Below are 57671 nucleotides of genomic sequence, written 5' to 3'. Positions count from 1 at the left end.
TTTTAAATGCTCAGAAATGATTAATTCCTGTGCATTACATGGAAAAAGAAAAGCACTCAAAAGAAAAATAAATAGATATGTTTTCATAATTAATGCTCTCCTTATGAGCTTTTATATAAACCAGCCATTAGTTCTTTTATAAAATCGCTATTGCAATTTAAAGTTTTTCACCTGGCATTTGACCGACTAGTGCTAAACGCACATCAACACCTTCAACTTGGAAGTGTGGAACGACGTATGTATTGACTCGGTAATAACCTGGGTTGCCTGGAATTTCTGAAACCACAACCTCAGCATCCTTAAGTGGATGACTGGCAATCAGTGATTCATCAGGGTTATTCATCTTAGTGACTAAGTTTCCTAACCATTCATTAAGCTGTTGCTCTAACTCATGTCTAGGTTTGCTCGAACCAATATTTTCACGTTGAATCACTTTCAAATAATGTGCGATACGTGACACTAAGAAAATGTAAGGTAGACGAGAATTGATGCGAGCATTGGCTGTTGCTTCAGTATTCTCAAACTCTTGTGGCTTTTGAGCACTGTTTGCTGAGAAGAAACATGCAAAATCAGAGTTTTTATAATAGCTCAGCGGAATAAAGCCTTGGTTAGCAAATTCTAATTCTTTGGTTTCTGAAATAAGCACTTCAGTTGGGATCTTCGTTTCAACCCCTTTACCAGATTGATATGAATGCAGCGGTAAATTTTCAACTTTACCACCTGATTGAGGACCACGGACATGAACCGCCCAACCATTTTGCGCAAAACTATTTACAATGTTAGATGCAAAAGCAAAAGAAGCGTTACCCCATAAATATTTATCGTGCGTCTGTGCAGTCACATCTTCTTCATAGTTAAAATTGCGAACTGGGTTATTTTCACCATAAGGTAAACGCAATAAAAAGCGCGGGAATGTTAAACCGATATAGCGGGCATCTTCTGTTTCGCGGAAGTTTTTCCAACGTAAGAACTCGGCACGTTCCATGTAAGAGCCTAAATCTTGAATTTTTGCTACATCTTCAAGCGACTCTTTCATAAAGAACTTATTACCGGCGCTTGCGATAAATGGACAATGTGCTGCCGCAGATACACGTGAGATCTCTTGTAATAAATTGATATCAGGTGCGCTGCAATCAAATTCGAAATTTGAAACGATGTTTGAAATGGGCTCGCCACCTGGCGTGTCGTATTCTGCTGTATAAACATGTTTATACAGTGACGATTGAGTGGTATCAGGGGCTTCCTCGAAGTCTTCACGAAGCGTTTCTTTATCAACATCTAATAATTCAATTTTTATATTGGCATTATTTGGCGTGCGATTAACTAAGTATTGAAGTGAGCGCCACGCAGATTCAATTTTTTGAAATTCCTTGTGGTGTAAAATTAAATCTAGCTGTTGAGAAATAACTTTATCAATTTTAGAAATGTAGCTATCTAATAACGTTTTATCGATACGGTTAATGTCTGTATCCTGTGCCATATCTAAAAACACACTGATGGCTGCTGTTAAGCGCTGATCAGCATCCGTTTCAGCTAATTTATTCGCATCGCGAAATGCATCTAATGAAACTTGTTCTTCAATAGGCGCAATATCGACTAGATTACATAGCGTTTCATAAGTACTGACTTCAACTTTAAGCTCTTCTTTAGACGAGACATTCGTCAACTCTGGCATATTCATTATTGAGCGTCCTCTTCCTTAATTTCAGCCTGCTGTTCATTAAGTGGAACCAGCTCATTTAATTTTTGCTTAAGCTCGTCAAGTTCAGCACCACTTTGTAATACACGCTCTAACTCTTTTCTCAACGATGAGTTATCTAGTACGTTAGATTTTAAATCGCGAAGTAAATTACGCATGGCCATCATCTTGTTCAGCTCAGGTACTTGAGAAGCAACATCTTCAGGATCAAATGACTTATAAGAATCAAATGTTAAGTTAACACCAATTGTGCCATCACCTGAGATTTGATTCTCGACTTGGAACTGAGCTTTAGGTGCCATATCTTTTAAAACTTCATCAAGGTTATTTTTACTGATACTGATTCGTTCACGCTCTTCAAAATCGATATCATTTTGACCATTAGAATAATCGCCAACTAATAGCATTTTTAATGGTAATTCACTTGATCGCGATGCCCCGTTAGTATCTAGTTCTAGTGAAATATTGACCCGTGAACGGGGAATTTCATTTTGGAATGTATCAGACATAATTTTCCCTTTAATGTTGTTTTACTGCTTTAATGTTTCATTTTTCCCCTAAACGACGGTATCGTTTTAGGCATTGCTTTAAATCAGTTATAAACTCAAGACTGCTTCTGGTCGAGTTAAAATTAAGTTGTTTTTAATAACGGTTGCTTTAAGTGCAAAGTCATCTTCGGTGTTTTTTGATAAGCCCATTAAACATTGGTAAGTTTGTCGCCATACTTGGATAACAAAGTCCTGTCGCCAAATCCTTGCCTCTCGTTCTTCAATCTGTTTATTTAACTCTGTTAAAATGGGTAACGCTAATTCGAGTCTTTCAGCGCGCACTAATACTTGAGCCTGAATAAACGATTTCTGGAAATGTTTGAAGGGTTCGTCGCAAGTCATCTTTGAGACGTATTTTAACGCCTGCTCGCATTGTCCTTTTTCAACCAATGCAAATGCTTGCTGAGTCATTTCATCCAATTCATCAGTAGCAGCAGATGACGCTTCGCTCTGTGTTAACCTGCTTTCTATTTCACTCATTAAGTCTTTATTAGTTGCAGAACAAAAAGGCGTGCCATCTTCATAAGTCAACTGGCTTAGGTTGGGTACAAACGTAATTAAGTAAAGAAGCTGCAATTCAAGTGCAGTCACTAACTTTGGCTGGCTCATCCCTTTTATTGCTTTATAACAAAGCATTTGTAGATCGAGATTGAAGTGCATTGCACCTTCTAAAAATAAAGCCTCACATTTTAAAAACGCATCCTGATAGTTTTGCTCAGCAATTGCATTTTTTATTGGTGAAAATGCCGTTTGTCTTGGTGCAGGAAGGCGAGTTTTTCCCGCTTCATTTGGCGGTACTTTGATTAACCCCCACCTAGCCGTTCTGGCTAAATTAAGCATGCGCACAAATTGTTGCTTGTCTCTGTCAAACTTTATTAGCTCTCTGATAGAGTCGAGATAATCACTATCGGTTTCTAACGCTTTAGTCGCTAAGGACGGCTCATTAGATGTCACATTTTCAATTGCAGGTGTGACTTCACTGTTGTTGGTATTTTTTGGAGGTGTCTGCTCAACAGGTTCTGGCGTTTTTTGAATCGGATTAGCTTTAGCTAATTTGTCTAACCAAGCATTGATATCAGACAATGGGCCTGCATTTTCATCAAGTTTTGGTACAGAATTTTGCGAATAATCGTAAAGCGCACTTTGACAATCGACCAGCATTTGGGGTTCTGGTGAGTGATTAAGCGCCGTCACAGCTTGAAGCCTGGCTTGTTGACCTAAAAACCATTTGTGAACCGAGCGTCGCGCTTTTGGCGTTTCTGGGAATACGTCAGATTCAAAGTCGGTTAAAAAACGATTAAATAACACAAATCCCATGCACAAACCTTGAAAACCAAATTCGTGCGCCGCGGCAAACGTTAAATATCCCGCTAACCTCAAATCCTTTGTCTTAGTCGCTAGCAGCTCAGTTAAAGTGATAAAGATTGGCTTATAATCAACAACTTCAAGTGATGAAAAACTAGCTTTGATAGCTTTAAAATCTTCTTCATACTTTAAGTCTTCACCGCAAGGCCTGTCTTTGATTGGTTGTAGCAAACTTTCTAACCACTCTTGCCAATCATTATGTGTATAAGGTTTTGTCATCTTAAACTCCTTTACACCAACGTCTGAGAGCATCGTACAAACTCACATTCTCTGCGCCAGCTAACTCATAATCACTTTGAGAAGGCTTACTCGAAGCCGTAGTGTGTACCAAATCAATCACATTTTGAGATTGACGAGATAAATTCCACACACTATCAAAACAAGAAGCAGGAACCGGTCGAACAAAAATCGTCATACTCGGTTTGTGTTGAGCAGAGCCTAAACTATAAAAAAACCAAGGTTGCCAATTATGATCCGCTACCATCATGGTGACTAAATGCAACCAAAATGCGCCAACATAAGCATTTTCTGGTGAAAAAACCGGCATTGGGAATCGCAAGCCAAAGTGTGTTCTTAAGCACCCTCTATTCGCCATTGATTGCATACTAAGTGAGGATTCTCGAATAAACACGGCCCTGTTTTCAATATCGCTAAGACCCGTTGCATGCCAAAAATCAGCCATTGCAATATGACGAAATCTATCGAGTACTTGGGTTAAATCCACAGGGTTTTTCAACATGCCAGCAACATGTGAAAGCTCTTCAGAATAAAACTCCATCTCTTCAATTGAACGAGATGAATACACTTTATCAGTAGACATCAACAGCTGTTGAATAGCGTCAACATGCGCTAAAAACATACAACTCGGGTGTTTTTTATATAAATCAGCACCTGAGTGCACAAAACTGACAAAAGGATAATGTCGTCCACTGCTATCTACGCTTGGTTGCATTAACCCCATTACATTGGAGTCTTCATTTCCACCTGAAAGGAAGTAAAGACAGGGCGTCGAATCTTTATCAGCGTTGTGACTTAAACCTTGTCTATGGACATACGCAAATCCTTCTTGTAACCAATTATCTAAATTAATCAGTTCACGAGATGAGACATTCAATTTCACAAAGTCTGGGCGAAGAGCCGTTTTGCCTAGGTAGCCAAATTCATGCACTTTTTGAATGACAGGCTCTACCGCTTTTTTACGAGAAAAGAAATTCAGCATACTCATTTACCTCATTGCACTTTTATTCGCTAATGCGAGGTCAGAGGTATTGAAAATCGTTTCTGGTAAACCAAAACGTGTGATGACACTTCTATCAAAGAGGCTACTGTTTCTCGCCGACTTAAAATTAAAACGCACATTTAGCAAATCAGAATCGGCACTATCGGCATCTTGTAGTTGCCAAATAGCAGAATACTCCGTGCCCTGTACCCATTTAACTTTCGCTTTGTTTAAGATTCTAAAAAATGCCCAAGGCCCCGATTCTTTAATGGCAAGCTTTTTACCCTGACGATTAACACCGTACAAGTTAGCATCTTCTGTTGCCCCCATGCCTGGCCATAAAAAACGACGCCACTCTTCAGGCTCATTGCGATAGCGATACGATTGTTCACTGTAACCAATAAACGTCTCTCTTATCCCTCTTTGTGGGATCGGTAAGACATGGAATTTGACATATAAGTCAGTACCACCTTTTGGAAAGAGTGAGTAACTCACCTTTTGAGCCAGGTTTAAACCGTTGATAAACTTTTTATCAAAACCAATACCCAAACCATGCCATTGGCGCTCTGAATAACGTCGATGACTGCGCTTTAAAAATGGTTTAAGTCTTTGATCTACAAACGTCCATAACGTACCGGTTTCTTTATTTAAAAAGTCAGCAACATCTTGAGTAGTGGCATCAACACCTCGACTATTAAACGGAAATTTACCTTTAATGCCTTCTTTGTAAGCGCCGTAAACCTGATTATTCCACTCGTCGTTAATTTGTGCTTTTGAAAGTAAAAATACATTTTCGACGGTTTTCGTTAATGCTGATTTAAGTAATGGAGCAATGGCTTGATTCGTTTGATCATCCAGTGATGTCAATTGACTATCTAAAACAATCCAAGCAGTTTGAATGGCGTTTTGATTTTTTGAACCTTGAAGTAATTCTTCAGCAATACTAATAGCGGCAAGCGCAGGCTCATTACTGGTCGCCACTTTACTAATATCAGCTTGTACGAGCGCTAAAGCAGATAAATATTGTTTGATAAAATCTGAGGTTTTCCCTTGTTCTGGACTATTAGTAAAACGTCTTAAATCCAAAAACTTATCTTCTAATTCAGGTACTTTAAATTGTGCTATTGGTGATGCAACTTGCGTAGCCACTTTATTTGCAAGTTTATTTACCGGGCTCGATGTATCAGACAATTTAGCTTGTACCGTAGAGACTTTATCTACCACTGCTTGGGTCGCTTTAGGGTCATCAACTAATTGAATATTGTCATTAACTCTAGCCATAAGTTCAGCAATCGCCCCTTCAGGTGTCACTAACTTACTTAGTTTCAAATTATGTTGGCCAATGTTTTCTGAAGCAGATAACTGAGTATGTTGTAAGAAAGAAAACCAGTGCTGAGCATAGTCATCAAAATATAAACGACGAATTGATATTTCAAGAGCACGCCCTTTTTCAACATCTATGGTATTTTCGCCCGAGGTTGTGCCTTGACCCATTACCCAGTCGCCTGAACTTGCCAAGGCCACTTCCCTTTTTATTTCAGGGTAAACCACATTTTGCCAACCAAATTGGGTGTAAGCTAAAGGTATACTTTGAGTAGTTGATAGATGCTCACGATTAGCCGGGCTGAGTAAATCTTTTAAATCGATTGATTGTTCGGCAAGCTGTTTACTATTGACGATTTGTTGATATAAAGGCTTAGCTTCTGGATCGGTTCTTAAATCTTTTCGAGCGAGCTCAACTAACTGAGCATCAGCAGGCCAATAATCAACATCCGTTGCTTGCTCTATATCTCGACCGACTCTGTTTAAATAAAACCCAATCATGTCATCAGCACTGGCGATTAAAGCTTGGTGGTTTTCATTATCAGCATCTAAACCCAGCATTTTTAGCCAAATTTGACTTAATTCAACACGAGAAAAAGCATCCTTTTCACTGCTAATCTTTTGCGGATAAGTAGAGAACATCAAATACAATTTTAAATGGTTGTAATAGTCCTTTCTAAATTTGTTTTGAGCTTCAGGTGTAAGCGCTTGAACCCATTGTTGGTGTCCTTGAACCAAAGATTGATGTACCTGGTTATACACAGGCTGAATCATCACATTATTGAGTTCTTGCAGCATTAAGGTTTCAATGGCCGCGAGCGTATCATCCCCTTCATAGATACCAAATAAGAAATACCAAGGTAAACTTTGCTCGTATTTAACTAACTTTGTGTAATGCTCAAATAAATCAGCTGCGGCAGTAAAACGTTGGTCCGGACGGGTTTGAGTAGTAGACAATGCCATTAAGTTTTCTACACGCGTTTGGCCGTCGCTTAACAACAGTAAATTACTGGTGTACGAAGCCATAAGTAATGCGGCGGCACCACCAATAGAAGCCAGTGTCGAAGTGACGGCTAAACCTTTTGCCCAACGTTGTAATTTGCGTTGTCGCCTGTTGCCACGCGTCAAATCTTGAAGCTTAAACAGAACGTCATTAAATACCTTGTTAATGAAATAACTCTTGGTAATACTTTCTGACTTTTGTTCAAGGGCAACTGAGCAAAATTGTTCCCTAACACCCGACATAATCCGTTCAATTGGCGAGCCTTCTTGAGTACCAGAAGTAAAATAAACACCTGCAAACCAAGGTACTTCCTGATAAGGGTTTTGCTTAAAGAGCAAGTTAACAAATTCAGTTAATTTGCCAGAAGCAGCTTTAAACTGATTCGGAAAATCAAATATTAAGCTCTTACGCGATACATTCCTTTCTCTGGCAATTTTCCCTAATCGCTGGTCGCATAAACGCTGATAGAGCTCAGTCATCCGCACTTCAAATAACTCTGCAGAATCAATCGTCTGATCTTCACTGTCATCCAGTAAATAAGTACCCCAGACCTGATTTCTCTCTGCTTCTGATAAATCAGCAAAGAAGGGTTCAAAACCACTGATTAGATCCGTTTTGGTAAAGACTAAATAAACGGGGAAGATGACACCCAATTCGGTGATAAGCTCTTGAATGCGTTCACGGATAAGTTTGACGTGTTGGCGAATACCTTCACTATCAGCGGTTAAAATATCCGCCACGCTAATAGCAACCATAATGCCGTTTATCGGCAATTTGGGGCGATATTTTTTCAGTAATTTTAAGAAGCTTAACCATTCTTGGTTATCAGACGATTCGGTTGTATATCGGCCGGCAGTATCAATTAATACCGCTTGATCGGAGAACCACCAATCACAATTTCGCGTCCCACCAAAACCTTGAATGTGTAAATCGTTTGAATTGGCATACGGGAAATGCAAACCAGAATTAGCAAATAATGTACTTTTACCCGTTGCTGATGGACCAATGATCATATACCAAGGCAGTGCGTATAAAGCAGCATTACCTCTAGCACCCAAATGAGACGTTTTCAGCGATTTCAATGCTTCTTGCATTTTAGTTTGAATCGCTTCCATCTCAGCCTGGCTACTCGCATTATGGCTTGCTAGCTCGTTTACTAACAAATCACCCGAGCGTTTAGTCCAAATCCATTTGGCAATTAAATAAATGATAAAAGCAGCAAAAACGGCGGCCATCGCTAGTAATTTTTTATCACTGGTATCTAAACCAACAAAGTTACCAGCAAACCAAATAATACTTAATACCGCAATGAGTCCAACCATCTGCCCCGTTGCGCGCGATGACATTAAGCCAATTAAAAAGTGCCCTAGGCCAGTTGTATTGACCTTACTCATTTATCTGTCCCCTTTGTGAGTGAATAGCGGGTTTAAATTGTGTATCCATCACAATTGATTGTTCTTGAATGTACTGAACTTGATTGTCAGCGTGTTGGCTGATGACGTAATGAAATGCGAGGTACATAAACATGATCACACTAAAACCAATACTGAAAATGACCCAATATGGTAAGTTTCTGCCAACCTTAACGGCAAAGTTCTCAGCAGGTGCACCATTGACCGATAAGGCCGTGTTTACTTGGCCTTGCGCATCCTCAATTTGCGCGCGAATATCAACGATCAGAGCTTTTAATTGCTCAAGGCCTTTTATTTTATATGCCCCCTCAAAACCCAGTTGCAGGCATACATAATAAACTTCCAATTCAGCTAACTGGCTTTCACCAGCCATGCGTAATTTATCTAACCGCTCAAAAAATTCTTCACCCGCACGGTTATTGCCAAAAAACTCAAGTTGTAAAGGGCGTGCCATCCATTCCATTCTGAAACTCACATTCGAACCCATTACCAACTCATCACATGTCGCTGCAAGTGCAAATTTAGCTTGCTGCATTTGCGAAGTTTTAATTTGATTTTCGTAACACAAACGTTCGAACTGATCGATACAGGAAATGAGGTGCTCACGAAATGAGAGGTCCAACTCAGCTGCTTTATCTTTGTTCTTAAGCGGCATCAACGCATGTAAAACTGGCGCGATACAAGCTAATAAATCTTGTTTCGCCATCTCTTCTTGTACTTCCATGTGCTTATTCCGTGTATTTCCTTATTAATTAACTTTTATCAATGCTGATAAATTCCAGTTGGATATCTTGCAGACCATGAGGAATAAAAATACCTACATTTTGTTCTTCTACGATGTTTTGCCATAAATCGCCATACGGCTCCAAGCGGAAATATTCAAAGCCACTCTTTATAGCTAAATTATGAGGTGTGCGCTGGACATGCTGAATACTGATACCAGGTAAGGCAGAAGCAACAATAAACTCTAATTTGGCAGCAGAGCCGATTTTCACTTGGCTGCCAAAAATATCTATCCACTGGTTATCAGCAGACTCCATATAAACACCAAGGTAGAAGTCCTGTTTGTCAAACTGCTGAGCATCAATGTTATTTACGTTATAGATGGCACTTGAAAGCTTAACCAACTTCATATCACTGGTTACTTTTGCTTGGGTTGTACTTAACAACTGAGTAAAGGTTTCATCTATCTGCGAAAATACACTGCCCAAATCTTTATGGTTATATTCGGGTATTTGCTCATGTAAATTTTTTAATTTCAACGCTGATAAAGAGGCCGTAATTTGACTTAACGCTAAATAAATTCGCTCTGGGTGTACTACATCAATTTCTGTCAAATGCTTGAGCTCGACTACTTTAGGCAGTAATACATTGAGGATCATTAAATTTTGAATATCGCTGGCTTCAAGTGCTTGAGCCTGAGACATTAAATGTGATGCTTTAGCACTGACAACGTTAAATGCTTTTTGCAGAAAGTTTTTTAAGTAATTAGAAATATGTGCGTTAAGTAAAGGAGGAATAAATGAATCATCTATTGAGAAACCACCATCAGCACTTCTTTTTAATCGTGCGACAGCAAGACTATCAAAATGGTGGTGACTATCATCTTCAGTCAATAAAAACAGATTAGGCGTCGAGAACAATACTTCCCTTTTGCGCATGACATCATGCTGATCACTAATGCTTGAGTATTCTGTTCTGTATGCGCAAAGTTGGCCATCTTGTTGGTAACCTTTGATACCAGACACAGATTCATTAGCAGGCATTGCAATATACACCACAACGTCTTGGGTATCAGCTGGCAGCTCTAACTCAAGAGGTTGATCGACGTTTCGATCGAAACAGACCATTTTTCCATTTTCAAAAATGAAGTTTGCCCGGGTTACACTTAACACCCCACGCGCTAATGCTGAGTAATCAAAGCTTAAGTGACTAAAACCATAATGAAACCCAGAACACCATGATAAACGCTGAGCGACAGCGTTTTCATGGCTTAAGTCAAACTGTTGTAAATGTTGTTGAGCGAGTAAGACACCCTCTGCCCAAACAGGCTTTCGACCGTTGTAAATCATTATTTAGCTACGCTATTTAATACTTCTGTTACTTTTTTATTGGCTGCACTTTCAGCTTCAGCAGTCGCTTTTGCTTTTAATTTTTGCTGATGCTCGTACTTGCGTCTTTCAACGTCTGACATTTTAGATTTGTTCACTTTACGCGTTGTCTTGCGGCTAGCGGTTTTATCCTCAGCACTAGCTTCTGGCTGATCTTGAGTTTGAGCAGTGGCCTCTTGAGGTGTTTCAACTTTAGGCAGAGAAATTGAATTGCTCGTTAATGCAACGTCGAGCTCGGTAGATAATTGAACGGTACCGCCATCTAATTTATAAAACACGCGCCAGTTGTTCTCAGCTCTATCACGGAACAAAGCAAAAATAGCGACGTAATTGGCAAGCTCAGCCTGATCAAATACAATTTTTGTTTGATCAGAAGGGTAAACCGTGTGCTCTTCCATCGTCACCAGCGTATTGGCTAACACCGATTTATCTGATTTCCATAAATCGTTAAACGTCGCATTGTTGAATGCCTGTACATCTGTTAGTTGATAAACCCTTAACACAACAGGTAAAGGCTCATCGAAGCGATTTAAATTTAAATTATCGGTCGCACTGACATCTAAAGTAACTTTTGTCGATGAACACGCACCCAACAAACAAACAAGGCCAAAGAAAAAAGTGGCTTTAAGAAATTTCATATTCCAACCCTAGTGATATAAAAATTTAACGACATAATTTCTGCTCAAGTACGGAGCAGATAACTTGATCGAAACGAGCTGAAGCAGTTTCAGCCCAAAATGTTTTTTGATTCAGTAATTTTTTGACTAAAGAGACGCTGGTTTGATGTTTACGATCGGTTTCTAATGTAGTGACAACGAGCTCATCCATGGCCGCGAATAATTGCGACTGAACCCTGAGTAATTCATTGCTCAGCTGTGATAAAACAACATGAGTAAGGCAAGCTTTGTAAAGGCAGTAATCAAGCGACTCGTTATTGAGTATTTCGAATGTTTGATGTGCTTCTTTAGAAAATACACGATGAGCGGGTAAGCCGATTTGATCGAGTAAGATACCGATTGAACGACAATTACTCCAAGTAGACTGGATGAAAGCATTTTTTTGTAGAATAAATGCTTTTTTGTAAACGTCCAGTTTGTCATTTTCAAGCACGCTTTTTGGCGAGCGAGTTTGCTTATCCGTACTAAACATGTGTATCCCTTCGTCATCAACACAATTGAGAAATCAAGTATCCATAAAACTACACGAACTGTTTACTAATCAAGCAGCTCGTACATGATATCTATCTTTAAAATACACCAGCCCTGAAATAGGTGTCAACCAAATGTTAACATTTGCTAATGGTTTGACATATTTAGAATCAGCATGTTATAACAATTTAAATATGGAATTAGCTCAGATAAAGCTCAAACTAAGACCATATAGAGAACTCGCTTAGCTTTACTGTCATAAAGCCCCGATAATTGTTAACTAAATGGATATTTATTGTTAACAAAATAGACATGAGAATCGACAATGGATATGTCAATCATCAACCATGCCAGTGGTTCAAAAACCGACCAACAGGTACGTGCTATCTCTTCGCTTGTACTACTGGGAGTTGAATATAAAGTCAGCCATTTTTCTGGCCAATCACACCTCAACGCAGGCTTTAAATTTCTATTAAATGTTGAAATTTCATCGTCCGTATCCGATAGCGCCTTATTCAATGGCTTAGGCCACAATGCAACGCTCACCATCTTGGCTTCAGACGGTTTAGGTCATGATTATTGTGGTGTTGTAACGGCTATTGAAGAGCTCGGTAGCCGATTCGAAACGCGTCATTACCAAATTACACTACAAGATAGAATTAGCTTGTTACCCAAACAGTATAAATCGAGAGTTTGGTTAGATAGCGACATACAAAGCCTTTTAACCCAAGTCGCTATTGAGGCAGGCTACAGTCACAACCAAATAATATTCCGCTTAAGCCAAGACTTACCTCAAGCGCCATACTGCGTACAGGCATTGGAGTCTAACTACGACTTTTTCCATCGTCTTATTCAACAACACAAACTGCTGTTTTGGTTTGAGGCCATTAATCAAACGCACGTATTAATTATTACCGACAGCCAACTCGCGTCCCCGTACACCACACGTGGTGAATTGGTGTTAAAAACCAGCGATGGTTTTGCCTCACAAATGTCGAGTTTTGAATTAACCGATACCTTTGTCGGGTTCAACCAAGCCGCGCATTACTTCAAAACACAAGCAACAGCCGGACAACAAAAAAAGTACACAAAATTAGTTGGAAACGTACCCGATGTATTTGTCGGGGCATCTTTTTCGTTAACCGATGACAATGGTTTAAACGCAACGGCCGATTGGCTCTGTATTAGCGCGGTATATACCCTAAACCAAGGTAATGATGAGCGTGTTAGCAATCAGGCAACCTATTTTAATTGCCAACTAACCGTTATCGAGCGTGGCCAGTTTTTTATTCCAAGGCCGATAAAAAAATTGCCCAAACCTATGCTATTTGCAGCCAATGTCGAGTCGCTATCTTCTCAAGCTCAACTCAATGTTGATGGCCAATATCAAGTCAGAGCCGAATTTGATAAAACTGCCAAAGCAAAAACGCAAGCCTCTATTGCGCTGTCAAAATTAACCCATTACGCCTGCGCCGAACAACCGCAAGCAACAGGCTGGCACTTTCCCCTTCTCGATAATAATCAAGTGCTATTAGGTTGTTTAGATAACGATGCGGATAAAAGTTTCATTATCGGTTTTGATAACAATCAAACCCAGCCTTCGGTAGTCAACAGCCAAACCCCTACCCTAAATCAACTGAGCACAAGTAGTGGCCATCAGCTTACGTTAGATGACGATATCGACAATGCACATATCATGCTACAAACGCTCGATGGCGAGCATTGCTTTAAGTTGCAGGCTGGCACTAATGCCCAAAAACACTGCATCAACTGGCTCTCAAGGCTAGGCCATATTTCACTTGTCGCAGGGAAAACACTGAACCTGAATACCGATGAAAAAACCATCAGCTTTAAAATTAATGGGCAAATGCTACACGATGCTAACAACCATTACCGCATCCAAACCGAGCAAATTATTCAGTTTCAATCGGGTGCCAACATGCGTTGGTTTGCCAAAGAAATTGACATTTTATCGGAAAGTGCCTTAACGCTTTTAGCCAATCAAACGGCCACATTTGCGGCCAAACAAACGCTCAATTGGCAAAGTGAACGCGGCGGTATATCCATTTTAAACCCACAAGGTGCGAGCTTTTACCAAACTCAACAAAGCATCGAGCTGTGTTGCAACGGCAGAGGCGATTTAGTGCTTCACAATGCTGGCGCACAAATTAGCTTATCGAGCAGTGGCGATGTGGCCATAACTGCATCAGGCTTGCTGACGTTAAAAGGGTTATTTATTAATCATGATGCCCCAGTAAGCTATGACAACCAAAGCCCGAGTCGAGCCAGTAGCCCAGCTGCGCCAAGCCCAAGCAACATTAGCCGTATTAGCCCATTAACATTAGATGGGATAACAGAAGCAGATAATACACTTAACACCGTTTCGCTTGCTTATCAGTATCAAGACGGCGAGCCCGTTCAACAGGCCCCTTATCGCGTTGTGTTAAGTGATGGTACTGAATTAACAGGTCATTTAGATAGTAATGGCCAAGCCGATATTACCGAAGTACCCACTGGGCAGTATCAGGTGTATTTAGGTGAAGACACGCGAGAATATCAACCAATTGAAAACACGCAGCCCAACCCGCTATATGGCAAAATTTCGCCACAAGCCGCTGTACAAATGGTTGAAAATAACGATACCAGTTTGTTAAGTGAAGCCGGTGATTTAGCGGCAACCGCAGGCGATTGGTTTTGGGGCGCATTACAAGGCGACTTTAACGAAAACCCCAGTACCTCACAAATCGTTGTTGGTACGGTGATTTCGATGATCCCTGTGGTCGATCAAATCATGGATGTTAGAGATATTTGCGCCAATGTCATGGTCTTAACCGATGATGAAGACGCCAACGACACAGCAGGCTGGATTGCTATGGCCCTTACCGGTATCGGTTTGATCCCCGTTGCTGGCTCGGCCATTAAGGGTGTCGGCAAAGTCATTATAAAAAATGCGGATAACGCCCTACCCGCAGCCCTTGCCGTATTGAGAAAACTGGGCAAAGGTGACCCAGTAAAATACCTTAAAAACCTCGATTGGGCTGATTTAACCAAACAAGCCACCGACTTAGTGAAAGAAAAAATCGTTGCGTTAAGAGATGGCTTACAAGCTTGCTTAAACAGCTGGAGTGTTAAATGGGTATTATCAGATAGCGCCAAAGACAGCCTGAAACACAATATTGATAAACTCAATCAAATTATCCCCAAAGTTGAGCAAGGCATAAAACAAGGTATCGATTACCTTAAAAACAAAATAAATACCGCATTAAATAAATACGAAGGCGAACTGCCACAAACCGGTATCACAGGACAAACGAAAAAGGTTAAAGCGGATGAACTTGAAGCGCCTAAGGGGAATGAGTTAAAAGGGGCGAATACTAGCAAAGCGATAACCTCAACGAGAAAAACGCCTGATGACTTTAAAGCTGAATTCAAACACATAAATCATAGAAAAGCGGCGACAGGCGAGTACAATGCACATCAGTTAATGCAAGAAAAAGGGTTTACTGCGCTTGGTAAAACAGATGGTAAATACACACCTGGGCAAACGGGCATTGATGGTATTTATTTACACCCCAACCCGCCACCTGACTACGTTATTACCGAAGCAAAATATAACAAAGCGCGCTTAGGTAACACCAAACACGGCAAGCAGATGTCAAATAAATGGGTGACAGACAAGAGACTCAAAAAAGCGGGCATTACCAGCCCAGTAGAGCGTCGTAAAATACTAAGAAGCCTTCAAAAGGACGATGGAAAAATACAAAAATTACTTATTCGCAATAAGGAAGATGGCACACTCGTCGTTAAAGCGCTTGATAAGAACGCCAACATAATCGGTAAAGCATTAAAATTATAAGGACCAAACAGTGTTAAGAGATACGCTAAAAGATAAGAGTTATTATGATGACAGAGTCAATTTTAGACTTGAATGCATTGAAGAAGATATCGATGACATTAAGTCTGATGACGAACTTACCCATGAAGTAAAGATGAATTTTGCATTTGGGCTGATAAACGACTCAATGGAGTTATTACACTTAAAATACTCGCGAGGTGACAATTTAGCCGAGTTTAAACCACTATTACTTGACACCCTGACCTATCGGCAGTGGCAAAAACAGTTTGCCGATGCACTCCCCCCCAATGAACAAGTGGCGCGTATCCAGTGGGAAGAAGTAAACGAAGATGATATGGAGCGCATTCTGACTTGGTTTGCCTTTGCTTATTGCCTTAATATGGGTCAAGACTACTACCAACAAGTGCTGGCTTTAATTGCTAACCAAGGCCAAGACGGCCTTTTAGATAACCTTGCCATCGCCATGGGCGATACGGGCCGTGAAGTCGCAGAAAACACCCTCTTTAAAAAACGTTTTGGTAAATTGCATAAAGTGGTTATCGCAGAGCCCGCACAAAGACCCAAATTGGTCAAAACCTATTTAGATGCTTGGTACAAATTATATGGTAGCCCTGATTATCATTTAATGGAGGACGGTGCCTATGACGGCTACTGGTGCTGGGAAGCCGCCCTATTGGTCAAACTCTACAATATTGATGACAACAGCTTTATCGACCACGAGTACTACCCGAAAGATTTAGTGCATTGGCAACAAACTTTATAAGTTTTAGTGCAAGCAAGGAGCAATACCCATGCGAGATACTCGAAAAACACCAGATTATTTTGACGAGTTCTTACTCGACATAGAGCAAGGAATAACTGAAACCCAAGACGCATTAGATGCCGGTAACTTTACCTCGCCATCAGAGCGCGTTGATGTGGCCCAACGTATCTATCAACTAGCCATTATGCGCGCTGTGGCGCATTACTCAAGAGGCGCGCATTTAAGCACAGTAAAACAGCACACACTTGCCATACTGGATTACCGCAAACAATTATCGGCGTATTGTGACCAGCTGCCAGCAGCGCATCAAATTTACCGCAATGCCTTTGAAAAATTAGGTGGGCAAATAGATGCTGTTGGCTCGCCAAACATTAATCGTTACGTTTACACATTGTGGTGGTTGAGTTTGCTACAGGCAACAGGAGCAGAGCAAACGCATATTAATCAAGCGCTCGATATTATTGGTGAACAAGGCAAAGACGCCCTACTTGATGCCATTGCCAACGCCTTAGGTGATAACACTCGCGACATGGCAAATAGCCTGTATTATCCTGAGCTTTATCAACCACTCTATCAGGCAGTGACCGCGGCACCTGAGTTAAAACCCGAGTTGATTAACCAGTTTGTTACCACTTGGTATGACCAGCTTGAAGACCTTGCAGACTGGCATGACAGCCATGCGTGCGATTGTGAGTTTGAGTACACCGACTATTACACAGGCTATTGGTGTTTAGAGGCCGCACTGGTGGCCAATATTACCGGCGTTCACGCCGGAGCACTCACAAAACATGCCATGCTACCAATAGACTTGCTCCAACATACTTAAAATAGCGAGATAGTATTCACCCTTATCGACTTAAGGATAACCAAAGACCGCTCTTTAACAATGTGGAAAGGATTCCCAATAAGCCTGCTTAAACTCTTAAGCAGGCTTGTATTTCATTCCTCTCCCCCAAAAAAATTTAATATAGACATTTTTTATTCAGTTTTACGTGCATTAACGAAGCAAAAGGGCCAGGTGCTAAATTAGGCCAAACGCAAGACGGTACAAAACAGATGTCTGATAGATGGATTAAAAGAAATCTTAATCGCATGAAAAAATCTAAAAGATACTCTGACAAGAATAAGAAATTAGCGCAAGACCTGCTTGATGCTGAGGATAACAGAATAAAAGTAAATAAATTAGTTATTGAAGCAATTGAAGAAAATGGCAAAGTCATCGGTGGCAAATTACAACCATTACCTCTTAGCAAAGGATAAGTATGTTAAAGTTAAATAAATTAAATGAAGATGATTTATCGTACGATCTTTCTTCTAGACCTAAAGCGATTAAAAATTGGACGCCTGTTATTAACGATGACGACGAACCGATTGAGGAGAAAGTACGAGCAGCATTTAATTTGACAAGTTGGTATGTTAGGTTAGCCAACGCCAACTACGGCCTCGAAAATTACGACCAAGTAAAACCGTATTTAGAAAAAGCTGCGCCTTATGCTTTTTTAAGAGGTTTTGATGAGGAGTTAAAAACGCACAAGAATGATTGGACAATCCAGCAGGAACTTAATCTCTGTTTGTTATTTGGCAATACAGATATCATTGAAAAATTATCTAAATTAGTAAATAACTTTAAGCCCAGCAGTATTATGCACCAAGCATGTTATTTGTATGATTGTTTACTCATCAAAGTGGGCACAGGCCAATCAATTGAGCAAGTTCAAATAGAGGAAGCATTATCTGAGGCTGGTGCGACCAAAGACAAAGATGTGCTGCAATATATTCAACCATTAATTCAAGCAATAAATGCCTTGGTATTGAGTGACCAATCGCTATGGCAATCCTCTATTGAAAAAGCAATTGATTGGCATACAGACCAATGTAAATTTGGTGACTACAAAGAAGACATCGATGGCTTTATCAATTTAAATGCCCTAACCCTAGCCAAACTTGGTAAAACCATGCATGGTTGGCAATGTGAAACCCATTCTCTTTACCTCCCTCTGTTTTTAATCGATTAAGAGCCTTTTTCCTATGAGTAGCCTGATACATTTATACCTGATTGATGAAGACACCTACCCTGCTAACCTAACGGGTGATGATGAAAGTAAATACCAAACTGTGCTGGATATTACCCAGCAAGAAGGCATTCGCTGGCAATCCATCGAATTAAACATGCGTGGCTTTGAGCCCGCACTGCAATTATGGGATGCCGCTGCGGGTAACAGCAACCTATTGCTTGTTGCCACTTTTAATTTTTATCCTCACAAGCTATTACCGCCCGATGCGGATACCAGTGGCACGTTTGGTTTTTTCCCAGCAGAAATGGTGCAAGACTTTTACTCGGTGATGCAACAAGAATACGACTTTGATATTGATTCACTCGAAGGCAAACAAATCATTCAGGAAATTGAACAAGACGGCATAAATGAAGTAAACCCGGATGCCTACGAAATGGTTAGAGATAAATACTTCGTAACCTTTAGAGATGCAGCAAAACAAAACAAAAGCATTGCCGTCATTATTGAAATGTAACTGCACATATAAACAATAAGCACCGCAAAAAAACGCTCTTTAACAATGTAGAAAGGATGCCCAATAAGCCTGCTTAAACCCTTAAGCGGGCTTGTATTTCATTCCAGTTCATATTTCCAATAATTTTAAATAATTGTTTTTTGTATTTATTCTCACCCCAACCCGCCACCTGACTACGTCATTACCGAAGCAAAATACAACAAAGCACGCTTGGGTAGCACCAAACACGGCAAGCAGATGTCAAATGATTGGGTGACAGACGAGCGACTCAAAAACGCGGGGATCACTGATCGAGCACAAAGAAAAGAGATATTAGAAGCACTTGAAGATAATGACGGTACAGTCCAAAAATTACTTATTCGCAATAAAGAAGATGGCACACTCGTTGTTAAAGCGCTTGATAAGAATGCCAACATTATCGGAAAAGCATTAAAATTATAAGGACCAAACAGTGTTAAGAGATACCTTAAAAGATAAAAACTATTATGACGATAGGGTTAATTTTAGAGTTGAATGCGCTAAAGAAGACATTGCAAGTATAAGCTCTGAGGGAAAATATACCTATAAAGTAAAGATGAAAAAGGCTTATAGAATGGTAAGTGATTCCATGTATTTGCTACATCAAAAGTACTCGCGCGGAGATAACCTTGCTGAGTTTAAACCGCTATTGCTTGATACCTTGACCTATCGACAGTGGCAAAAAAAGTTTGCCGATGCACTTCCACCCAATGAACAAGTTGCGCGCATATCAAAAGAAGAATTAGGAGAGCATAAAACTGAAACTCTTTTACAGTGGTTAGCCTTTAGCTATTGCCTTAATATGGGTCAAGACTACTACCAACAAGTTCTTAGTTTAATTGCCAACCAAGGCCAAGACGGCCTGTTAGATAACATTGCTATTGCCATGGGGGATACGGGCCGTGACGTTGCGCAAGGCACTCTTTTTAAAAAACGTTTTGGTAAATTGCATAAAGTGGTTATCGCAGAGCCCGCACAAAGACCCAAATTGGTCAAAACCTATTTAGATGCTTGGTACACACTGTATGGTACGCCCGATTATCATTTAATGGATACTGATGCTTATATCGGCTACTGGTGCTGGGAAGCCGCCTTAGTGGTCAAACTCTACAATATTGATGACAGCAGCTTTATCGACCACGAGTACTACCCGAAAGATTTAGTGCATTGGCAACAATATTAATAAACCGCTTAAAAATGAATGGCCTTATTAGGTTATCCAGCACATGTCCAAATGGATACTAGATGCTAATAAGGACAAATTAGGACAATAAAGTACGGACGACTGTGCAGGTGCAAGATTAAGGAAAATGTATGAATAACTTACCAATAAACCTACGTGAAAAAATTGATAACTTGTATATTGCTGCGTTTAAAGCCTTAGAGAAAAAGGATTTTAAAATAGCTAAACAACAAGCAGAGCAAGCATGGGACTATTTACCTGAGCCCAAGTTTGATTGGGATGTTACCCTTAGTTTTGTGTCTGCAACCTGTGAAATGTATCGTGAGCTTAGCTTATTTGAGAGCTCACATAAAATAGTGGATGAGCTCATCGCTTCTGGTCACCTAGACGAATATGATGATGGCCCATTATTTTTAAAAGGAACCATTTACTTTGAGCAAGGAAAGAAAGATGAAGCCAAACAGTGGTTTGATAAAGCCAATAAAATTTCTAAAGGGCGGTGCTTTGCGGGTGAGCCAAAGAAATATAAAGCCTTTTTTGATGAGTACGCCAAATGAATATTGATGACCAAATAGAATTGTATTGCGAGCAAGGGAATGACCTATTTGATGAAGACGATTTTAAAGGGGCAATCAATATATGGCAAAAAGCCTTTGATTTACTCGCAGACCCTTTCGATGATTGGGAGCACGCTACTTGGTTAAAAGTATCTATAGGTGATAGTTATTATATGCTTGATGAGTATGAAACAGCACTTGACGCCATGCTTGATACGTTAAACTACCCTGAAGCAATCGATAACCCTTTCATTCACTTTCGAGCAGGCCAATGCCACTACCAACTTAATGACAAGGAGCGCAGTAAAAATGCACTGCTAAAAGCCTATATGCTTGCTGGTAAGGAAATTTTTGAAGACCATGAAGAAGACGGTCTTTTCTACTACGACTTTTTAAAATCCGAAGTGGCCATATAAAACCTCAGCCCTAACATTTACTGCGTTAAAACTTGGGAAGGTGGTCATTTAAAATACCGCCAGTGCACAACTTGCAGACTTTATTATTGCTATAAAACTGAACATATTTCATAAAAAAAATCACCTTTTAACCCATGGTTAACTCAAAATCGTTTGCTGAGTTTAGAACTGATACACGAGTGAATATAGATCTGACACCTTGTAAATAAGGATTTTAATAATGAGCTGCAAATTTGAATTAGACGAATGCTTTGAAGGCTTTTTAGAAGATTTTGGTGAGCCAATAAACCAAGCCCAATGTAGTATTGAAACACTCAAAAAATATCAGGGAAAACTCCCCTCTCGCTTACTTGAATATTGGCAAGAATACGGTTTTTGTGGTTTTTCAGATGGGCTTTTTTGGATAGTCAACCCACAAGACTACGAAGCTGTTTTAGATGAATGGTTAGAAAATACAGGTATTCCAGATAATGATATTTACCATGTCTTTGCTCGCAATGCCTTTGGTGATTTGTTTCTTTGGGGAGAAGAAACAGGCTTTCGATATGAAATAACAGCATCAAGAGGCTGGATTATCGAGCAAGATGGCTCCCAAAAAAGCAAGCACAATGTAAAGTTTGAAAGATTTTTTGGGTGTTCTGATATAGAAGATCACGACATTGATGATGAAGACGATAACCCTTTATTTGAACGATGTGTGGAAAAATTTGGCGCATTAAAAGCCGATGAAGTGTTTGGCTTTGTCCCCAGTTTAATTGCAGGCGGCGATGCCAGGTTAGAAAACGTAGACAAAGTCGATATTGTTGTTCACTTATCTTTATTGGCTCAATTTGGTCAAATTGAAGTTCTTAATAAAGATGCTTTATTCAGAAAAGCCTTTGGTTAATTTTTTATTATTACTCATAAACAAGGTGAGTAAACTTACTCTTTAACATTCGAAATAAAATTAAAAGGAGTCTGTAGTGACTACAGGCTCCTTTATCATCAATTCACATACTTTTTAAAATAAAAAAATCCGACTGATTTTGTATTGGTGCAACCTATAAAGTACAACAACAAAGCTATAAAGGCCGCCCACTTCAATTTACTTTGAAATTACAAGCCACGTTCAAGTAAGAAGTACACCAGCTATTTCTTTATAACTTTCAAAGGGTGGCTTTTTAATAATTTATAAATGGCAATTAATCGGCATGTTGGTCTTACAAGCAAAACAAAGATTTCGCTTTTTCTGCATAAAAGTAAAATTACTCCTCGATGAGTATCGTAATAAACTTGAGTAAATTTAACTCACGACTTTAATTAGGATGATATTAAATGAGTACAAAAATAGATTCGGCTATTCGGATGATGGAACAATCTGGCGAAGAAATTTTAGTTCATGGAGGCGCTTCAGAAGAATTAATACTGGCAGCTGAAAGTAGGTTAGGTATTAAATTTCCACAAGACTACAGGTATTTTCTACGAAAATATGGCGCTTTATGTTTTGAATCAGAAGAGTTTTATGGTTTAACTAAGTATGGCTTGCAATCAAAAAGTATTCCCTGCGCAATATTTGCAACTGAATCAGCAATAAAGCTGGGCGATATTTCCAATAAAATGATTAAAGTAAAATCTACGGGTTACGGTCCTATTTTTTGCATCGACTTAACTGGTGAATATGAAAACTCACCTGTAGTAGAAACGGAGTTATCGTTTAAGAGAGAAGATCGAAAACACCTTGTTGCACAGTGTTTCGCAGACTTTTTTTACAAAGAAATAGAACGCGCAATTAAAGAACTCTAGCTAAGGTAGCAATATAAATTGAATGTAGATGAAATTTATTTAGAAATTGTTCAAAAAATGGTGTCGAGCATAAATGATGTTTGGACTGAAGCATCAATTAATTTTGAATATTTAGGTGATTCAGCAGAATATAACGGTAGATATTTAAAAACAGATAACAAAATCCAGCAATATCAGTTCAAAGTCGGCTATCAGACATATAAACTTTTTAAACAATTACATCACATAACAACTGAGAACTCTGAGAATAAGTGGAACCGCGCTAAGTTCACACTCGAACCATCAGGGAAGTTCAATATTGATTTTGAATGGGATCAGGATTTAGCAGATGAAATAGAGCGACTAAATAATGAGTAAAATACAATTATTAAATGCCATAACCGACATTGGTTTACCCCCTTTTTCTAAACAGCGAATAAAGGCTATTTAACAATCACCTTAATTCCATTGTTAATTAAAAATCGTTTGCTGGATTTGGAACTGATACACGAATGAATATAGATCTGACACCTTGTAAATAAGGACATTAATAATGAGTAGCAGATTTGAATTAGACGAAGATTTTAAATATTTCTTAGAGAAGTTTGGTGAGCCAACAAGCCAAACACAATGTAGTATGGAAACACTCAAAAAATATCAAGGCAAACTCCCCTCTCGCTTGCTTGAATATTGGCAAGAATATGGTTTTTGTGGCTTTTCTGATGGACTTTTTTGGATAGTTAACCCTAAAGACTACGAAAATGTTTTAGATGAATGGCTTGTCGAAACAGATATACCCGACCATGACATTTACCATGTCTTTGCTCGCAATGCTTTTGGTGATCTATTTCTATGGGGGGAGCAAACCGGATATAAACATAAAATCACCATTTCACAAGGATGGATTATTGAAAAGAAAGGTAACAAACTTTCAGAACACAATAACGCTATTGAATGGTTCTTTGGTGGAGCTAGACCTAAGTCACATGATAATAATGACGAAGACGATAACCCTTTATTTGAACGATGTGTGGAAAAATTCGGCGCACTAAAAGCCGATGAAATGTTTGGCTTTGTCCCCAGTTTAATTGCAGGCGGCGATGCCAGGTTAGAAAACGTAGACAAAGTCGATATTTTTGTTCACTTATCTTTATTAGCTCAATTTGGTCAAATTGAAGTGTTAGACAAAAGTGCACTACGCCATTTGGTCTATAAATGAATGCGAATTGAATAGACAGCCCACCTTTATTTAGTTTGCTGGTGACAAAGCACTTTACTTTGAAAATTAGTAAAGGATATCCAATAAGCCTAAAGGTTTGTTGGATAACTAGCCTTGCAGACTCCTCTACCAATTAACAAATTTGATTAATTGAGCCAAACAAACCATCGACTTAGTAAAAGAAAAAACGTTTATTAAAGTGATGCCAGTGTTACAAGTCAATTGGTTCACAATGGAATACTAAGGGAGACGGCGACCTCAGTCGCGTCAGTATCAAGGATAAAGAAGATCAAACGATTTGGACCGAATATCCCAATAAATATCTCACTACACAGGTGTAAATAACAATGACAGCTACATTTAGATTAGATGAAGATTTTGAGTATTTTTTAGAGAAGTTTGGTGAGCCAACAAACCAAACACAATGTAGTATGGAAACACTCAAAAAATATCAGGGCAAACTCCCCTCTCGCTTACTTGAATATTGGCAAGAATACGGTTTTTGTGGCTTTTCAGATGGACTTTTTTGGATAGTTAACCCTAAAGACTACGAAGCTATTTTAGATGAGTGGTTAGCACCCACAGATATCCCAGTTAATGACACATACCATGTCTTTGCTCGCAATGCTTTTGGCGATTTATTTCTTTGGGGTGAGCAAACCGGATATAAATATAAAATCGCCACGTCAAAAGGATGGATTCTAGAACGCGAAGGGGACCCTCTCTCAGAGCATAACATTAGAATAGAATGGTTTTTTGGTGGGCAGGATATAGATTTACATGAAAAAAAAGATGAAGACGCTAACCCTTTGTTTGAACAGTGCGTTAAACAATTCGGCGCATTAAAAGCCGATGAAATGTTTAGCTTTGTCCCAAGCTTAATTACAGGCGGTGATGCCACTTTAGAAAACGTAAACAAAGTCGATATTTTTGTTCACTTATCTTTATTGGCTCAATTTGGCGAAATAGAAGTGTTAGACAAAAATGCACTACGCAAAAAAGCATTTGGTCTATAAATTATCTTTAATTGAGAAGTTATCAAAAACAACCGCAACAATTCACTTTGAAGTTACCAATCTCCCCCTATTTAATCATTTGGAAAAGATGCCCAATAAGCCTGCTTAAACCCTTAAGCAGGCTTGTATTTCATTCCAGTTCCAACCCCCAAATTTAAAATAGGCATTTTTTATTCAGTTTTACGTGCATTAACGAAGCAAAAGGGCCAGGTGCTAAATTAGGCCAAACGCAAGACGGTACAAAACAGATGTCTGATAGATGGATTGAAAGAAACCTTAATCGCATGAAAAAATCTAAAAGATACTCTGACAAGAATAAGGAATTAGCGCAGAATTTACTTAAAGCAATGAGGCGCAATAAACCTAAATTGAATAAACTGATAATCGAAGCCATAGAGGATAATGGCATAATTGTTGGCGGAAAATTACAACCACTTCCGAAACAAAAGGCAAATTAGGATGTTGAAATTAAATAAATATGAACCGGATGATTTAGAAGAGCTCTATGATGACCTCAATTATATGATTGAACATCGAATTCCTGAAATAAAGTGTGCATCAGCATCATACGAAGATAAACAAAATGCTACATTTTGGGTCACGCAGCAGTACATCGAAGTAGGCTTTACACATTATGCCCTCGAAAACTACGACCAAGTAAAACTGTATTTAGAAAAAGCAGCGCCTTATGCCTTTTTAAGAGGTTTTGACCCTGAGCTTCGCACCCACAATACAGACTTAAGCATTCATACCGAATTAAACTTAGTCTTACTCTTTGGCGATGACGCGCTGCATCAAAAGCTGGCCGCATCAAAATGGACACTAGAAGGTGATGACATCATGTACCTCGCCTGCCTCATGTACGACCATCTTTTAATTAAACTCGGTACCGGACAAACATTAAAGCAAATTGATATTGACGCCGCTTTAGAAGAAGCCAAAAACAGTAAAGAAAGAGATGTATTACAGTACATACTGCCATTAATTGAAGCGATTGATGCACTCGTGAATAAAAACCAACAACAATGGCAATCCAGTATTGATAAGGTAATCGATTGGCATACAGACCAAGCAAAATTTGGCTGGTTAAATGACATTATTGAAGGCTTTATCAATTTAAATGCCCTGACCCTAGCCAAACTTGGTAAAACCATGCACGGTTGGCAATGCGAAACCCATTCTCTTTACCTCCCTCTGTTTTTAATCGATTAAGAGCTTTTTCCTATGAGTAGCCTGATACATTTATATCTGGTTGATGAATGAACTTACCCTGCGAAGGAAATATTAAATCTCTATTGATTAATTCACATTTTATTCTTGATAGGGAGCCAACTTATAGAAAATTTATGATGCTTACAATTACTCAATCTAAAAGAATGCTCTGTGAAAAAGATATTTCTGACGCACAAAATGAACTTAACTTAATATTTCCAGAACAATACACGCGGTTTCTATTAGTCAGTAATGGTGGTGTTCCTAAACAATGTGCCATAGATTTTAATGGCGTTGACATTAAAGTTAATGGTGATGATGTTAAGCTTTTATTCAGTATCCAAGGAAAAAAAAGTAGAGATTTAGTCTTAAGGTATCTAAATAAAGATATACATATTCCAACGGGTTTAATAGTCATTGCTCAATCAGAGCTTGGTAACTATTTTTTATTATCTGCAAGACAAGATTGTTACGGTGTGATTTTTTATAAAGACCATGAAATAGAAGATACGTTAGCTTTTGAACCCGAACAAAACCTTTATCCAGAGAGTATTGTCAAAATCTCTGATGACTTTGAAGAATTCTTACAATCACTCTATCAACCTGACGAATAAAATTAAGTTACTTTAGGGCAAGTAGCCATTATTAGATAGCGCTATACAGAATCAAACTCAGATAAGATAAAAAGGAATGGTTCCAACAACAAGATAACTAGATAACTAGCTGAATTTTGAACAAATAAACGAATGAATATAGATCTGACACCTTGTAAATAAGGAAATTAATAATGAGTAGCAGATTTGAATTAGACGAATGCTTTGAAGGCTTTTTAGAAGATTTTGGTGAGCCAATAAACCAAACACAATGTAGTATGGAAACACTCAAAAAGTATCAGGGCAAACTCCCCTCTCGCTTGCTTGAATATTGGCAAGAATATGGTTTTTGTAGCTTTTCTGATGGGCTTTTTTGGATAGTTAACCCTAAAGACTACGAAGATGTTTTAGATGAATGGCTTGTCGAAACAGATATACCCGACCATGACATTTACCATGTCTTTGCTCGCAATGCCTTTGGTGATTTGTTTCTTTGGGGTGAAGACACAGGTTACAGCTATCAAATTAATTCGACACAAGCATGGATTATAGAAAAAAAGAAAACGCCTCGCGCAAAACATAATACCGTTATAGAGAGATTTTTTGGTGCCACTAGAACAAGCGCTCATAACATTGATGATGAAGACGATAACCCTTTGTTTGAACGATGTGTGGAAAAATTCGGCGCACTAAAAGCAGATGAAATGTTTGGCTTTGTCCCCAGTTTAATTGCAGGCGGAGATGCCAGGTTAGAAAACGTGGACAAAGTCGATATTTTTGTTCATTTATCTTTATTGGCTCAATTTGGTCAAATTGAAGTGTTAGACAAAAATGCACTGCGCAAAAAAGCATTTGCTCTATAAATTGACTGTAATTGAAAAAACACCCTCCTTAGCAAGGCAGATAATATTCCCAATAAGTAGGCTTTTCCCCTAAAAAGAATGCGCTAAAACATTATTTGTATAACCAAAATTTCAGGACCAAACAGTGTTAAGAGATACCTTAAAAGATAAAAACTATTATGACAATTCTATCGAATTTAGTATCGAGTGTTTAAAAGAGGACATAGATGATGTTAATTATGAGGATAAATTCAACTATGAAGTAAAAATGAACACAGCATTTGGACTAGTTCGTGATTCAATGGAGCTATTACATTTAAAATACTCACGTGGCGACAACTTAGCCGAGTTTAAACCGCTATTACTTGAAACCTTGACCTATCGACAGTGGCAAAAAAAGTTTGCCGATGCACTTCCACCCAATGAACAAGTTGCGCGCATATCAAAAGAAGAATTAGGAGAGCATAAAACTGAAACTCTTTTACAGTGGTTAGCCTTTAGCTATTGCCTTAATATGGGTCAAGACTACTACCAACAAGTCCTTAATTTAATTGCCAACCAAGGCCAAGACGGCCTTTTAGATAACCTTGCCATCGCCATGGGCGATACGGGCCGTGAAGTCGCAGAAAACCCCCTCTTTAAAAAACGTTTTGGTAAATTGCATAAGGTGGTTATCGCAGAGCCCGCACAAAGACCTCAATTGCTCAAAACCTATTTAGATGCTTGGTACAAATTATATGGTAGCCCAGATTTACATTTAATGGACACCGATACTTACAAGGGCTACTGGTGCTGGGAAGCCGCCTTGGTGGTTAAACTCTACAATATTGATGACAGCAGCTTTATCGACCACGAGTACTACCCGAAAGATTTAGTGCATTGGCCACAATATTAATAAATCGCTCCTCTGACCCCAAACATAATGATCGTTATTCCCTACTAAAATAGGATTAATATGAGATTTTTAGCGTCTGAACAACACGATGAAATAAATAACTTATTTATTCAAGCATTTAATAAGCTTGACGAAGGCAACACAGTTAAAGCTCAAAAAATAGCCGAACATGCATGGAGCTTGTTACCAGAACCCAAATACGATTGGGATGTAACGTTAAGTTTAGTAAGTGACATTTGTGAAATGTATCGTGAGCTTAGCTTATTTGAGAGCTCACATAAAATAGTGGATGAGCTCATCTCGTCTGGTCATTTAAAAGAATACCAAGATGGCCCATTATTTTTAAAAGGCACCATCTATTTCGAGCAAGGAAAGACAGATGAAGCCAAACAGTGGTTTGATAAAGCCAATACAATTTCTAAAGGGCGCTGCTTTGTAGGCGAACCCAAAAAATATAAAGCCTTTTTTGATGAGTACACCAAATGAATATTGATGACCAAATAGAATTGTATTGCGAGCAAGAGAATGGCTTGCAAGCCTGATTAAACAGTTGGAGTGTAAAATGGTATTGTCAGATAGCGCCTAAGACAGCCTGAAATACAATATTGATAAACTCAATCAAATTATCCCCAAAGTTGAGCAAGGCATAAAGCAAGGTATCGATTACCTAATAAACAAAACCAACAAGGCACTTCAACAATACCAAGGGGAAAGAATGCAAAGACTCCCTTAGCTTTAATACTTCTGGACTCTTAATAGTAAGAAATTTTATTCCTTTATCAGGAAAAACTAACTAGAGTCATTAGTTAAAAATCCTGAAAATTAAAAATTTTAAAAGAAGCAGGCTTTACTGAAAAGCAGCAAAATCCATCTTGATGATTGAGGGACTAACGATTACAAGCACTTAATTTTAATCAGAAACAAGCCCTAGCATTATACCATTACTAATGCACAAAGGAGCTTAACGAGTAAGGTACCATATGGAGCTTCAGTTGATATTTAATTCCCAGTTACTCTGAGCTTTATTTATCCGTCAAAAGAGCACTAACAATGAATTACATAGCATTGCTAAATGATATTGAAAAAACCATATCTAGTTGGGGTGATAAATTAGAGCCACCAATAACTCAAGAAGAGCTTGTGAGATTTAAAGAACGAGTGAAATATTCATATAAATTAAACCTACCAGATTGTTATATTAACTTTATAAAAAAAACAAATGGTTTTGAATTCAATGGTTTGATTATCTTTGGTTCAATGAACTCTGAGGCCAATGATGCATCATTGCTTGATTTAATTGAGTCAAACGTGTTTTTGAGGGACTCAACCATTCACTTACCAGATCAAACTCTTGTCATTGGGGAGAGTAGCACAGGTGTTTTAACCTTCGATGGCATTAATAATGTTTATCAATATCGAGATCGAATAGCGTTGGTCCGAGTAGAGTCATACTTATCATTCGATGACATGATGACTAAAGAGCTAAATAAAGTAATTTAATTCAGTCACGCGACCACAATCTAACTATAAACGACTTAGGATAGAAAAAATCGTTTATTAAAGTGATGCCATTGTTAACAAGTCCATTGGTCCGCAATGGAATACTAAGGACGACGGCGACCTGAGTTGCATCAGTATTAAGGATAAAGAAGATCAAACAATTTAGACCGAATATCCCAATAAATATCTCACTACACAGGTGTAAATAACAATGACATCTACATTTATATTAGACGAAGATTTTGAATATTTTTTAGAGAAGTTTGGTGAACCAATAAACCAAGTCAAATGTAGTGTTGAAACACTCAAAAAATATCAGGGAAAACTCCCCTCTCGCTTACTTGAATATTGGCAAGAATACGGTTTTTGTGGCTTTTCAGATGGACTTTTTTGGATAGTTAACCCACAAGACTATGAAAATGTTTTAGATGAGTGGTTGGCACCCACAGATATCCCAGATAATGACATATACCATGTCTTTGCTCGCAATGCCTTTGGTGATTTGTTTCTATGGGGCGAAGCAACTGGTTATCAATACGAAATAAACGTATCGCGAGGCTGGATTATCGAGAATGAAGAAGTCCCAAAAACAGATCATGAGATAGAGCTTGAGTGGTTTTTTGGCGGGCAAGCACTTGACTTGCATAACATTAATGATGAAGACAATAACCCGTTATTTGAACGATGTGTTGAAAAATTTGGCGCGCTAAAAGCCGATGAAATGTTTGGCTTTGTCCCCAGCTTAATTACAGGCGGTGATGCCAGGTTAGAAAACGTGGAAAAAGTCGATATTTTTGTTCACTTATCTTTATTGGCTCAATTTGGTCAAATTGAAGTCCTTGATAAAGATGCTTTATTCAAAAAAGCCTTTGGTTAATAGTTAATAGATGAATGCGAATTGAATAGACAGCCCACTTTTGTAAGGTCTGCTGGTGACAAAGCACTTTACTTTGAAAGTTAGTAAAGGATATCCAATAAGCCGACTTAGTACGCTACAAAATTAGATTTAAATTGTAGGTAAAGTAAGCAATATTAACGGGCTTAAAGTTATAAGCCCATTTTGGTTAAAGGACTAAAGTTGACAAGATGTTTGTTTAGTATCGGCTTTACAGGCGTCATTATTATTGGCTTTACACCAACGAACGGCATTTTCCCAACTACAGGCGCCAAACGACGACAAGTCGATTTTAGCGTTAATACAAATCAGCTCGGCTTGTGCAGAGTTAACATCTGGCGATAACCATTCTTTCTTACAAGCTTTAAGCACCTTATCTGCTGTATCTGCATCAGGTTTGGCCATTTCTTTGATGTAACAGGCACTAATTAAGTCCTGTTTTTCCATTGTGATAATAGGATGTTCATCATCTCCCTCTGCAGCGCAATGCTGGTAAACCGCAGCAATTGGGTGATTGGCGCCTAAAAATGGCGTTTGCTTACTCGCGCCGCCAATACTAACGCTACCGGCTTCTAAAATACCCAGCTTATCTTTAGGATCTGGTCGCCCTAAGTAACTTGCTGCAAAAAACTCTCTTGCTTCAGTGCCAAATACAACAAGCGGGATAGTATGATCCCCCACCAGTGATTGAGGTGACAAATTAAATGCCAACATTGGCGTTACATAATTACCACCTGTTTGCGCATTATCAAAATATGTCTCTGCCATTGAAGCGGGTAAGTTTTGGCTTTGACCAGAACCTGGCGCACCAATTGGAATAATATCGATAATATTTTCAAATAAAACGGTGTCATTATTAGCTACGCCATTGGAGCGTAATAGCCTTTCCCATCGTGCTAATGTATTGTTATCTAGGTAATCACCTTGTCCAATTGATACGTAAGGTGGGTAGTGAATAAGCATGGAAGCTTTTTGATTTAACATAGGAAGACCAAGTGGCAAGAAGAGCTCCCACTCACCTGTGTTATCTGGGTCCCAACAGGCTTTACCTGTTGCCTTGAGCGTCGATTCTTTGCACGCATTAACACCAACATAGGCTTGATTTGCTAAGGTATCACTCATCCATTTTCTGTGCACATCACCGTACTGAGCCGCTTGTGCCAATTGGTCGGTATATTGACTATTGACGGAAAACGCTACTTGATAATAATCCTTCCCATCTTTTTTAACTGTGCTAACCGTTGCACTACTGTTATACCCAATCACACCATCGCGCTTTAAACTAGATGTAGTGTAATGAGCAATCACATGAGCCATGTCTTGTTTAGGCAAATAGAAACGCGCTTCATCTACAGGTGGGTACAAGTTGTTTAAATAGCTGACTTCACCTAATAGATAACTAAAGTATTTGTAGCTAGCCTGGGCTTTAGTTTGTTCTGGCTTGGATGGTGAGTGCTTAGCCGTTGCACAAGATGTGGTGATAAGGAATGTTAAAGCTAATAAAACCGTGTTTTTTTTCATATTAAAATTCTCCCTTTTTATTAAACATAACAAAGAATTACCAAAGTTCAATTCAGTTTTAGTAGTAGGTAGTATTTTAGTTAGAAACAGGCTTAGCAAATTAAATAATTAGTTTTGAAATACAATTAGCTCAATACCTAACATTGCTTTGCAAACTAAATGTTCATTGCAGAGAATTAACAACAGATTAGCTTTTAAATGAATTTTTGATTTTAGCTCAGAAGTTGCATCTTGGATTGGGAATTTTAATGTGTGAATGGCTTTATTTCTGGGGCTTTATCAACTTTCGTTAAAGGAGATATTGGTACGACCGAGTGGATTCGAACCACCGACCCCCACCATGTCAAGGTGGTGCTCTAACCAACTGAGCTACGGTCGTACAAGTTGAATCGAGAACGATTCAGAAGATGGGCGCATATTAACGACAACCTATTGGCCTTGCAAGCAAATTTTACTAAAAAATGACTGTTCGGCTTTTTTTTATTCAAATTGTGTTTTGTTAGCTATTTTTGCCTGTGTTAATCACCGCTAACTTTAATTTTTGTTTAAAAAACAGACATATGAACTAAACTAATTATTGTGTGTGTTAACTTGTTGAGGCTTCATGTTGAAATCTCGCTATGCCCTAACCTACTTTACTATCTGGCTATCCGTTGTTCTTTGCAGTTTTTCTTCAACCGCAGAGCCTGAAAACTGGCAAGAAAGAGAACAAAGCTTGGCAAGTTTATCGGGGGAAACTCAGCAATCTTCACTGTTAACACTGTTAAAACATTACAAAGTCTACGCGCCAAGTAAGACCATCACTTTGGCAAGTCAATTTGCCGACCGACAATCTCAATTACATTGGCTTATCCAAGCGCAAGTCGCCGAAGCATTTATGCATTATGGAGACTTAAAAGAAGCTAAAGATATTGTCGCTAAAACCATGCATAACATGCCCAATGAAGGCTTTGATAAAGCGAGGTTTGAGTTATCGAAATTAGCCGCCCAAATTAATATGCTCTTGGGTGATAATGAACAAGCATTAAAACAGTTTCAAAGATTGCTTAGTCAAAGTAGTGCAATTAAACACGGGCAAATAATCAATGAAATGGCCAAGCTTTATATTTTAGAGTATCGATTGGCTGATGCAATGGCAGTGCTTTTTCCTGTTTTCAACCAATTAGACCTGTCATATCAAGCAAGAATTGACGCGACGGAAAGCGAATTGGAAAGTTTGTTACTCATTGCCGATTTACTGACACAATTAAGGCAATACACCATTGCCCATGAACTTTATCAAATTTTAAAAGTAAAATTAGCTAGCTTTGATAATAGCTATCTTGCGCTAAAAACTGAGCTTGGTTTAGTGGTTACCACTAACTACTTAGGCCAACAGCAGTTAGCGCTGACAGGCCTTGATGAAATATTAACAAAAGCGAAATCTGTCGAATCACTGTTAGTACAAGCCAATATTTACCAACAAGCGAGTCAAGTCTATCTTTATCAAAATCAACTCGCCTTAGCTGAACAATGGGTTAACCAAACAGCAAATTTATTGAAAATTATCCAAGTTCCCTACTTACAACGTTTAAATGAGCTGACACAAGTTGAGCTTATTATCACCCTAGGTAATATTCGTACAGCCGAGAATTTACTCGCTCAGTCCGCCACTCAACTGGCTAATATCGATAACCCTCTCTTATCATCTAAGCAACTTTATCTATCGAGCTTAATTGCACTTGAAGATGGAGAACTAACTGCTGCGCAAAATAACAAAGCACAATCAGAGCAGCTGATAAAAAATATTGTCCAAGAAAATACCAAAACCATGCTCGACCTGCAGGTAGGTCAAATATACATTGCCACACTTGAGCGCAAATTGGAGACAGCAGAACAAGGGATAGCTAAAGCTCAAACCACTAACCAACTTTTTTATATTTCAGTCGGTTTGATTTTATCTTTGTTGGTGCTAGTGATTTTTCAGCATAAAAATTGGCACAAAATAAAGGAATCTTTGATTGCAGAGAATAACCAATTTGAAGACAAGCTAAACCAGCTTAAACACGTCATCAGAATTGATCCTGTTACTCAAGTGTTTAATCGTCAGCACATGGATGAGGTATTAAAACAAGAGTCACATCGACACGATATTAATCATCGTCCCTTGTGTTTAGTTTTGATTGATATTGATCAATTTCACCAATTGTCGCAGGCTCATTCTCAAGCCGGTATAGACGTTTGTAGTCAGGAATTAGCCGCGATTATTCAAAAACATATCCGCGCTCACGATATATTATCGAGATGGGGTAATAAGGAGTTCTTGCTTTTACTACCTGAATTAAGACTGGAAGGCGCTAAACATATCTGTGAATCCATTCGAGTGAATGTCGAACGTGAAAGTATTAGCTTTCACGGACAAGTATTAAACTTTACGATATCAGCTGGGGTTGCTCAGTACGAAGCTGGGGATGATATTCACGAAGTTTTAGCGCTTGCAGATGAAGCGTTATACCAAGCGAGGAAAAATGGGCAAAACAGTATTTATGCCCATCACAATTAATGAATGCTCTCACTCACCAGTACAAAAGACTTTAAGCTTTGCGGGCGCTGTATGCCAAAGCCCTGAGCGTAGTTAACACCTAGTTCTTTTAGCGCATCAAACGTTTCTTCATCTTCTACGTATTCGGCGATAGTCTTCATCCCCATAACATGACTAATTTCATGGATAGAGCGAACGATTTCACGATCGCCTTTATTCGATGTCATTTTACGAACAAAATCACCGTCAATTTTGACAAACTCGGCAGGTAAATTCTGCAAGTAGCTATAAGATGAGAAGCCTTTACCAAAGTCATCTAGAGCAAACGTAAATCCATAAGATTTCAGTTTCTGAATTAACTCTCGCGCAACGACTAAATTGGCCACAGCAGCTGTTTCTGTCACTTCAAAACAAATGGCTTGAGGAGGAAAAGCCACTCGAGAATGTAAACTGACGATGAAGTCATAAAGCTCACTATCAGTTAAAGACTCACCAGATAAGTTAATGCACAGCAACACTTTATCCCACAACTCAGGGCGCGCCATTAACCACCTGAATACTGAACGGATCACCCAACGGTCAATTTTAGGCGTTAGTCGAAAGCGCTCCGCAGCCGGTAAAAACATACCAGGTGATAGTAAACCCTGAGCCTCATCTTCTAATCGCAGTAAGATTTCAATGTGTTCTTTTTCTTTACTCGATGAATTAGTCGGCGCTATGCGCTGGAAGAAAAGTTGGAATTTATCGTTAACCAACGCATCATTTATTCGGCTAGCCCATCTAGGTGCTTGGTGATGTGAGTTCAAATTCTCATTATTAGAATCAAATACTCGAATATTATTTTGACCTAAACTTTTGGCCATATAACAAGCGGCATCTGCTTCACGACGCACTTCAGGAATACCAATTGATTCTTTTGTTATCAAGGTGACGCCAAAACTGGCACCTATAGAGTATAAACGGCCACCCCAAATAAAACGGTAATCTTTAATCTGACTGACCAATTTACCCAGCAACTTTAAGCTATCATTGAGGTTGGCGTCATAAAGAATAATCGCAAATTCATCGCCACCAATTCGAGCACATATATCTGATTTGCGGATATATGTTTTGATCAAACCGCCAATTTCGTACAACAATTGATCGCCAGCTGCATGCCCTGCACTATCATTTATCAATTTAAAGCGGTCTAGATCTAACTGGCACAATACATGTTGGCGGCCTTTGTCTTTGGCACTGTAAAACGCCTCCGTCAATAACTCTTCATATTTATGTCTATTCAGTAATTTAGTGACTGCATCGTAATTTGCTTGGAAATTTAATTTTTTCTTAAGACGTTCAGATTGAGTGACATCTCTTAAAACCATGACAGAGCCTGTCGCTTGATCTTTTTGATCTTTTAGTAGTGTGATGTGCTTTTCGACATAGAGCACTTCAAGTTCACGGTTGAGCTTGTGTGTGATACGACTTAAGTTAGTTTCATTACCCTGACACAAGACTTCATCAAGTATTTCCTTGATTTTGTTAATATCATCCCTTTCAGTGAAAGGTAAAATATCGGCCACGTGTTTACCTTGGCTTTTTTCAAATTCTGCTTTTATGAGGATACTGGCCGCCTGATTCATGTAAGTCACACGACCACACAAATCAGTGGTGATAACCGCATCGCCAATTGAATTAAGAGCAACACGTTTGAATTCTTTAGCCGCGAATAATTCAGCCAACATCACATTAATAGATTGTGCTAAAGCGGAAATATGATCATCATTTTTGGCTGTTTTACCTAAGTCGATACTATGAGTATCACTTAGGTTAGGTTTGATATTAGCGACTTCTGCAGCTAAATCAGAAATGGGAGAGATAAAGTACTTTCTTAAACTCCATAAAAGGAACATAAATACAGCCAGGGTCGCAATTAAAATAATGGCTACATATTTGTATTCTTGTTGAGTCCGCTTAATAGCATGCCCCACATTAGCAATAATAGGATTAGCCTGACTCAGCGCATTAGTTGTTTTGATTTCTATTGCGTTTTGGCCTAACACACCTTTTAACCAAAGAGATGGCGCTTTTTGTTCATTAGCTAAAACGTAAGGCTGATTTATTGATAAATTAAACTTGAGTGATGTTTCATTTAAGTCACTCAAAGAAACAAAATCGATAACAAGTTCAGTAGGAAAAACACCATTTATTCGCTCAAGACTCGCTTGATTCAAAAATAATCCTGAAACGAGCAGTTGCTGTTTATCTAATGAATCATTGATGACAAGCAGCACGGCTTGTTGATCTATTTCACTGAACCCTACCAGCGGTAAGTTGTTCTTTTCTAATTCAAATGTATTCAGTAAGTGTTTGAAAAACACCCCTTGGGTGATTTGTTGGGCTTGTTGAAAATCGACAACATTGAAGTGACTTTGTTCAATACTTTTTTGGGCTTGATTAACAACAAGACGAAACTCATTTTCGTCTTCAAATTGAAATGCTGGCCAAGTGTTATTGACCTGAAAGTGAAGCTGCTCTTTTTCTTTTTGCAAAGAATGACTAGTTAAAAAACGCTCAACCTGTTCAGATTGAATCGCCTGTGCTGCATCTTCATCAATTTGCTGCCAGTGGTCACCAATGTTTTGAACCAAAACAAGAAGAGCCGCGATCACAAGGAAAATAGCGGCGGTGGCAAAGATGGCAAATCTTTGATTTGTTATCATTTTGTTAAGCTAATCCGAAATTACTACTATTCTGCACAATGCAGAAAAACAACACTTTCATTAATACTTCTTAACACTTTAGAGTCAAGTCATTTATTCCTTATTGCGATTAATCGTGCAGATAAAAGTCAAAAAATTCGCTAGTTTTAATTGAAATGAGAATTTATACACGTTAGTTACAAATCAAGGTTAAATACTTGATAATGGAATGTTAAATATTTTTAACTGCTGTAACCAAGATTGTTTTGTTGGTGTTGTCGAAGACAAAGGAGATATCAACATTAGCTAACTTCACATGATAGTTGCGCTCATCTTCATGTTTAACAGATTGATAACTGGGCCTAGGGTCTTGAGACAAAACCGCTCTAATAAATTCAATAAACACCTGCTGACTCATATTGGCCATTTGTTTTTCGTTCAACTGCTTGATGGCACATAGTGCTGCTTGAGAAAAGTTAACCTCAAAGGTTGGGCTTGGTGCATCCGCTGCGAAACCAGAATGTGAATCGACGCTGTCGCTATAACTAAGGTAAGGTTTGATATCGATTATCGGGGTATTATCTAGCAAGTCCATCCCCGACACCGACAGTACCACTTTACCATCTTGAATATGACTACCGTGATATTGAACCACCGACAAGCCCAAGCCGTTTGGTCTAAAAGTAGAGCGAGTTGCAAACACACCCATTCGTTGATTACCACCAAGTCGTGGTGGTCTAACGGTAGGCTTCCAGCCTTTATCTCTAGTCTGGTGGAAAGAAAACGTCAACCAGATATGAGAAAAGGCTTCTAGCCCCCTAACACAATCCAAATTACTGAATGCATTACTAAGAATGATCTCGCCCTTCGCTTGTGGCACTAAGTTAGGCTGCCTAGGAATAGCAAATTTCTCTTTGTAAGGGGTGTTTATCTTACCAATAGGTTCAATTGTCAACTTTTCAGTCATAGGGATTTGATTAGGTTGATTCAGATGTATGCTAGAATCCGTACAAATTAACACAGAATGAGAATAGACAGAATGCAAGATAAGATTGCAGCATTAATCTGCCAACTAGCAGAACAAGGTAAAGATATATCAGTTGGCTTGGTGCGCTCAAAATTAACAGAACGTGCACCGCTTCCATTCATTACACGGACAATAAATCAATATAAGGCAAACCCTCAGCAGTTTTTAGAATCGCATGCGCATTTAAAAAACAAACCAGCAGAAACAAACACACCAACAAATACTGACAATGCTACTAACCACGTTGAACAGCTACAAAAAAGAGTAGATATTTTAGAACAGGAAGTAGCTGAACTAACTAGCCGGTTAGCTTCACTTGAGCGTAACTAAATAGCAATGCTGGCGCTTAATTTAAATAGCGCCCATACCCTACTACCGATAGCTAAATCTAGCCGCTGTATTGAATAGTTAGACAGCTGAGCATATAGCATTTGACTAGCACTGCCTTTTATACTCATTTCAACTGATTGGTTTGTCTCATCTAATGGCAAAATAGATACAATCTTACATTCGATATGATTGATCATACTCGAATTAAAATTGGCTTCAGTTGATATCGCAACCTGATCGCACGCCACCAGTATTCTCGTTATTGCCGATTGTGCTTTTACACCTTTAGCATAAATCAATACACCGTTATTTGGCTTTAAGCTATCAGCCTCAATTAGCCGATAAGCATTAATGTGGTGTTCTTGAATATGATGATCAAATTGCACATTTAAAATCGCTCGGTTTAATCCTCCACCCATTGATAACGCGCTCAGCTCAATGGGCTGAATTGAAATGAGTTTACCATCATTAACGCTAATGATTTCATCCGCCAATGCCTGTAAATCAAAACTATCATGGCTAATAAAAAACATGGGCAATTGGTGTTCACGATTGACTGTTTTAAGCCATGTTAAAATCTCTAATCGATTTTCTTTATCTATAGCACTAAGCGCCTCATCTAGAAAAAGTAGGCAGGGTTGACATAAAAGTGCTCTAGCGATGGCTACACGTTGTTTTTGACCACCAGAAAGTTGCTCGACACTTTTATCGAGTAAATCGCTGATGGCAAGACCATCTATCACTTGCTCTAATTCAAACTTATGGCTTGTAACTTGGTTAGCTTGCCCTCTTTTAGCTTTATGATGAGCCGCTTTAAGAGCGAGTTTAAGGTTTTCAATGACATTTATATGTGGAAATAAATGGGCATGTTGAAAAACAACGCCAATATTTTTATCTGCTGCTTGATAATCGGAATAACAAATATTGTTAAACCTGAAGTGGTGCTTTACCTCAGGCTCTAAGCCAGCGAGCACACGCAATAAGCTCGTTTTGCCACTTCCAGATATACCACTTATACCTACAATCGAATCAGCGGAACGATTAGACCAATTCAACTGGCCTTGTAAAATCGTTTTTTTACCCTTAGTGAAGTTAAGGCGAATGATATTTTCCATCATCACGCCCAACTATAGTTTTGTCGATTGAAGCGATACAGCACAGTTAACCAAATCATCGAGAACACTAATAATATCAAAGAGAGCTTATGGGCCGATTGATAGTCTAACAGTTCAACATGTTCATAAAGAGCAATAGAAATAACCTGTGTTTCAGTGGGTATATTGCCACCTATCATAAGCACTACACCAAATTCCCCCATCGTATGGGCAAAAGTAAGCGCCGCTGCTGTGATGATTGCAGGTTTACACATGGGTAGGATTACGTTTAAAAACTGGTGAATAAAAGTAAAACCCAAACTTGTTGCGACATCTTGGTAACTTTGATGGTACTGCTTAAAACCATTAATGAGTGGTTGTAAAGTGAAAGGTAAAGAATAAATAATCGAGCCAATTAACAGCCCTGAAAAACTAAACGCGAGCTGTTCGCCCGACAGAGTAAACCAAAGCTGACCTAAGCTCGATTGTGGTGAAAACAAGACTAATAAATAAAAACCTAAAACGGTTGGTGGCAATACAAGCGGCAAGGCTATCATCGCTTGTGCAACACTTTGGAAGCGACCTTGATAACGCGCTAAATACCACGCTAAAGGAACACCAATAACTAAAAGGATGGCAGTCGTGTAAAGAGATAATTTTAAAGATAAAAAAATAGCCGCCCATTCGGCCTGAGTAAATATGGCCAATTTTTAGTCCTTTGTTAAGTAGCCGAGCTTTTCGATCGCCATTTGAGTGTCTTTATCTAATATGAAACGTTTATATAGGTCAATGATTGCTTGACGATTGCGGTCATTTGAATCAAAAAAAACAACACTTTGCTCAATAGCTGGGTAACTATTAGCATCTAATGCGATGTGGTAGCTGTGTTTAATACCACTGCTATCAGTCAGTTGGCTTCGAGATAAAAAAGCAATATCTAGATTTCCATTGTCAAAGTAATGATATAGCTTACTGATATTATTAGCAGTGACTTTTTTAAATTCCAATTCTGGCCAGTTTTTTACCATCCAACTATTAGCTGCATTGCCATAGGGAGCTAATTTGGGGTTGGCAAGGCCTATCACTGGCTGCTTTCTGTTTTGAAATAATGTTTGATTAAGCCACTGTAACTTTACGTTTGACTTTGCGCTATTGGGCCAATCATTACAGGTCAATCTTTGACAGTTAATGGCGAGGTTAAGCGCACCTCTTGCGTAGATATAGTGCTTATCTGCCAACCCGCGTTTGACTAACTGCTCTGGTCTTGCCTTATCAGCAGAAAAAAAAGCATCAAACTGCGCACCATGTGAAATCTGTGCAAAAAGTGCGCCCGATGAGCCATTTACCAGCACAATATCTAATTGCTTAGCACGATTGTTTTCTATGAAGCTTCGATTGATAGACGCCAAAGGTTTTGCAAAATTAGCCGCAACAGCAACTTTCAATTTAATTGGCTCTTGGGCAAAAGCATCAACTGAATTAAGTAATAGCAAAACGCAAAGATAACAGAATTTTTTAGTAAGGCAGTTAGGCAATTTATGTTCTCAAATAATTGAAAAGTCTATGATTTTCTATCTCTAAACATACCATTAAGCAATCATTTATTTAAGTTGTTGTTTTAAATAAGGATGAAACTCTTGCCATTGTTCAGGTGTATTGATGTTGATGAACTCTTTTTTATCTCGCGGTTGTAATACAAGTGTTTTTTCGTGATAAAGAAAGTTCTCTAACGTTTTATTCTGTTTTGAAGTCAAAATATGTTCAAGCTTAAGTTTAATGCTGTCAGATAAAGGGATGTAACAAGGCAAGCTGGCTCCCTGATAGTGTACAGGTCGATTGTGTAGCTGCCCTGTTGCAACTAAAACGGTCAAACTGTTGACAGAAATTAAAGGCATATCAACAGCAATGACTAACAAGCCCTCTGCTCTTTTAGCTTCCATAGCTGCGCTATGTACACCACTCAAAGGCCCATGGTGTGGGTAAATATCGGGCAACGTACCCATATCAAACGTGTTACGTGAGATGAGTATGGGGTTAGCACCTGTCGATTGTAAGCGAGCTTTTGCATAGTCTAATAAACTCAGCTCATTAACCGTGAGTTCTGTCTTGTCTTGTCCCATGCGAGACGAACAACCACCAGCCAAAATCACACCAGAAAATGCCATAAACCACCTCCACGACTCATTAAGTAAAGTTTAAAAGTGACTTTTAGATCAAGTTACTGATTATGTTTTTTTTCAATTCAGTTACCATGTACTAAATCAGCCGAGAGAGCCCAGATGTTTATATCACCAAAATTAATTCCTGAAGACCAGCTCAATAATTTAATAACCGATTATTTAATCAAAGAATACGAGGCATTCAATCATGAGCCTGTGCAAGCAATGCACATAGAGAAAGTTAAACAAGCCTTAAAAGCAAAGCAACTCGTTATTAGTTTTTCTGAAGCAGAAGAAAGTGTGGGAATTTTAAATGTTGAGCAACTTGGCCTGAGGCCAGACCAAGTTGATTTTGAACGAAGTTAACCTGCAGGAATAACTACATCCATATCGGTTACATCAATTAACTGACCATCAGATAAAAATAGTGAGATGATTTGTCGATGCATCTCAGCGGTGACGGCTGGTGAGATGTTAGGGTTAAGCACTGAACTATGACCGCCTGCGTTAAAACGAACAAATCCGCTTACAGATTCCCCCGTTGTTGTCGAATCAATTACAGGTATCCCCATAAATGTCTTTAACTGTTCCGTACCAGCAATAGGTGAACGCATGGTAGTAGGTGGAATAACTTGATCCCACGTAGCTGCTGTACCATCTCCGAAAATTTCATGAATCAATACTGGCGTATTTAGCGAAGTATACAGCGGCGCAAAAGTATTCGGGTCTGCATTGTCCAACATAGATTGAGCCGCAAAGCTATAACTGCTTATCACGCCCTCAACAGCAGCAAGTAACACGGGGTTTTCTAGAGCCAGTAAATCAAGGAAATTCTGATAATGGGCGTTAAAGTCTTCTGCCGTTGGATCTGAAATATCAACACCTTGCTCGATAAGATAAGCAACATAAGCTTGAGCAGCTTGGTAAACCAAGTAACTATCAGTATCAGCAGGATCAGGCTCTTCACTTAAATTCGCCAATAACAAACTGCTTTGGATAAAGGCGCCAAATTGACCTGACTCCATCAAGAAACTGGCAATACCGCCACCTGGGCTACTAAAACTCGCTGCATTGACTTGGAATAAACTATCCACTGCCGGGTTTAATGGCGTATTGGCAAGTGCAACAAAATCGATACCCCACATAGCGCCTAGAGAAAGGCCTGAGAAGTAAACTCGGCTGTTGTCAATTGCTTCTCCGTCAAAGCCAACTTGTGAGCCAATTGATAAACCGATACGCAAACCCAGCAAATCAATAACGCTTTGCTCGACGTTAGAGCGAATTGCTTCTAGGTTTTCCAAATTCATGTAAACCGTTGGCGTTTCAGCAGAGGTGACAATTTCAAGTGTTGATGGGTCACCATCGATATCAAATCCACGATCGCCATGTAAAACCATATCAATAGCAACTGTCGCAAAACCATTAGCACTTAAACTAGCGGCCAATGTAACCATGGTTTCTTTTCTACTTGTGATCCCATGATTTAAGATAACAACAGGCCAACCGGCTTCAGGGCGTGTAAATGCTGGATTTAAAGATTGAATAAATGCTTCGTTAGGCAATGTAATTTGTACATTGATATCTTGAACTGATTTCACCTGAGGTACAGGGTTAAACTTAGTCAAAAATCTATCTTCATCTAGACCAAAGTCACGTAGACCTAACTGCTGACATTGAGCATCGTTAACACCCGGGGTTAAGTTGGGTAAGTCTTCTGGTGCAAGTTGACTTAAAATAACACCAGAATCACACAGTGCACGCATGCCATTATCAAGCGCTCCTCGCGGATCTGTAGGAGAAGATTCCGTCAGATAGTAAGGTAAAGATATCTGACCTAGATGGTATTCACCTGAACACATTCCCGCAACAGACTCTAGAGCGGCTAAATCTTCAGGAGAGATAGGTAAACCACCTGCAACAGCGCGAAGGGTCGCTGATACTGTGTCACAATCAGGCGTGCTTGCATCAATAACGCCAGAGCCAACCAAAATCTCTCGGATAGTTTGGCCAGTATTAACCTGATGGGCAATCATTGGTAAGCTAGCTGGCGCCGTTGCTGCTTGTTGCGCATACAAGGCTTTCATGGTCATTAAGGTATTACCCGCTGATTGAACGGTAAATACTTGGCTGTGAATGACAGCATCAAGGTTAATCCCCGCTTCCACCAATACTTGCTCGTATGAATTAACACTTGCTTGTAGCGCAAGCTGAGAAGGCGTGCCAAGTGGTAAAGTATTGATATCTTGTCGAACACTTGTGTAAGTAGAGCTTGCATTAACTGCTTGGCCTCTATCATCTTGGATCGTATTTGATAATGCGACGATATATGAAGTGGCTGATGTGAGCGGTCGAAGTAGAATTACAGCAATTTGATCATTCGAGACCAGCTGAGTTACATAATCAACACCATAGGTCAGCTCACCAATGGCCTTACAAGCTAATCCAGGTTCAACGGATTGACACTCAGGGTCAGTTAAGCTCGCCCCCATCTCTGCTTGTACAATCCTGATCGCATTTGGATTAGCAGCACTTTCAGATGATATAGTTTGCGCACCTTCGGCTAAGACAAAATCTAATACAAAAGCTTGTTGGTTGGACCAACCATCTATTTTGTTTAGTGCAACACGAGGATCGGCGTCATCAGTAGGATCTGCAACAGGAATATTTAACGTGCCATCGGTTGTGCCACTGAACAACAAATCATTTGGAATGGAAAGAATGCCATTAGCCGGATCGAATTTAACCGTACTAGCTGGTAATACAGGGTTGTTGTTCGCTTCTCTTTGCACGTCAGATAGCTGAGTATCGTCACATGCAACTAATCCGAGTGCAGAGGCGACAGTAATAGCCGTGATCAGTTTTTTCATAAAATCTCCCAAAACGGATATCGAACGATTGGTCTATAACTAATTGTTTTTAATATAATAGTAAAAATTAACGTATGTTTTTAACTTTGACCAGTGAGATTGTCATCTGAATTAAATATTTCCCTTAAATTAATTGTAAAAAAGTTTCTTTAAAAGTTTACGGTTCTCATACTTTGGCTTATCTTGAATGCATTAAAGGAATGGCAGATCAATATGGTATTTCATAAAGAAATCAACTTAGTGGCATTAGGTGGCGGTCACGGGCTAGGTAAAGTACTCAATACATTTGCCGATTTTGGCCCAAAACTCACAGGCATAGTTGCAACAACTGACAATGGTGGCTCTACAGGTAAATTACGCGATGCTTTTGATTGTATCGCTTGGGGTGATTTAAGAAACTGCCTGACCCATTTAGCAGGAAAAGACAGCTTAGGCGCTAAATTACTTGAGTATCGTTTTGGTGATGCAGAGCTAAAAGGTCACAGTATCGGTAACTTAGTATTTTATGCACTAGAGCAATTGGACTTTTCACCAGTTGAAGTGATTGAGCTGACTCGACGCATGCTGAAAGTTGAAAGCCGACTTTATCCGATGAGTGAACAACCTACACACCTGCGTTCTATCTACCCTGATGGTAATATCATACTCGGAGAGACAAATGTTGATGCCAGTCACCTGCCCGTGCCTGAAAGTATTGAATTAACCGATCCAGTCACAGCGCCAACGCGGGTGCTTAGAGCCATCCAACAAGCCGATTTTATTATTTTAAGCCCTGGCAGTTTTTTTACTAGCTTACTCCCGGCTTTATTAATGACAGATATCACTCAAGCTTTAATACAATCTCAAGCAAAGGTGATATTAATTGACAATCTAGTTGCTGAGATAGGCCCTGCAAGCCAGCTAAATCTGAACGACAAGATAAACTGGCTAAAAAAACACCACCCTCAAATGAAGGTCGATGCCGTATTGACTCAACACAGTGAAAAATTAGAAGATCATTCTATCTATCAACTTGTAACAGAGTTATCAGAGCCTGAGCCAAAACATTATCATCACAATGAACAAAAACTCCGTTTAGCAATGGAAGAAGTGTTTACTCACCTAGTTTAAACGCTTTAATCGTTGCCCAATTGAATAACGACTCGACGGTTCTTCGCCCGGCTGAGTACATCTTTGTTTGAGGCAATATGGCGTTTTTCACCTAAGCCAGTAGATTCAATCTTTCCAGCTTCGACGCCTTGCTCGACTAAAAAGTTTTTAACCGAGTCAGCCCTTTTTTGTGAAAGCACTTGGTTGTGCCATCGCCCACCATGGCTATCGGTATAAGCAGACACAAGAGCGAATTCTAAAGTAGGGTCAGCATTTAAATAGTCACCTATCATGGCTAAACGCTTAGCAGATGTTTTGGTTAATTGGTCAGAATTCAATTTATAGTGAAGTACTGTATAGCGAATATCTTCAAGATTGAAAGGCAAAAGCTGGTCACGGCAATGTAAAAACGCCTCATATGCTCGATGAAAATTAATGGTGTTCAAGCTTACTGCCACTTTGTCATAGGGATTATGCCAATCTGCATAATAAATAGTGGGTAACATACCTTTTTCTAATTCAGTTAGCATAGTCCAGGCCGCTTTATAGGGTACTTCACCATCAAATTGCTTTAATAACTTCATGTCAGCGATGTATTTAACTTGGGAACCAGGCCGCCATTGAGGTGGTACAGACTCTACAGATGCAACATCGTAATTAGCAGGCATTTTTAACATATCTAAACCGAACTCTAAGCTATCTTCTTTGCTGGCATGGCTAGAGAATACTGCATCCCCAAAGCGCGGTATTGAATGACTTAAACTACAGGTTAATTTTGAGCTGGCTGATAGCTGCCAATCTGAGTTTTCAAGTTTTGCTTGGTAGTGCCTTACACTCGCTTGCCCCTGCATACTTGAAAATAACAGTACACTAACTAGGCTAGATTGAACAAAAGATAGCTTTAATTTACAAAACATAGACGTAAAACTCTTAGACTTGTCAAAAACTTGACTTAATTGATAGTTAATTGCTTTATAATGCAAAGAAACTATCGAAATATTATAACTAGTATAGATTAAGCAAAAATCAGACCCAGTTTGATTGCTAACACAATCTATTAATGAAAAATTCAATGACTGAGAATTTACTAAAAAATCGTTTTAGAGGTTACTACCCTGTTGTTATCGACGTCGAAACAGCAGGCTTTAATGCAAAAACCGACGCATTACTTGAAATAGCAGCGACATTACTTGAGATGGATGAAGACGGTTATTTTTATTGCGGAGAAACACTTCACTTCCATGTGGAGCCTTTCGAAGGAGCCAATCTGGAACAATCTGCTTTGGAGTTCAATGGGATCGACCCATTTAACCCACTTAGAGAAGCGACAGATGAGAAAACAGCGCTCACAGAAATCTTTAAAGCAGTGAGAAAAAAGCAAAAACATTACGAATGTCAGCGTTCAGTAATGGTTGCCCACAATTCAGCATTTGATATGTCTTTTTTCAATGCTGCGATTGAAAGAACTAAAATCAAACGTACGCCGTTCCATCCTTTTGTCTCATTCGATACAACCAGTTTAGCGGGCTTAAGTTTAGGGCAAACGGTATTAGTTAAAGCCTGTCAGGCTGCGGGTATCAGCTTTGATAATAGCCAAGCGCATTCAGCTTTGTACGATACACAAAAAACAGCAGAGTTATTCTGTTATATGGTCAACCAATGGAAAACCTTAGGTGGCTGGCCTCTCAATGGTGAAAGCTAAATCAAATCGTTAAAACAAAAAACGCCACATAAAGTGGCGTTTTTCTTAATCACAACTTAAAGATTATAAGTTGTCAGCATTTTCAGCTAAGTATGAAGCAACGCCATCAGCGTTTGGAGTCATACCTTTGTCGCCGTCTTTCCAACCAGCTGGGCAAACTTCACCGTGTTCTTGAGTGAATGCTAATGCATCAACCATACGTAACATTTCGTCTACGTTACGACCTAATGGTAAGTCATTAACCACTTGGTGACGTACTAAACCGTCTTCGTCGATTAAGAAAGAACCACGGAAAGCAACACCTGCTTCTGGGTGCTCAACGTCGTATGCTTGACAAATTTCGTGTTTGACGTCTGCAACTAAAGTGTACTGAACCGGGCCAATACCACCTTGGTTTACAGGAGTGTTACGCCATGCAGCGTGAGTGAATTGAGAATCGATAGAAACACCGATTACTTCAACACCACGTTTTTGGAATTCTTCAAAACGCTTATCAAAAGCGATTAACTCTGAAGGACATACGAAAGTGAAATCTAATGGGTAAAAGAAGATAACTGCTTTTTTACCTTTGATTACTTCACTTAAAGTGTAGCTATCTACGATTTCACCACTACCTAAAACAGCAGCAGCTGAAAAGTCTGGTGCTTGACGACCAACTAATACAGACATGGCTTTCTCCATTTATAATGAGTTAATTAAGAAAAGATTTTTATTATTAGTTTGTAAAAATCCCTGCTGCCAAGAATTATATAGGCGGCTTATGAAAAACCAAGTGCAACACTCAACTATTTTTAAAACATTCATTTAACTGGGTAAGAAACATTCAACCAGAAACAATTTATCTGAAATTAAACTTGCTAATACGAATATTTCTCATTTATAATAAACCCATATTAAGAATCATTACTATTTACCTTTATGATTCTACAACGTTTTTTCTCAAGGTGAGTTCACATGTACATTTGTTTATGCAACGGCGTAACAGATAAACAAATTAAAGAAGCAGTTCAAAGTGGTTGTACTGACCTATCTTCTATCAAAGATAAGATGGCGGTTGGTAACCAATGTGGCAAGTGTACGAAAAATGCACGCAAAGTGATTCGCCAAGAAATCGAACAAGATGCTAACTTAATAGCCAAATTTAGCTAGCCTTTTAATCCTCCTTACTTTCCTCATTATTCATTTGTTCAAACCTATTTGTCTTCTTAATAATTAACAGTTCCTTTTCAGAATCAGTATCCCCTTTTACATCGCCTATTATTTCTTGCGTTTCCGACTGCTCAGCCTCTACAACGGTGTCAACACTTTCTGAAGAAAGTTCAGATAGATTTTGTTTACTATAAGTGTCATCAGTTGTTGGTATTGCTTTATCAGAATCTAAACGATTCAGCTCAGCAAACATTTCAGGCAGCCTTTTTAAGTAAAACTCTTTACTTAACTTACCAGGGATGGCCTTGGAAAAGACGTTAAAACGCTGGTTTATATCTTCAAGTGGACTTTCAAATGCCGTTGCAAAAATTTGACCATAGAGCTCTAATCGAATGACATTTTCTTCATCGATTGAATGAAAAATAAAAAAATTAGTGATGATAGATTGGACTTTATTTTTATCATAGCTGTTGACGTTTTGCGTCAATAGCAGCTGATGATTAAACGCTTCACCTAATTTGTCTATCCGAGCTTTGAGATCTTTTTGAAATGCTAACTCTTTTTGGTTTTTCAGGTACTGAATACTAAGAAAAGCACCTAATGCCAGTAATAATATAATAAAGAAGATTGTCATTAATCACCCAAACCTATAACCAGAAGCTTTTATCTAGCTTAGTAAAAAATGATTAATATTCAATACCTTATTTGTTATTTAGCTTATGCGCCAAAATCAGTGTATTTCGGGGTGACACATCCCAATCACAAAACTTTGGCAGCTTGACTTGATAATCCTGTTCAATCAGAAAACAAGCTCTATCGAGTATCAACCAAGCTTCGAGTAACGGTCTAAATCCTAGCCTGACTTTTTCTAGTCGAATAACCTGCTGGTGTTTAAGTTGCGCTTGATTTTGCAAATCAGTAAAGTCAATCGTTTGCCAATCAATAGCTGCTGTTTGATTTGTTTGTTGCCACATAAACTGGCAGAAATCTAAAAAAGAGCCTGCAAGCTGCTTTTTGGCAAATGACGCTTGATGCTGGTAAGTATTGGCCCCAGTTTGCTGTCTAAGCAGTAAATCAAAACCTATGCGCCAAGTCGTCTCTTTTAACCTCAAATCCTTGACGCGTTGCCCTGCGGTAGCACTTTGAAGTACGGCTAAACGCAAATCTGATTTACTTAAGTGCAAACGAGAGTCCTTGCCAAGTAGAGAAAGCGCTTGATAGTGCTGATCTCGAATAAGGTGATAACAGCAAGGTGCGATAGCCATATCAGCTCCCAGTTGGCTGGCCTGCTTGATGGCTTCTATATGTAAATCACCACAGGCATGCAGTGCACTATGTAAGTCAGCTCCTTGAGTGGCTAATTTGATAGCTTCAGGAAGTGGTTGAAAAACATCGTGGTGATGGAAACAGACTTTTGACGCTTGTTTTTTTTGTTGCTCTTGTCCTTTATCACAAAGCGATTTGTCATATTCCAAACAATGCACTTGTGCGTCTAATGCATAGCTTAAATGAGAAGCTAAATACCCTTTGCCAGAGCACCAATCTACAACTTTACCTATCTTACCATCAACGATTGAATCAGCTTGAAGCTGATGGATAAACCCCAGGACTTGCTGCTTTTTCCTACCTGGTAAACCAACATCAGTAAACTTGGCCATTTGATAACTTGGCCCTGCTGTTTTGCCACCCTTTTTGTCATGCAACGCATCTATATCTGTAGCTATTTCCGCTAATCCATCTATAAAATCGGCTAACCATTTAATCAGTAGTATTTCTGCATTTGCAGTATCATCTTGCTCAAACAAAGATAATGAATGCTCATCCAGCGCTAAAATGGCTTGATAAAGCTCTGCATGCTGACTCGGCCAGGTTAGTTCGCCATAAAACGGAACTTGCTGCCACAACATACGGTGTCGATGCAAAAAGCCGTCGAGCCTGAGAAACATCTCTTGGTATTTTTGCATTTACGATGCCTTTGCTGATTGGCGTTTGGGACGAAAATAATCTTGATTGTGATAGAAACTTTCGTTGTCAGCTTCAGGGTACCAAGTAGGTATGCCTAAAAATGGTATCGGCGATAAAAAGAAATTATCTTTTAGTGTCGAATATTGACCAATTTGTAATGTTAACTCTTGGTCGATAAATGCATATTGTTCAGCTTTAGAAAGTAGATTAAAACTCTTCCCTACTTTTACAAAATAAGCTTTACCGGTTAGGCCAATATAAGGCTTGAGTGCCATTTCATAATTGGCATGACCGAACATGATGGGGATGATAGTTTGATGCCAAGCTTCGCGATTAGACCAAAAGCATTGGTGCCAGAGGTGCGACCTTAGACCAATTTTATCTTCTTCATTTTGATAACAAAGAATGACACCGCACTCATCAAAAAGCGTGATCGCATCGCGTTGCTTAGTGCGCTTTTTAAGGCCGTACTGCGTTATATCGGCTAAATGCAGCTGACTGAGCAAATGCTTAGTTTGAGGAAATAATAACCAAATGCACGCATTAAAAAAATCATGCCAACTATCAAGTCGAGTAGGTATTAGCTTTCTTTGTGCAATGACTTGTTCATAATATTGATCTTGCCAATCAAAAACTTCGTCCTGTGCAACAAATTGATATCCTAACTTTTTAAATTCAGCTGAATGCTCTGCCAGTTGATTCAACATTTCAACACTAGGAATATCTTCAAGTGTCTCTATTGATAACAAACTGTATAGATCATTAAAAATGGTCGTTGGATAATTTAAAAGCGGTTTAATCATGGAGATAACAAATACTACTGGCTTACTTCTTGTTCAGACTCCAATTGTAAACTTTCAATCGACTTAAAACGACCAGTAATTTTATTAGCTGAAGTATGAATTTGTTTCACATCGTTTGCAGCTTGATCAATATGCTTAGCTAATTGATCGAATCGGTGACCAAAGCGATCAAAGTCTTCACTTAATTTAATTAAATGTGTTTGGATAATATTGACTTGAGCACGTGTTGCTTCATCTTTTAATACCGCCTTAGCTGTCGTTAATATTGCCATTAACGTGGTAGGAGACGTTAACCAAATTTTTTGATTCCAAGCCAATTCAACTAAATCGCTGTGATGGGCATGTATTTCTGCAAAGATAGCTTCGGCCGGTAAAAACATAATAGCGCTGTCAGCTGTCTCCCCTGCTATGATGTATTTTTGAGCAATATCTTTAATGTGCTTTTTAACATCTTGTTTGAATTGTCGCTCCGCTGCTTTTCTTTCTACATCACTATTATCAAAATCTGTCATCCGTTGAAATGATTCGAGTGGGAATTTAGAGTCAATCGCAATTTGTCCCGTCGGCTCAGGTAATTTCAAAAGACAATCAACAATCTTGCCATTAGACAGGCCTGCTTGATGTTGGTACTGGCTGGGAGAGAGAATATTCTCTATCAAGCTGTAAAGTTGAACTTCGCCAAACGCCCCACGTGAGCGTTTATCGGCTAGTACCGACTGTAAACTCACCACATTTGATGATAATTCCGCAATTTTTTGTTGGGCTTGGTCTATCAGCGCAAGGCGTTTAACTACATCGTTAAAGGCTTCAATACTTTTAGCAAAGCCCTGATTAAGACTGTCGTTCACTTTTTGATTAATTTGGTTAAGTCGGTTTTCCGTATTTTTATTCAGTAAATTAATTTGTTCCGCTACTTTTTCTGTGTGAGATGCCAATGCCTGAGTCACATCACTTCTCGCTTGTGCTTGTTGGTTAGCAAGCAGGCTATTTACTTCTCTGAAGCCCTGATGAAGCGCATTCTGTTGCTCTTGATAAAGTTGCTTAAACCTTTGTTCAAGCAATAAGTTTTGTTGTCCAATATCCTGCTGCAGACTGTGTTGCATAGCCTGCATAGATAGCATCATTTCGCTCTTGCGGTGGCGAGGTCTAAAAAATACGATTAATAAAAGGATCACCAAACATAAAAAAAGAATGGTTCCATACAACCCATAAAGCAGATTTTGATCAATTGACATGTATTAACTCCAGCGAACATACACTGTATAAAATAACAGATATTTTGCGATGGAGTTAATTATTTAATTGTAATGCTCTATAAACAGGCAAGATTGCCCAGAAGATAGCTGAGCTGGTGTGAAAATACGTCGGATGTAACGCACCTGAGATTCACTTAAATCTTCGAGTAAATATACAGTCGATAAACGGCTATCATGCCGCTCAATAATGATTTTGTACTCATCTAAATGAACAGCGTAAATATCGTCAAGCATGATTTTATGCGTTCTCAGTAGCATATCAGTGACAATAATTTGATTGTGGTCACGCTTCAAAGCAGCTGATAGCAATCTTCTACCGTAGTAGTATGGGCTTTGGTAGAAAACCAATATAGGCATAACAAAGCAGATGATGATCCAATTTAAGATAGGCATCTGTCCTTGCATAGAAAATTTAATGGAAACAACACTTAGCGCCAGCCAAATGAACAACCAAAAGTGGAATAAGTGTTTAGACATAACAACCTCTTATATGCCTACTGCATGACAACTTAACTAAATCTGAAATTGAATCATATCACAGATGACACAATTGTAAACATATTGTTAACTTTTTGTGTTTAATTATTACAAGTGTGTTCTTGCCGTACCCACTACACCTTGGCGGATTTTAGTGTTTACTTTCCATTTTTGTTTTATCGGCGTCAACGGTAACTCTCTTTTCCTAGCGACCAACATGTAAACGCATCCTATCGGAGATAAATATTGATGGGACATTTTAGCAAGCCAGCGATTTTTGATGAGCATTTTCTGGCTAAAGCCAGAGGGTTTAACCATCAGTGAGCGATAGACAAAGCGCTCTTGATCTATAACTTCACACCCAAGTACGGATAACCAATCAGTTACCCGGTTTGGAGAAAAAAAACGACCTGACCAAGGAAGCTTATTACGCATTTGTGGTAAAAATCGTGCTAAGCCGCACAAGCTGTATGGATTAAACCCAGTGATAATAAGGTAACCGTCTGGCATTAAAACTCGGTGTGCTTCCCTCAAAATCTGATGCGGGTCATGTGTATGATCAAGTGTATGGGCTAAAAGTACAGCATCAACAGAATGCTCAGAAAAAGGTAGAAAGTGGCTATCAGCCACCACACCAGAAAAAGGTGATTTTTCTTCAGTTACGTTAACTTGGTGTTTAATGGGGCATAAAGAGGTGTTAATTTCAGCACTGAGATGACCCAATTTAAGTAAATGGTAACCAAACACCCTTGGCCACCATTTATTCAGCTGGCGTTCAACTTGTTTATTTAACCACTTACCCTGTGGAAAGGTTTCCCAAGACGTGGGTACGGCTAACCTGTCATCTCTAAAAGCTTGTTTCATTGAATGTATTTTTCTTATCCTGAAGGTAAAATAACATCATGTATTACCAAGTTATAGTAGCATAGCAATGATTCAAATCACGCCAATAAAAGCCTTTAGCGATAATTATATTTGGCAACTATGCCAACCCGGGCACACTCACTGTGTCGTCATTGACCCTGGGCAAAGTGAACCAGTGTTGTCTTCGTTGTTACCTGGCCAAGTCATTTCTGAGATATTAATCACTCACCACCATTATGATCACACTGATGGGGTAAAAGCGATTTTAGAAAAATTTCCATCATGTAAGGTTTATGGCCCCAAAATGGACAAAGGCTTTAGCATAGACGTGATACTTAAAGACGGTGAGCAGGTTTTTATAGACTCACTTAATTTATCATTTCAAATAAAGGCTATACCTGGCCATACTCTCGATCACATTAGTTATTATGCAATCAATGCGAATCAACCCGTATTATTTTGTGGTGACACACTATTTTCCGCCGGTTGTGGTCGAATGTTCGAGGGGACAGAGGCTCTTTTTTGGTCTTCTTTAAAAATGCTCAAACAATATCCTGAAAATACTCAAGTTTATTGCACGCACGAATATACACAGGCTAATTTAAAATTTGCTAACTTCATTGAGCCTAATAATGTAGCAATAGCTGAGCACATCAAGGCCGTTGATGTACTACGAAAGTCAGACACTCCTAGCCTGCCGTCTAACCTAAAAACAGAATTAGCAATCAACCCTTTTCTCAAATCCGACCTAGCTAGTATGAAAAAAAGAATCGCTGAAATAGTCAATACCGAATCAGACATAACAGATAGCCAGTGCTTTGGTTTTCTTAGAAAACTTAAAGACAATTTTTAAAATTGGTATCTTGCTAGTGCAAAGGTTAAAATAAACAGAAAAATGGCTATTAAAAATAACCACAGAGGTCTGATTTTGCAGTTATCCCGATCATATTTCCCTGCCTTTTTGGCATTTTTCAGCTTAGTCTTATCTGGCTGTAAAAGCTTCGAGCCACTTGGCGAAACAGCAGAAAAAAAGACAAATAAAGCCCCAGTTAAAGCCAATGCCTTTATCGCGGCTGAATACGAGGTGGGTGACTATGCCCATTTAGATGTTGCACTTGGCCAAAAAAGTGAAAACGCAGATGAAAGTGAGATCGTCTTTGGCAATATATGGCGTCGAATACAGTCACAGCTCACTTTTGATATCCCAGAAAACCGTCGTTTAGCTATTCAAAGAAGTTGGTATGCCAGACACCCAGACTATTTAAACCGAGTCTCTAAGCGTGCAGAGCCCTTTATGTACCTCATTGTTGAAGAGATTGAAAAACGCGATTTACCTATGGAATTGGCGATTTTACCAATCGTTGAAAGCGCGTTTGATCCTTTTGCATATTCGCATGGTCGAGCTTCAGGTCTTTGGCAATTTGTACCAGAGACAGGTGAGCGTTTTGGTCTAAAACAAAATTGGTGGTACGACGGTCGTCGTGATGTATTAGCGGCAACAAATGCAGCCCTAGATTATTTAGAGTTTTTAAATAAAAAATTTGATGGTGATTGGTTACACGCTCTCGCTGCATACAATTCAGGAGAAGGACGCGTTCAACGAGCAATTAGGAAAAATTTTAAAGCCGGTGAAAATACTGATTTTTGGTCTTTAGACTTACCTAAAGAAACCGATGCCTATGTTCCTAAGCTACTAGCGTTAGCTGATCTCATTAAACGCCCTGAGCATTACAATATTAGTATTCGCCCTATTGCGAATATTGCCGTATTAGAGTCTGTCAGCGCTCCTTCGCAAATTGATTTGGCGTTGGCAGCCAAGCTCGCGGATATGAATGTTAACGAACTACATGCCCTTAATCCTGCTTATAATCGTTGGGCGACCTCGCCTAAAGGTCCTCATAACTTTTTATTACCGATTGACAAAGCGGAGCTATTTAATAAAAACATCACTGATGTTAAAACCAATGACCTCGTCAGTTGGAAACGCTATAAAATTAAACGCGGTGATTCACTGGGTAAAATAGCGAATAAACATAAAATCACGGTTGATGCTATCCAAACAGCAAATAAGATCAAAGGTAATAATATCAGAGCAGGTCAATATTTATTGATTCCAACAGCTTCTGCATCACTTGATGAATATAAACTATCAGCTAATCAACGTTTAACCAGTAAACAGCAAAAAATCGCCAAACAAAAGCAAAAAGCAGTACATACTGTAAAATCTGGCGATACCTTCTGGGATATTAGCCGACAGTATAAAGTCAATGTAAGAGAGCTTGCTAAGTGGAATGGAATGGCGCCAGGCGACCCTATCTTCCCAGGTCAAAAATTAACGGTATACAAAAAAGTCTCTAAAGCAGAAATGCCTAAATCGACGCCGACGACACGAAAGGTCAACTACAAAGTCAGAAGTGGTGACTCGTTGGCTCGTATAGCGAATCGTTTCAACGTCTCAATTAAAGAAATTGAAAGCTGGAACAAGCTCAATAGGAATAAATATTTACAGCCTGGGCAAATGCTCAAGCTCTATGTCGATGTAACCAATATAAAAGGTTAATAACCAATAAAAAACCGCCTGTAGGCGGTTTTTTTGTCGATGTGACCCGTCCTGAATAAGGTTGACACTTTTCCAACTTCAATTTGGAGAAGATAATGAAACCAATAACTAAGCGTACACAAAAAGATTATTCACTTGCCTTTAAATTATCCGTCGTTGATAAAGTAGAAAAAGGCGAATGTACTTACAAACAAGCGCAAGACCACTACGGTATTCAAGGTGCTTCAACCGTTTTAACTTGGCTTCGCCGGTATGGTCAACTAGATTGGAGTAAAGGTACACCCAATCATATAAATGAGCTTCCCCTTATGTCTAAACCCAATGACTTAACACCTGAGCAAAAAATCAAAGCCCTCGAAAAAGAGCTAGAAGATACCAAGATAAAAGCACAATTCTTTGAAACGATAGTCGATGTACTTGATAAAGATTTCGGAGTACGTATCACAAAAAAGCAACGCAACGCGTTATTGAAGAAAAAAACATAACCAAGCTATCTGTCAGTCGAGCTTGTCGTTATCTC

The 57671-nt window shown here is 39.0% G+C and carries 57 protein-coding genes, 1 tRNA gene and 1 pseudogene (1 of these 59 running past the window's edge); 32 read left to right on the top strand and 27 right to left on the bottom strand.

The genetic code is table 11. The features are described from left to right. The 10 genes from HR060_RS13705 to HR060_RS13660 form a co-directional block, all read right to left on the bottom strand. A protein-coding gene (locus HR060_RS13705; protein ID WP_174200863.1) for a hypothetical protein crosses the window boundary here: on the bottom strand, positions 1 to 87 show its beginning. Its footprint begins 417 nt before the window's first position; the window shows 87 of its 504 coding nt (coding positions 1-87); the start codon lies at positions 85 to 87; its stop codon lies off the left edge, out of view. Positions 88 to 157: 70 nt separating this feature from the next. Beyond that, entirely contained in the window at positions 158 to 1681 is a 1524-nt protein-coding gene (tssC, locus tag HR060_RS13700) for a type VI secretion system contractile sheath large subunit (RefSeq protein ID WP_174200862.1), read from the bottom strand. Further along, positions 1681 to 2208 carry a type VI secretion system contractile sheath small subunit gene (gene tssB / locus HR060_RS13695; RefSeq protein ID WP_174200861.1) on the bottom strand — a complete coding sequence of 176 codons (528 nt, stop codon included), beginning with the start codon at positions 2206 to 2208 and terminating at the stop codon, positions 1681 to 1683. The genes tssC and tssB overlap by 1 nt, the downstream gene beginning before the upstream one ends. Positions 2209 to 2295: 87 nt before the next feature. After that, complete coding sequence (locus HR060_RS13690; RefSeq protein WP_174200860.1) at positions 2296 to 3831, bottom strand: TssA family type VI secretion system protein; 1536 nt, start codon at positions 3829 to 3831, stop codon at positions 2296 to 2298. A 1-nt stretch (position 3832) separates the two neighbouring features. Next, on the bottom strand, positions 3833 to 4831 hold the full coding sequence (tagF, locus tag HR060_RS13685) for a type VI secretion system-associated protein TagF (RefSeq protein ID WP_174200859.1): 999 nt from the start codon (positions 4829 to 4831) through the stop codon (positions 3833 to 3835). 6 nt (positions 4832 to 4837) lie between these two features. Further along, positions 4838 to 8551 (bottom strand): type VI secretion system membrane subunit TssM, encoded by a 3714-nt coding sequence (tssM, locus tag HR060_RS13680; protein WP_174200858.1) that lies wholly within the window; start codon positions 8549 to 8551, stop codon positions 4838 to 4840. Further along, positions 8544 to 9293 (bottom strand): type IVB secretion system protein IcmH/DotU, encoded by a 750-nt coding sequence (gene icmH / locus HR060_RS13675; protein WP_174200857.1) that lies wholly within the window; start codon positions 9291 to 9293, stop codon positions 8544 to 8546. Before icmH ends, tssM begins: the two co-directional genes overlap by 8 nt. A gap of 28 nt (positions 9294 to 9321) precedes the next feature. Beyond that, positions 9322 to 10641, bottom strand: a complete 1320-nt coding sequence (gene tssK / locus HR060_RS13670) for a type VI secretion system baseplate subunit TssK (RefSeq protein WP_174200856.1) — start codon at positions 10639 to 10641, stop codon at positions 9322 to 9324. After that, the gene (gene tssJ / locus HR060_RS13665) at positions 10641 to 11318 is read right to left on the bottom strand and encodes a type VI secretion system lipoprotein TssJ (RefSeq protein WP_174200855.1); all 678 of its coding nucleotides are present in this window, start codon (positions 11316 to 11318) and stop codon (positions 10641 to 10643) included. The genes tssK and tssJ overlap by 1 nt, the downstream gene beginning before the upstream one ends. 25 nt (positions 11319 to 11343) lie before the next feature. Next, positions 11344 to 11829, bottom strand: coding sequence for a hypothetical protein (locus tag HR060_RS13660; protein ID WP_174200854.1), 486 nt, complete (start codon positions 11827 to 11829; stop codon positions 11344 to 11346). A gap of 324 nt (positions 11830 to 12153) precedes the next feature. Between HR060_RS13660 and HR060_RS13655 the strand changes: the two genes are divergently transcribed. The 23 genes from HR060_RS13655 (at position 12154) to HR060_RS19430 (ending at position 31065) form a co-directional block, all read left to right on the top strand. Then, on the top strand, positions 12154 to 15684 hold the full coding sequence (locus HR060_RS13655) for a contractile injection system protein, VgrG/Pvc8 family (RefSeq protein WP_174200853.1): 3531 nt from the start codon (positions 12154 to 12156) through the stop codon (positions 15682 to 15684). Between the two features lie 10 nt (positions 15685 to 15694). Continuing rightward, the gene (locus HR060_RS13650; protein ID WP_174200852.1) at positions 15695 to 16447 is read left to right on the top strand and encodes a PoNe immunity protein domain-containing protein; all 753 of its coding nucleotides are present in this window, start codon (positions 15695 to 15697) and stop codon (positions 16445 to 16447) included. A 28-nt stretch (positions 16448 to 16475) separates the two neighbouring features. Then, a complete protein-coding gene (locus HR060_RS13645) occupies positions 16476 to 17273 on the top strand; it encodes a PoNe immunity protein domain-containing protein (protein WP_174200851.1) in 798 nt (265 codons plus the stop codon). A 230-nt stretch (positions 17274 to 17503) separates the two neighbouring features. Further along, entirely contained in the window at positions 17504 to 17707 is a 204-nt protein-coding gene (locus HR060_RS13640) for a hypothetical protein (protein WP_174200850.1), read from the top strand. Between the two features lie 2 nt (positions 17708 to 17709). Then, positions 17710 to 18462: an Imm49 family immunity protein gene (locus tag HR060_RS13635; RefSeq protein WP_174200849.1), complete on the top strand. Its 753-nt coding sequence runs from the start codon at positions 17710 to 17712 to the stop codon at positions 18460 to 18462. Positions 18463 to 18475: 13 nt separating this feature from the next. Beyond that, positions 18476 to 18976: a hypothetical protein gene (locus tag HR060_RS13630; RefSeq protein ID WP_174200848.1), complete on the top strand. Its 501-nt coding sequence runs from the start codon at positions 18476 to 18478 to the stop codon at positions 18974 to 18976. A gap of 237 nt (positions 18977 to 19213) precedes the next feature. Next, on the top strand, positions 19214 to 19417 hold the full coding sequence (locus tag HR060_RS13625) for a hypothetical protein (protein WP_174200847.1): 204 nt from the start codon (positions 19214 to 19216) through the stop codon (positions 19415 to 19417). Between the two features lie 10 nt (positions 19418 to 19427). Further along, positions 19428 to 20177, top strand: a complete 750-nt coding sequence (locus HR060_RS19685; protein ID WP_174200846.1) for a PoNe immunity protein domain-containing protein — start codon at positions 19428 to 19430, stop codon at positions 20175 to 20177. Positions 20178 to 20308: 131 nt separating this feature from the next. Next, positions 20309 to 20734, top strand: coding sequence for a hypothetical protein (locus HR060_RS13615; protein WP_174200845.1), 426 nt, complete (start codon positions 20309 to 20311; stop codon positions 20732 to 20734). Continuing rightward, positions 20731 to 21150: a hypothetical protein gene (locus tag HR060_RS13610; protein WP_174200844.1), complete on the top strand. Its 420-nt coding sequence runs from the start codon at positions 20731 to 20733 to the stop codon at positions 21148 to 21150. Before HR060_RS13615 ends, HR060_RS13610 begins: the two co-directional genes overlap by 4 nt. A gap of 220 nt (positions 21151 to 21370) precedes the next feature. Then, positions 21371 to 22036, top strand: a complete 666-nt coding sequence (locus tag HR060_RS19445; RefSeq protein ID WP_174200843.1) for a GAD-like domain-containing protein — start codon at positions 21371 to 21373, stop codon at positions 22034 to 22036. A 428-nt stretch (positions 22037 to 22464) separates the two neighbouring features. Continuing rightward, entirely contained in the window at positions 22465 to 22932 is a 468-nt protein-coding gene (locus HR060_RS13600; protein ID WP_174200842.1) for an SMI1/KNR4 family protein, read from the top strand. 18 nt (positions 22933 to 22950) lie between these two features. Beyond that, the gene (locus HR060_RS13595) at positions 22951 to 23289 is read left to right on the top strand and encodes an immunity protein YezG family protein (protein ID WP_174200841.1); all 339 of its coding nucleotides are present in this window, start codon (positions 22951 to 22953) and stop codon (positions 23287 to 23289) included. A 175-nt stretch (positions 23290 to 23464) separates the two neighbouring features. After that, on the top strand, positions 23465 to 24130 hold the full coding sequence (locus HR060_RS13590; RefSeq protein ID WP_174200840.1) for a GAD-like domain-containing protein: 666 nt from the start codon (positions 23465 to 23467) through the stop codon (positions 24128 to 24130). A 347-nt stretch (positions 24131 to 24477) separates the two neighbouring features. Then, positions 24478 to 25146 (top strand): GAD-like domain-containing protein, encoded by a 669-nt coding sequence (locus tag HR060_RS13585; RefSeq protein WP_174200839.1) that lies wholly within the window; start codon positions 24478 to 24480, stop codon positions 25144 to 25146. Positions 25147 to 25394: 248 nt separating this feature from the next. Then, complete coding sequence (locus tag HR060_RS13580; RefSeq protein ID WP_174200838.1) at positions 25395 to 25604, top strand: hypothetical protein; 210 nt, start codon at positions 25395 to 25397, stop codon at positions 25602 to 25604. A gap of 1 nt (position 25605) precedes the next feature. Next, positions 25606 to 26358: an Imm49 family immunity protein gene (locus HR060_RS13575; protein WP_174200837.1), complete on the top strand. Its 753-nt coding sequence runs from the start codon at positions 25606 to 25608 to the stop codon at positions 26356 to 26358. 134 nt (positions 26359 to 26492) lie between these two features. Then, positions 26493 to 26972, top strand: coding sequence for an SMI1/KNR4 family protein (locus tag HR060_RS13570; RefSeq protein WP_174200836.1), 480 nt, complete (start codon positions 26493 to 26495; stop codon positions 26970 to 26972). 173 nt (positions 26973 to 27145) lie between these two features. Continuing rightward, on the top strand, positions 27146 to 27814 hold the full coding sequence (locus HR060_RS13565; RefSeq protein ID WP_174200835.1) for a GAD-like domain-containing protein: 669 nt from the start codon (positions 27146 to 27148) through the stop codon (positions 27812 to 27814). Positions 27815 to 27938: 124 nt separating this feature from the next. Next, the gene (locus HR060_RS19680) at positions 27939 to 28688 is read left to right on the top strand and encodes a PoNe immunity protein domain-containing protein (RefSeq protein WP_174200834.1); all 750 of its coding nucleotides are present in this window, start codon (positions 27939 to 27941) and stop codon (positions 28686 to 28688) included. A gap of 60 nt (positions 28689 to 28748) precedes the next feature. After that, positions 28749 to 29174 (top strand): hypothetical protein, encoded by a 426-nt coding sequence (locus HR060_RS13555; protein WP_174200833.1) that lies wholly within the window; start codon positions 28749 to 28751, stop codon positions 29172 to 29174. A gap of 564 nt (positions 29175 to 29738) precedes the next feature. Next, positions 29739 to 30188, top strand: coding sequence for a YrhA family protein (locus tag HR060_RS13550; RefSeq protein WP_174200832.1), 450 nt, complete (start codon positions 29739 to 29741; stop codon positions 30186 to 30188). Positions 30189 to 30399: 211 nt separating this feature from the next. Beyond that, entirely contained in the window at positions 30400 to 31065 is a 666-nt protein-coding gene (locus HR060_RS19430; protein ID WP_174200831.1) for a GAD-like domain-containing protein, read from the top strand. 195 nt (positions 31066 to 31260) lie between these two features. Here HR060_RS19430 and HR060_RS13540 read toward each other — a convergent pair whose 3' ends face one another. Beyond that, complete coding sequence (locus tag HR060_RS13540) at positions 31261 to 32604, bottom strand: hypothetical protein (protein ID WP_174200830.1); 1344 nt, start codon at positions 32602 to 32604, stop codon at positions 31261 to 31263. 302 nt (positions 32605 to 32906) lie between these two features. Next, positions 32907 to 32983: transfer RNA gene (locus tag HR060_RS13535), tRNA-Val, on the bottom strand. 225 nt (positions 32984 to 33208) lie between these two features. Here HR060_RS13535 and HR060_RS13530 point away from each other — a divergent pair. Then, positions 33209 to 35146 carry a GGDEF domain-containing protein gene (locus HR060_RS13530; protein WP_174200829.1) on the top strand — a complete coding sequence of 646 codons (1938 nt, stop codon included), beginning with the start codon at positions 33209 to 33211 and terminating at the stop codon, positions 35144 to 35146. Here the strand turns inward: HR060_RS13530 and HR060_RS13525 are convergent. Further along, positions 35143 to 37830 carry an EAL domain-containing protein gene (locus HR060_RS13525; protein ID WP_174200828.1) on the bottom strand — a complete coding sequence of 896 codons (2688 nt, stop codon included), beginning with the start codon at positions 37828 to 37830 and terminating at the stop codon, positions 35143 to 35145. The genes HR060_RS13530 and HR060_RS13525 overlap by 4 nt on opposite strands. Positions 37831 to 38041: 211 nt before the next feature. Then, positions 38042 to 38776, bottom strand: a complete 735-nt coding sequence (gene tsaA, locus HR060_RS13520; RefSeq protein ID WP_174200827.1) for a tRNA (N6-threonylcarbamoyladenosine(37)-N6)-methyltransferase TrmO — start codon at positions 38774 to 38776, stop codon at positions 38042 to 38044. A 72-nt stretch (positions 38777 to 38848) separates the two neighbouring features. On the opposite strand from tsaA, the gene HR060_RS13515 reads away from it, so the two are divergent. After that, positions 38849 to 39166 carry a YceH family protein gene (locus HR060_RS13515; RefSeq protein ID WP_174200826.1) on the top strand — a complete coding sequence of 106 codons (318 nt, stop codon included), beginning with the start codon at positions 38849 to 38851 and terminating at the stop codon, positions 39164 to 39166. Here HR060_RS13515 and HR060_RS13510 read toward each other — a convergent pair. The 4 genes from HR060_RS13510 to mobA all read right to left on the bottom strand — a co-directional run bounded on the left by HR060_RS13510 (position 39163) and on the right by mobA (position 42425). Next, positions 39163 to 40284 carry an ATP-binding cassette domain-containing protein gene (locus HR060_RS13510; RefSeq protein WP_174200825.1) on the bottom strand — a complete coding sequence of 374 codons (1122 nt, stop codon included), beginning with the start codon at positions 40282 to 40284 and terminating at the stop codon, positions 39163 to 39165. The two genes, HR060_RS13515 and HR060_RS13510, sit on opposite strands and share 4 nt — an antisense overlap. Beyond that, positions 40284 to 40961 (bottom strand): molybdate ABC transporter permease subunit, encoded by a 678-nt coding sequence (gene modB, locus HR060_RS13505; protein WP_174200875.1) that lies wholly within the window; start codon positions 40959 to 40961, stop codon positions 40284 to 40286. Before modB ends, HR060_RS13510 begins: the two co-directional genes overlap by 1 nt. Positions 40962 to 40970: 9 nt before the next feature. Then, entirely contained in the window at positions 40971 to 41705 is a 735-nt protein-coding gene (gene modA, locus HR060_RS13500; RefSeq protein WP_174200824.1) for a molybdate ABC transporter substrate-binding protein, read from the bottom strand. A gap of 156 nt (positions 41706 to 41861) precedes the next feature. Continuing rightward, positions 41862 to 42425 (bottom strand): molybdenum cofactor guanylyltransferase, encoded by a 564-nt coding sequence (mobA, locus tag HR060_RS13495; RefSeq protein ID WP_174200823.1) that lies wholly within the window; start codon positions 42423 to 42425, stop codon positions 41862 to 41864. Positions 42426 to 42539: 114 nt separating this feature from the next. Between mobA and HR060_RS13490 the strand changes: the two genes are divergently transcribed. Then, positions 42540 to 42785, top strand: coding sequence for a YheU family protein (locus HR060_RS13490; protein WP_174200822.1), 246 nt, complete (start codon positions 42540 to 42542; stop codon positions 42783 to 42785). On the opposite strand, the gene HR060_RS13485 is transcribed toward HR060_RS13490, so the two are convergent. Continuing rightward, the gene (locus HR060_RS13485; RefSeq protein WP_174200821.1) at positions 42782 to 45286 is read right to left on the bottom strand and encodes a VolA/Pla-1 family phospholipase; all 2505 of its coding nucleotides are present in this window, start codon (positions 45284 to 45286) and stop codon (positions 42782 to 42784) included. The genes HR060_RS13490 and HR060_RS13485 overlap by 4 nt on opposite strands. A 183-nt stretch (positions 45287 to 45469) precedes the next feature. On the opposite strand from HR060_RS13485, the gene HR060_RS13480 reads away from it, so the two are divergent. Beyond that, positions 45470 to 46396 carry a gluconeogenesis factor YvcK family protein gene (locus HR060_RS13480; protein WP_174200820.1) on the top strand — a complete coding sequence of 309 codons (927 nt, stop codon included), beginning with the start codon at positions 45470 to 45472 and terminating at the stop codon, positions 46394 to 46396. Positions 46397 to 46401: 5 nt separating this feature from the next. Here the strand turns inward: HR060_RS13480 and HR060_RS13475 are convergent, their stop codons facing one another. Continuing rightward, on the bottom strand, positions 46402 to 47292 hold the full coding sequence (locus HR060_RS13475) for a flagellar protein MotY (RefSeq protein ID WP_174200819.1): 891 nt from the start codon (positions 47290 to 47292) through the stop codon (positions 46402 to 46404). 155 nt (positions 47293 to 47447) lie between these two features. On the opposite strand from HR060_RS13475, the gene rnt reads away from it, so the two are divergent. Further along, positions 47448 to 48077, top strand: a complete 630-nt coding sequence (rnt, locus tag HR060_RS13470) for a ribonuclease T (protein ID WP_174200818.1) — start codon at positions 47448 to 47450, stop codon at positions 48075 to 48077. Between the two features lie 63 nt (positions 48078 to 48140). Here the strand turns inward: rnt and HR060_RS13465 are convergent, their stop codons facing one another. Then, positions 48141 to 48746, bottom strand: a complete 606-nt coding sequence (locus HR060_RS13465; protein ID WP_174200817.1) for a peroxiredoxin — start codon at positions 48744 to 48746, stop codon at positions 48141 to 48143. 285 nt (positions 48747 to 49031) lie between these two features. Here HR060_RS13465 and HR060_RS13460 point away from each other — a divergent pair, with 285 nt between their 5' ends. Beyond that, complete coding sequence (locus tag HR060_RS13460) at positions 49032 to 49226, top strand: bacterioferritin-associated ferredoxin (RefSeq protein ID WP_174200816.1); 195 nt, start codon at positions 49032 to 49034, stop codon at positions 49224 to 49226. Positions 49227 to 49230: 4 nt separating this feature from the next. Here the strand turns inward: HR060_RS13460 and HR060_RS13455 are convergent, their stop codons facing one another. From HR060_RS13455 to HR060_RS13430, 6 genes are all read right to left on the bottom strand, one after another. Continuing rightward, positions 49231 to 49860, bottom strand: a complete 630-nt coding sequence (locus tag HR060_RS13455; protein WP_174200815.1) for a hypothetical protein — start codon at positions 49858 to 49860, stop codon at positions 49231 to 49233. A 67-nt stretch (positions 49861 to 49927) separates the two neighbouring features. Further along, complete coding sequence (locus HR060_RS13450; protein WP_174200814.1) at positions 49928 to 51190, bottom strand: methyltransferase; 1263 nt, start codon at positions 51188 to 51190, stop codon at positions 49928 to 49930. After that, entirely contained in the window at positions 51191 to 51994 is an 804-nt protein-coding gene (locus HR060_RS13445; protein WP_174200813.1) for a DUF3025 domain-containing protein, read from the bottom strand. Positions 51995 to 52008: 14 nt separating this feature from the next. After that, positions 52009 to 53118, bottom strand: coding sequence for a DNA recombination protein RmuC (locus HR060_RS13440; protein WP_246283172.1), 1110 nt, complete (start codon positions 53116 to 53118; stop codon positions 52009 to 52011). 174 nt (positions 53119 to 53292) lie between these two features. After that, the gene (locus HR060_RS13435; RefSeq protein ID WP_174200811.1) at positions 53293 to 53727 is read right to left on the bottom strand and encodes a hypothetical protein; all 435 of its coding nucleotides are present in this window, start codon (positions 53725 to 53727) and stop codon (positions 53293 to 53295) included. Between the two features lie 108 nt (positions 53728 to 53835). Beyond that, positions 53836 to 54591 (bottom strand): class I SAM-dependent methyltransferase, encoded by a 756-nt coding sequence (locus HR060_RS13430; RefSeq protein ID WP_174200810.1) that lies wholly within the window; start codon positions 54589 to 54591, stop codon positions 53836 to 53838. A gap of 67 nt (positions 54592 to 54658) precedes the next feature. On the opposite strand from HR060_RS13430, the gene gloB reads away from it, so the two are divergent. From gloB to HR060_RS13415, 3 genes and pseudogenes are all read left to right on the top strand, one after another. Further along, positions 54659 to 55444, top strand: a complete 786-nt coding sequence (gene gloB, locus HR060_RS13425; RefSeq protein ID WP_217434931.1) for a hydroxyacylglutathione hydrolase — start codon at positions 54659 to 54661, stop codon at positions 55442 to 55444. Between the two features lie 75 nt (positions 55445 to 55519). Then, the gene (locus tag HR060_RS13420) at positions 55520 to 57151 is read left to right on the top strand and encodes a LysM peptidoglycan-binding domain-containing protein (RefSeq protein ID WP_246283171.1); all 1632 of its coding nucleotides are present in this window, start codon (positions 55520 to 55522) and stop codon (positions 57149 to 57151) included. Positions 57152 to 57246: 95 nt separating this feature from the next. Beyond that, a pseudogene (locus HR060_RS13415) lies at positions 57247 to 57671 on the top strand (IS3 family transposase); the annotation flags it as partial.

It is taken from the genome of Marinifaba aquimaris, from assembly GCF_013328345.1.
Taxonomy (GTDB): domain Bacteria; phylum Pseudomonadota; class Gammaproteobacteria; order Enterobacterales; family Alteromonadaceae; genus Marinifaba; species Marinifaba aquimaris.
The sequence above is the reverse complement of the archived record's forward strand: the minus strand, read 5'-3'. Positions and strand labels throughout refer to the sequence as shown.

Bases quoted from the DNA above. Each gene is read 5' to 3' on its own strand.
- tssC (WP_174200862.1), bottom strand. From the start codon at position 1,681: ATGAATATGCCAGAGTTGACGAATGTCTCGTCTAAAGAAGAGCTTAAA.
- tssB (WP_174200861.1), bottom strand. From the start codon at position 2,208: ATGTCTGATACATTCCAAAATGAAATTCCCCGTTCACGGGTCAATATT.
- HR060_RS13690 (WP_174200860.1), bottom strand. From the start codon at position 3,831: ATGACAAAACCTTATACACATAATGATTGGCAAGAGTGGTTAGAAAGT.
- tagF (WP_174200859.1), bottom strand. From the start codon at position 4,831: ATGCTGAATTTCTTTTCTCGTAAAAAAGCGGTAGAGCCTGTCATTCAA.
- tssM (WP_174200858.1), bottom strand. From the start codon at position 8,551: ATGAGTAAGGTCAATACAACTGGCCTAGGGCACTTTTTAATTGGCTTA.
- icmH (WP_174200857.1), bottom strand. From the start codon at position 9,293: ATGGAAGTACAAGAAGAGATGGCGAAACAAGATTTATTAGCTTGTATC.
- tssK (WP_174200856.1), bottom strand. From the start codon at position 10,641: ATGATTTACAACGGTCGAAAGCCTGTTTGGGCAGAGGGTGTCTTACTC.
- tssJ (WP_174200855.1), bottom strand. From the start codon at position 11,318: ATGAAATTTCTTAAAGCCACTTTTTTCTTTGGCCTTGTTTGTTTGTTG.
- HR060_RS13660 (WP_174200854.1), bottom strand. From the start codon at position 11,829: ATGTTTAGTACGGATAAGCAAACTCGCTCGCCAAAAAGCGTGCTTGAA.
- HR060_RS13655 (WP_174200853.1), top strand. From the start codon at position 12,154: ATGGATATGTCAATCATCAACCATGCCAGTGGTTCAAAAACCGACCAA.
- HR060_RS13645 (WP_174200851.1), top strand. From the start codon at position 16,476: ATGCGAGATACTCGAAAAACACCAGATTATTTTGACGAGTTCTTACTC.
- HR060_RS13640 (WP_174200850.1), top strand. From the start codon at position 17,504: ATGTCTGATAGATGGATTAAAAGAAATCTTAATCGCATGAAAAAATCT.
- HR060_RS13635 (WP_174200849.1), top strand. From the start codon at position 17,710: ATGTTAAAGTTAAATAAATTAAATGAAGATGATTTATCGTACGATCTT.
- HR060_RS13630 (WP_174200848.1), top strand. From the start codon at position 18,476: ATGAGTAGCCTGATACATTTATACCTGATTGATGAAGACACCTACCCT.
- HR060_RS13625 (WP_174200847.1), top strand. From the start codon at position 19,214: ATGTCAAATGATTGGGTGACAGACGAGCGACTCAAAAACGCGGGGATC.
- HR060_RS13615 (WP_174200845.1), top strand. From the start codon at position 20,309: ATGAATAACTTACCAATAAACCTACGTGAAAAAATTGATAACTTGTAT.
- HR060_RS13610 (WP_174200844.1), top strand. From the start codon at position 20,731: ATGAATATTGATGACCAAATAGAATTGTATTGCGAGCAAGGGAATGAC.
- HR060_RS19445 (WP_174200843.1), top strand. From the start codon at position 21,371: ATGAGCTGCAAATTTGAATTAGACGAATGCTTTGAAGGCTTTTTAGAA.
- HR060_RS13600 (WP_174200842.1), top strand. From the start codon at position 22,465: ATGAGTACAAAAATAGATTCGGCTATTCGGATGATGGAACAATCTGGC.
- HR060_RS13590 (WP_174200840.1), top strand. From the start codon at position 23,465: ATGAGTAGCAGATTTGAATTAGACGAAGATTTTAAATATTTCTTAGAG.
- HR060_RS13585 (WP_174200839.1), top strand. From the start codon at position 24,478: ATGACAGCTACATTTAGATTAGATGAAGATTTTGAGTATTTTTTAGAG.
- HR060_RS13580 (WP_174200838.1), top strand. From the start codon at position 25,395: ATGTCTGATAGATGGATTGAAAGAAACCTTAATCGCATGAAAAAATCT.
- HR060_RS13575 (WP_174200837.1), top strand. From the start codon at position 25,606: ATGTTGAAATTAAATAAATATGAACCGGATGATTTAGAAGAGCTCTAT.
- HR060_RS13570 (WP_174200836.1), top strand. From the start codon at position 26,493: ATGATGCTTACAATTACTCAATCTAAAAGAATGCTCTGTGAAAAAGAT.
- HR060_RS13565 (WP_174200835.1), top strand. From the start codon at position 27,146: ATGAGTAGCAGATTTGAATTAGACGAATGCTTTGAAGGCTTTTTAGAA.
- HR060_RS13555 (WP_174200833.1), top strand. From the start codon at position 28,749: ATGAGATTTTTAGCGTCTGAACAACACGATGAAATAAATAACTTATTT.
- HR060_RS13550 (WP_174200832.1), top strand. From the start codon at position 29,739: ATGAATTACATAGCATTGCTAAATGATATTGAAAAAACCATATCTAGT.
- HR060_RS19430 (WP_174200831.1), top strand. From the start codon at position 30,400: ATGACATCTACATTTATATTAGACGAAGATTTTGAATATTTTTTAGAG.
- HR060_RS13540 (WP_174200830.1), bottom strand. From the start codon at position 32,604: ATGAAAAAAAACACGGTTTTATTAGCTTTAACATTCCTTATCACCACA.
- HR060_RS13530 (WP_174200829.1), top strand. From the start codon at position 33,209: ATGTTGAAATCTCGCTATGCCCTAACCTACTTTACTATCTGGCTATCC.
- HR060_RS13525 (WP_174200828.1), bottom strand. From the start codon at position 37,830: ATGATAACAAATCAAAGATTTGCCATCTTTGCCACCGCCGCTATTTTC.
- tsaA (WP_174200827.1), bottom strand. From the start codon at position 38,776: ATGACTGAAAAGTTGACAATTGAACCTATTGGTAAGATAAACACCCCT.
- HR060_RS13515 (WP_174200826.1), top strand. From the start codon at position 38,849: ATGCAAGATAAGATTGCAGCATTAATCTGCCAACTAGCAGAACAAGGT.
- HR060_RS13510 (WP_174200825.1), bottom strand. From the start codon at position 40,284: ATGATGGAAAATATCATTCGCCTTAACTTCACTAAGGGTAAAAAAACG.
- mobA (WP_174200823.1), bottom strand. From the start codon at position 42,425: ATGGCATTTTCTGGTGTGATTTTGGCTGGTGGTTGTTCGTCTCGCATG.
- HR060_RS13490 (WP_174200822.1), top strand. From the start codon at position 42,540: ATGTTTATATCACCAAAATTAATTCCTGAAGACCAGCTCAATAATTTA.
- HR060_RS13485 (WP_174200821.1), bottom strand. From the start codon at position 45,286: ATGAAAAAACTGATCACGGCTATTACTGTCGCCTCTGCACTCGGATTA.
- HR060_RS13475 (WP_174200819.1), bottom strand. From the start codon at position 47,292: ATGTTTTGTAAATTAAAGCTATCTTTTGTTCAATCTAGCCTAGTTAGT.
- rnt (WP_174200818.1), top strand. From the start codon at position 47,448: ATGACTGAGAATTTACTAAAAAATCGTTTTAGAGGTTACTACCCTGTT.
- HR060_RS13465 (WP_174200817.1), bottom strand. From the start codon at position 48,746: ATGTCTGTATTAGTTGGTCGTCAAGCACCAGACTTTTCAGCTGCTGCT.
- HR060_RS13460 (WP_174200816.1), top strand. From the start codon at position 49,032: ATGTACATTTGTTTATGCAACGGCGTAACAGATAAACAAATTAAAGAA.
- HR060_RS13455 (WP_174200815.1), bottom strand. From the start codon at position 49,860: ATGACAATCTTCTTTATTATATTATTACTGGCATTAGGTGCTTTTCTT.
- HR060_RS13450 (WP_174200814.1), bottom strand. From the start codon at position 51,190: ATGCAAAAATACCAAGAGATGTTTCTCAGGCTCGACGGCTTTTTGCAT.
- HR060_RS13445 (WP_174200813.1), bottom strand. From the start codon at position 51,994: ATGATTAAACCGCTTTTAAATTATCCAACGACCATTTTTAATGATCTA.
- HR060_RS13440 (WP_246283172.1), bottom strand. From the start codon at position 53,118: ATGATGCTATCTATGCAGGCTATGCAACACAGTCTGCAGCAGGATATT.
- HR060_RS13435 (WP_174200811.1), bottom strand. From the start codon at position 53,727: ATGTCTAAACACTTATTCCACTTTTGGTTGTTCATTTGGCTGGCGCTA.
- HR060_RS13430 (WP_174200810.1), bottom strand. From the start codon at position 54,591: ATGAAACAAGCTTTTAGAGATGACAGGTTAGCCGTACCCACGTCTTGG.
- gloB (WP_217434931.1), top strand. From the start codon at position 54,659: ATGATTCAAATCACGCCAATAAAAGCCTTTAGCGATAATTATATTTGG.